At 72.9% G+C, this 55,694-nt stretch carries 55 protein-coding genes (1 of these 55 running past the window's edge); 31 read left to right on the top strand and 24 right to left on the bottom strand.

Translation table 11 applies throughout. From position 1 onward, the window contains the following. Positions 1-154: 154 nt before the first annotated feature. Positions 155-1,153, bottom strand: coding sequence for a type I glyceraldehyde-3-phosphate dehydrogenase (gene gap, locus ABTW95_RS19110; protein WP_500226956.1), 999 nt, complete (start codon positions 1,151-1,153; stop codon positions 155-157). Between the two features lie 296 nt (positions 1,154-1,449). Here gap and ABTW95_RS19115 point away from each other — a divergent pair, with 296 nt between their 5' ends. After that, positions 1,450-2,136: a DUF4389 domain-containing protein gene (locus tag ABTW95_RS19115; protein WP_500226957.1), complete on the top strand. Its 687-nt coding sequence runs from the start codon at positions 1,450-1,452 to the stop codon at positions 2,134-2,136. A gap of 91 nt (positions 2,137-2,227) precedes the next feature. Here the strand turns inward: ABTW95_RS19115 and ABTW95_RS19120 are convergent, their stop codons facing one another. Together ABTW95_RS19120 and ABTW95_RS19125 are read right to left on the bottom strand one after the other, a co-directional pair. Further along, entirely contained in the window at positions 2,228-2,644 is a 417-nt protein-coding gene (locus ABTW95_RS19120) for an Hsp20/alpha crystallin family protein (protein ID WP_500226958.1), read from the bottom strand. 158 nt (positions 2,645-2,802) lie between these two features. After that, positions 2,803-5,244: a glycoside hydrolase family 65 protein gene (locus ABTW95_RS19125; protein WP_500226959.1), complete on the bottom strand. Its 2,442-nt coding sequence runs from the start codon at positions 5,242-5,244 to the stop codon at positions 2,803-2,805. A 181-nt stretch (positions 5,245-5,425) separates the two neighbouring features. Between ABTW95_RS19125 and ABTW95_RS19130 the strand changes: the two genes are divergently transcribed. After that, complete coding sequence (locus tag ABTW95_RS19130) at positions 5,426-6,301, top strand: universal stress protein (RefSeq protein ID WP_500226960.1); 876 nt, start codon at positions 5,426-5,428, stop codon at positions 6,299-6,301. 85 nt (positions 6,302-6,386) lie between these two features. Here the strand turns inward: ABTW95_RS19130 and ABTW95_RS19135 are convergent, their stop codons facing one another. Beyond that, positions 6,387-6,938 (bottom strand): Rv1733c family protein, encoded by a 552-nt coding sequence (locus ABTW95_RS19135; protein WP_500226961.1) that lies wholly within the window; start codon positions 6,936-6,938, stop codon positions 6,387-6,389. A 266-nt stretch (positions 6,939-7,204) separates the two neighbouring features. Here ABTW95_RS19135 and ABTW95_RS19140 point away from each other — a divergent pair, with 266 nt between their 5' ends. Beyond that, on the top strand, positions 7,205-8,092 hold the full coding sequence (locus tag ABTW95_RS19140; RefSeq protein WP_500226962.1) for a DUF1918 domain-containing protein: 888 nt from the start codon (positions 7,205-7,207) through the stop codon (positions 8,090-8,092). 100 nt (positions 8,093-8,192) lie between these two features. Further along, positions 8,193-9,242 (top strand): class I fructose-bisphosphate aldolase, encoded by a 1,050-nt coding sequence (locus ABTW95_RS19145; RefSeq protein ID WP_396451969.1) that lies wholly within the window; start codon positions 8,193-8,195, stop codon positions 9,240-9,242. Positions 9,243-9,276: 34 nt separating this feature from the next. Here ABTW95_RS19145 and ABTW95_RS19150 read toward each other — a convergent pair whose 3' ends face one another. Continuing rightward, positions 9,277-10,626: a nicotinate phosphoribosyltransferase gene (locus tag ABTW95_RS19150; protein WP_396451970.1), complete on the bottom strand. Its 1,350-nt coding sequence runs from the start codon at positions 10,624-10,626 to the stop codon at positions 9,277-9,279. A 296-nt stretch (positions 10,627-10,922) separates the two neighbouring features. Here ABTW95_RS19150 and ABTW95_RS19155 point away from each other — a divergent pair, with 296 nt between their 5' ends. Next, positions 10,923-11,252, top strand: coding sequence for a histidine kinase (locus tag ABTW95_RS19155; protein ID WP_396451971.1), 330 nt, complete (start codon positions 10,923-10,925; stop codon positions 11,250-11,252). Between the two features lie 13 nt (positions 11,253-11,265). Here ABTW95_RS19155 and ABTW95_RS19160 read toward each other — a convergent pair whose 3' ends face one another. The 3 genes from ABTW95_RS19160 to ABTW95_RS19170 form a co-directional block, all read right to left on the bottom strand. Next, the gene (locus ABTW95_RS19160; RefSeq protein ID WP_500226963.1) at positions 11,266-11,475 is read right to left on the bottom strand and encodes a hypothetical protein; all 210 of its coding nucleotides are present in this window, start codon (positions 11,473-11,475) and stop codon (positions 11,266-11,268) included. Between the two features lie 36 nt (positions 11,476-11,511). Next, positions 11,512-12,012 (bottom strand): proteasome activator, encoded by a 501-nt coding sequence (locus tag ABTW95_RS19165; RefSeq protein ID WP_500226964.1) that lies wholly within the window; start codon positions 12,010-12,012, stop codon positions 11,512-11,514. 323 nt (positions 12,013-12,335) lie between these two features. Next, entirely contained in the window at positions 12,336-14,645 is a 2,310-nt protein-coding gene (locus tag ABTW95_RS19170) for a heavy metal translocating P-type ATPase (RefSeq protein ID WP_500226965.1), read from the bottom strand. A 187-nt stretch (positions 14,646-14,832) separates the two neighbouring features. Here ABTW95_RS19170 and ABTW95_RS19175 point away from each other — a divergent pair, with 187 nt between their 5' ends. The 10 genes from ABTW95_RS19175 to ABTW95_RS19220 all read left to right on the top strand — a co-directional run bounded on the left by ABTW95_RS19175 (position 14,833) and on the right by ABTW95_RS19220 (position 23,820). Further along, positions 14,833-15,681, top strand: coding sequence for a universal stress protein (locus ABTW95_RS19175; protein WP_396453166.1), 849 nt, complete (start codon positions 14,833-14,835; stop codon positions 15,679-15,681). A gap of 103 nt (positions 15,682-15,784) precedes the next feature. Next, the gene (locus ABTW95_RS19180) at positions 15,785-16,903 is read left to right on the top strand and encodes an NAD(P) transhydrogenase subunit alpha (RefSeq protein ID WP_500226966.1); all 1,119 of its coding nucleotides are present in this window, start codon (positions 15,785-15,787) and stop codon (positions 16,901-16,903) included. Continuing rightward, positions 16,903-17,223, top strand: coding sequence for an NAD(P) transhydrogenase subunit alpha part 2 (locus ABTW95_RS19185; RefSeq protein ID WP_500226967.1), 321 nt, complete (start codon positions 16,903-16,905; stop codon positions 17,221-17,223). Before ABTW95_RS19180 ends, ABTW95_RS19185 begins: the two co-directional genes overlap by 1 nt. Further along, positions 17,220-18,587 carry an NAD(P)(+) transhydrogenase (Re/Si-specific) subunit beta gene (locus ABTW95_RS19190; RefSeq protein ID WP_500226968.1) on the top strand — a complete coding sequence of 456 codons (1,368 nt, stop codon included), beginning with the start codon at positions 17,220-17,222 and terminating at the stop codon, positions 18,585-18,587. The genes ABTW95_RS19185 and ABTW95_RS19190 overlap by 4 nt, the downstream gene beginning before the upstream one ends. A gap of 162 nt (positions 18,588-18,749) precedes the next feature. Continuing rightward, the gene (locus tag ABTW95_RS19195; protein WP_500226969.1) at positions 18,750-19,796 is read left to right on the top strand and encodes an Acg family FMN-binding oxidoreductase; all 1,047 of its coding nucleotides are present in this window, start codon (positions 18,750-18,752) and stop codon (positions 19,794-19,796) included. A 443-nt stretch (positions 19,797-20,239) separates the two neighbouring features. After that, complete coding sequence (locus ABTW95_RS19200; RefSeq protein ID WP_500226970.1) at positions 20,240-20,749, top strand: hypothetical protein; 510 nt, start codon at positions 20,240-20,242, stop codon at positions 20,747-20,749. Between the two features lie 58 nt (positions 20,750-20,807). After that, positions 20,808-21,707: a universal stress protein gene (locus ABTW95_RS19205; RefSeq protein ID WP_396455121.1), complete on the top strand. Its 900-nt coding sequence runs from the start codon at positions 20,808-20,810 to the stop codon at positions 21,705-21,707. Between the two features lie 143 nt (positions 21,708-21,850). Further along, the gene (locus ABTW95_RS19210) at positions 21,851-22,705 is read left to right on the top strand and encodes a universal stress protein (protein WP_500226971.1); all 855 of its coding nucleotides are present in this window, start codon (positions 21,851-21,853) and stop codon (positions 22,703-22,705) included. Positions 22,706-22,811: 106 nt separating this feature from the next. Beyond that, positions 22,812-23,063 (top strand): DUF1876 domain-containing protein, encoded by a 252-nt coding sequence (locus ABTW95_RS19215; protein ID WP_396446150.1) that lies wholly within the window; start codon positions 22,812-22,814, stop codon positions 23,061-23,063. A 394-nt stretch (positions 23,064-23,457) separates the two neighbouring features. Then, entirely contained in the window at positions 23,458-23,820 is a 363-nt protein-coding gene (locus ABTW95_RS19220; RefSeq protein ID WP_396446149.1) for a hypothetical protein, read from the top strand. Between the two features lie 322 nt (positions 23,821-24,142). Here the strand turns inward: ABTW95_RS19220 and ABTW95_RS19225 are convergent, their stop codons facing one another. Further along, positions 24,143-25,435, bottom strand: coding sequence for a hemolysin family protein (locus ABTW95_RS19225; protein ID WP_500226972.1), 1,293 nt, complete (start codon positions 25,433-25,435; stop codon positions 24,143-24,145). 268 nt (positions 25,436-25,703) lie between these two features. Between ABTW95_RS19225 and ABTW95_RS19230 the strand changes: the two genes are divergently transcribed. Both ABTW95_RS19230 and ABTW95_RS19235 read left to right on the top strand, forming a co-directional pair. Beyond that, on the top strand, positions 25,704-26,363 hold the full coding sequence (locus ABTW95_RS19230) for a TetR/AcrR family transcriptional regulator (protein ID WP_396446147.1): 660 nt from the start codon (positions 25,704-25,706) through the stop codon (positions 26,361-26,363). A 65-nt stretch (positions 26,364-26,428) separates the two neighbouring features. Then, a complete protein-coding gene (locus tag ABTW95_RS19235; protein ID WP_396446146.1) occupies positions 26,429-26,806 on the top strand; it encodes a CBS domain-containing protein in 378 nt (125 codons plus the stop codon). Between the two features lie 398 nt (positions 26,807-27,204). Here the strand turns inward: ABTW95_RS19235 and ABTW95_RS19240 are convergent, their stop codons facing one another. Next, a complete protein-coding gene (locus tag ABTW95_RS19240; protein WP_396446145.1) occupies positions 27,205-27,582 on the bottom strand; it encodes a DUF302 domain-containing protein in 378 nt (125 codons plus the stop codon). Then, the gene (locus ABTW95_RS19245; RefSeq protein ID WP_500226973.1) at positions 27,579-27,830 is read right to left on the bottom strand and encodes a hypothetical protein; all 252 of its coding nucleotides are present in this window, start codon (positions 27,828-27,830) and stop codon (positions 27,579-27,581) included. The genes ABTW95_RS19240 and ABTW95_RS19245 overlap by 4 nt, the downstream gene beginning before the upstream one ends. Positions 27,831-27,947: 117 nt before the next feature. On the opposite strand from ABTW95_RS19245, the gene ABTW95_RS19250 reads away from it, so the two are divergent. Together ABTW95_RS19250 and ABTW95_RS19255 are read left to right on the top strand one after the other, a co-directional pair. Continuing rightward, positions 27,948-28,316 (top strand): thioredoxin family protein, encoded by a 369-nt coding sequence (locus tag ABTW95_RS19250; RefSeq protein ID WP_500226974.1) that lies wholly within the window; start codon positions 27,948-27,950, stop codon positions 28,314-28,316. A 15-nt stretch (positions 28,317-28,331) separates the two neighbouring features. Further along, positions 28,332-28,607: a metal-sensitive transcriptional regulator gene (locus ABTW95_RS19255; protein WP_500226975.1), complete on the top strand. Its 276-nt coding sequence runs from the start codon at positions 28,332-28,334 to the stop codon at positions 28,605-28,607. A gap of 141 nt (positions 28,608-28,748) precedes the next feature. Here the strand turns inward: ABTW95_RS19255 and ABTW95_RS19260 are convergent, their stop codons facing one another. Further along, the gene (locus ABTW95_RS19260; protein WP_500226976.1) at positions 28,749-29,324 is read right to left on the bottom strand and encodes a TetR/AcrR family transcriptional regulator; all 576 of its coding nucleotides are present in this window, start codon (positions 29,322-29,324) and stop codon (positions 28,749-28,751) included. A gap of 59 nt (positions 29,325-29,383) precedes the next feature. Between ABTW95_RS19260 and ABTW95_RS19265 the strand changes: the two genes are divergently transcribed. Beyond that, positions 29,384-30,046 (top strand): TetR/AcrR family transcriptional regulator, encoded by a 663-nt coding sequence (locus tag ABTW95_RS19265; protein ID WP_396446140.1) that lies wholly within the window; start codon positions 29,384-29,386, stop codon positions 30,044-30,046. Here the strand turns inward: ABTW95_RS19265 and ABTW95_RS19270 are convergent. From ABTW95_RS19270 to ABTW95_RS19300, 7 genes are all read right to left on the bottom strand, one after another. Further along, positions 30,025-32,307 carry a TSUP family transporter gene (locus tag ABTW95_RS19270; RefSeq protein ID WP_500226977.1) on the bottom strand — a complete coding sequence of 761 codons (2,283 nt, stop codon included), beginning with the start codon at positions 32,305-32,307 and terminating at the stop codon, positions 30,025-30,027. The genes ABTW95_RS19265 and ABTW95_RS19270 overlap by 22 nt on opposite strands. Next, a complete protein-coding gene (locus ABTW95_RS19275; protein ID WP_396446138.1) occupies positions 32,304-32,891 on the bottom strand; it encodes a rhodanese-like domain-containing protein in 588 nt (195 codons plus the stop codon). The genes ABTW95_RS19270 and ABTW95_RS19275 overlap by 4 nt, the downstream gene beginning before the upstream one ends. Positions 32,892-33,098: 207 nt before the next feature. Then, complete coding sequence (locus tag ABTW95_RS19280; RefSeq protein WP_396446137.1) at positions 33,099-33,608, bottom strand: nitroreductase/quinone reductase family protein; 510 nt, start codon at positions 33,606-33,608, stop codon at positions 33,099-33,101. Positions 33,609-33,790: 182 nt separating this feature from the next. Continuing rightward, on the bottom strand, positions 33,791-35,020 hold the full coding sequence (locus tag ABTW95_RS19285; protein WP_396446136.1) for a PrpF domain-containing protein: 1,230 nt from the start codon (positions 35,018-35,020) through the stop codon (positions 33,791-33,793). Then, positions 35,014-37,383: a CaiB/BaiF CoA-transferase family protein gene (locus ABTW95_RS19290; RefSeq protein ID WP_396453911.1), complete on the bottom strand. Its 2,370-nt coding sequence runs from the start codon at positions 37,381-37,383 to the stop codon at positions 35,014-35,016. The genes ABTW95_RS19285 and ABTW95_RS19290 overlap by 7 nt, the downstream gene beginning before the upstream one ends. Next, on the bottom strand, positions 37,380-38,183 hold the full coding sequence (locus ABTW95_RS19295; protein WP_396446134.1) for an enoyl-CoA hydratase/isomerase family protein: 804 nt from the start codon (positions 38,181-38,183) through the stop codon (positions 37,380-37,382). The genes ABTW95_RS19290 and ABTW95_RS19295 overlap by 4 nt, the downstream gene beginning before the upstream one ends. 357 nt (positions 38,184-38,540) lie before the next feature. Continuing rightward, a complete protein-coding gene (locus tag ABTW95_RS19300; RefSeq protein ID WP_396446133.1) occupies positions 38,541-39,308 on the bottom strand; it encodes a GntR family transcriptional regulator in 768 nt (255 codons plus the stop codon). Between the two features lie 276 nt (positions 39,309-39,584). On the opposite strand from ABTW95_RS19300, the gene ABTW95_RS19305 reads away from it, so the two are divergent. Continuing rightward, positions 39,585-40,724, top strand: coding sequence for a thiolase C-terminal domain-containing protein (locus ABTW95_RS19305; protein WP_396453909.1), 1,140 nt, complete (start codon positions 39,585-39,587; stop codon positions 40,722-40,724). Further along, the gene (locus ABTW95_RS19310; protein ID WP_396446131.1) at positions 40,721-41,158 is read left to right on the top strand and encodes a Zn-ribbon domain-containing OB-fold protein; all 438 of its coding nucleotides are present in this window, start codon (positions 40,721-40,723) and stop codon (positions 41,156-41,158) included. The genes ABTW95_RS19305 and ABTW95_RS19310 overlap by 4 nt, the downstream gene beginning before the upstream one ends. A 58-nt stretch (positions 41,159-41,216) precedes the next feature. Here the strand turns inward: ABTW95_RS19310 and ABTW95_RS19315 are convergent, their stop codons facing one another. From ABTW95_RS19315 to ABTW95_RS19335, 5 genes are read right to left on the bottom strand one after another with little or no spacing between them, the layout of a single operon-like run. Continuing rightward, on the bottom strand, positions 41,217-42,473 hold the full coding sequence (locus tag ABTW95_RS19315; protein ID WP_396446130.1) for an amidase: 1,257 nt from the start codon (positions 42,471-42,473) through the stop codon (positions 41,217-41,219). A gap of 1 nt (position 42,474) precedes the next feature. Further along, a complete protein-coding gene (locus ABTW95_RS19320) occupies positions 42,475-43,164 on the bottom strand; it encodes an ABC transporter ATP-binding protein (protein WP_396446129.1) in 690 nt (229 codons plus the stop codon). Beyond that, positions 43,161-45,041 (bottom strand): branched-chain amino acid ABC transporter ATP-binding protein/permease, encoded by a 1,881-nt coding sequence (locus ABTW95_RS19325; RefSeq protein ID WP_396446128.1) that lies wholly within the window; start codon positions 45,039-45,041, stop codon positions 43,161-43,163. Before ABTW95_RS19325 ends, ABTW95_RS19320 begins: the two co-directional genes overlap by 4 nt. After that, the gene (locus tag ABTW95_RS19330) at positions 45,041-45,913 is read right to left on the bottom strand and encodes a branched-chain amino acid ABC transporter permease (RefSeq protein ID WP_396446127.1); all 873 of its coding nucleotides are present in this window, start codon (positions 45,911-45,913) and stop codon (positions 45,041-45,043) included. The genes ABTW95_RS19325 and ABTW95_RS19330 overlap by 1 nt, the downstream gene beginning before the upstream one ends. Positions 45,914-45,948: 35 nt before the next feature. Continuing rightward, positions 45,949-47,175, bottom strand: coding sequence for an ABC transporter substrate-binding protein (locus ABTW95_RS19335; RefSeq protein WP_500226978.1), 1,227 nt, complete (start codon positions 47,173-47,175; stop codon positions 45,949-45,951). 508 nt (positions 47,176-47,683) lie between these two features. Here ABTW95_RS19335 and ABTW95_RS19340 point away from each other — a divergent pair. The 9 genes from ABTW95_RS19340 to ABTW95_RS19380 all read left to right on the top strand — a co-directional run. Continuing rightward, the gene (locus ABTW95_RS19340; protein ID WP_500226979.1) at positions 47,684-48,460 is read left to right on the top strand and encodes a carboxymuconolactone decarboxylase family protein; all 777 of its coding nucleotides are present in this window, start codon (positions 47,684-47,686) and stop codon (positions 48,458-48,460) included. Continuing rightward, entirely contained in the window at positions 48,457-49,251 is a 795-nt protein-coding gene (locus tag ABTW95_RS19345; protein ID WP_500226980.1) for an N-acyl homoserine lactonase family protein, read from the top strand. The genes ABTW95_RS19340 and ABTW95_RS19345 overlap by 4 nt, the downstream gene beginning before the upstream one ends. A 90-nt stretch (positions 49,252-49,341) precedes the next feature. Beyond that, positions 49,342-50,160, top strand: a complete 819-nt coding sequence (locus ABTW95_RS19350; RefSeq protein ID WP_396446122.1) for an SDR family NAD(P)-dependent oxidoreductase — start codon at positions 49,342-49,344, stop codon at positions 50,158-50,160. Beyond that, positions 50,157-51,140, top strand: coding sequence for an NAD(P)-dependent oxidoreductase (locus tag ABTW95_RS19355; protein ID WP_396453907.1), 984 nt, complete (start codon positions 50,157-50,159; stop codon positions 51,138-51,140). The genes ABTW95_RS19350 and ABTW95_RS19355 overlap by 4 nt, the downstream gene beginning before the upstream one ends. A gap of 39 nt (positions 51,141-51,179) precedes the next feature. Beyond that, a complete protein-coding gene (locus ABTW95_RS19360; RefSeq protein WP_500226981.1) occupies positions 51,180-51,566 on the top strand; it encodes a cupin domain-containing protein in 387 nt (128 codons plus the stop codon). Between the two features lie 79 nt (positions 51,567-51,645). After that, positions 51,646-52,041: a 4-carboxymuconolactone decarboxylase gene (pcaC, locus tag ABTW95_RS19365; RefSeq protein ID WP_396446119.1), complete on the top strand. Its 396-nt coding sequence runs from the start codon at positions 51,646-51,648 to the stop codon at positions 52,039-52,041. After that, entirely contained in the window at positions 52,034-52,951 is a 918-nt protein-coding gene (locus tag ABTW95_RS19370) for an NAD(P)-dependent oxidoreductase (RefSeq protein ID WP_500226982.1), read from the top strand. Before pcaC ends, ABTW95_RS19370 begins: the two co-directional genes overlap by 8 nt. Before the next feature lies 1 nt (position 52,952). Then, positions 52,953-53,663, top strand: coding sequence for a GntR family transcriptional regulator (locus ABTW95_RS19375; protein ID WP_500226983.1), 711 nt, complete (start codon positions 52,953-52,955; stop codon positions 53,661-53,663). A gap of 260 nt (positions 53,664-53,923) precedes the next feature. Then, positions 53,924-55,694, top strand: partial view of a cation-translocating P-type ATPase gene (locus ABTW95_RS19380; protein WP_500226984.1) — the 5' portion only. It continues 914 nt past the right edge of the window; only the first 1,771 of its 2,685 coding nucleotides appear in the window; the start codon lies at positions 53,924-53,926; its stop codon lies off the right edge, out of view.

Genomic DNA, 55,694 nt, shown 5'->3' on the forward strand with positions numbered 1-55,694 from the left:
GGCTCAGATCAACGGCTTGACGAACCGCCGGATGCGGGCCCGCATGTCCGGTGGTGTGAGAGGAGGGCCGGGCGACCCGGCCCTCCTACTCGATTGATCGGGCGGTGCACCCCCCGGCGGGTGGGGAACGTCGGCGAAGGCGGCCGGGACGCCGTCACAGGTGGGCGGCGACGTGGTCGACGAGGTCGGCGAGGCGGCAGGTGTAGCCCCACTCGTTGTCGTACCAGCCGAACACCTTCACCAGGTCCCCGCTGGACTGGGTGAGCGGGGCGTCGAAGACGCAGGACGCCGGGTCGCCGATGACGTCGCGGGACACGATCGGGTGCGTGTTGTAGCGGATGATCCCGCTGAGAGGACCGGCGGCGGCCCGGGCGAACGCCTCGTTGATCTCCTCGGCGGTCGCCGCGCGGTCGAGGACGCAGGCGAGGTCGACCAGGGAGCCGTCCTCGACGGGCACGCGCAGGGCCATGCCGTCGAACCTCCCGGCCAGCTCGGGGATCACCACGCCGACGGAGCGGGCGGCGCCCGTGGTGGTGGGGATCATGTTCACCGCGGCGGAACGCGCGCGGTGCAGGTCCTTGTGCGGTGAGTCGAGGAGGTTCTGGTCGTTGGTGTAGCCGTGGACGGTGGTCATGTAGCCCTTGGCCACCCCGAACGTGTCGTGGAGGACCTTCGCCATCGGAGCGACGCAGTTGGTCGTGCAGGAGGCGTTGGAGATCACGGTGTGCCGGTCCGGGTCGTAGACGTGCTGGTTGACGCCCATCACGATCGTGGCGTCCACGTCCTTGCCGGGCGCCGACAGGATCACCTTGCGGGCGCCGGACTTCAGGTGCGCGGCCGCGTCCTCGCGCCGCCTGAACCTGCCGGTGGACTCGATCACGATCTCGGCGCCGGCCGCGCCCCAGTCGAGGTCGGCGGGGTCGCGGTGGGCGGTGACCGGGATGCGGTCGCCATCGACGATCAGCGCTCCGTCGTCGTGCTCGACCGTCCGGCCGAGGCGGCCGTAGGTGGAGTCGTACATCAGCAGGTGCGCGAGCGTGGCGGGGTCGGTGACGTCGTTGACGGCGGCGATCTCCTGGCCGCGCTCCAGCGCCAGCCGCAGGTAGTTGCGGCCGATGCGCCCGAAGCCATTGATTCCTACGGGTGCGGTCATCTCGTCTCCCAGGGTTGAACGGTGTCGGCTCGGGGCCGTCCGGGAGCCGACTCGTCGGGCCCTTCCAGGCTCCGCGGCGCGGGGTGCGCGACGCCAGGGACCTTCGTCGTGACGAGTCCGCCGTGCCGCGCGGCGGTAAGGGACTTTCGGCCCTGGAAGGGCCTTCACCAGAGGCGGGACCTGGGTCCTCGCCGGTGCGGACGTTCCGCACTACCGCGCGTCGGCCGCCGGCGATGACGTTGAGGTAGCTGCCCGGCTGGTTCCGGAGGCCGGACGCTCCATCCGTGGAGGCTGATATGAACGGTCAACAGATGCCGGTCCGCGTGGACGGCCGATTGGAGGAGCCGCTGTCGCGGTGGCTGTGGCTGGTGAAGTGGCTGCTGCTGATCCCGCACTACATCGTGCTGTTCTTCCTCGGGATCGCGTTCGCGGTGCTCACCGTGGTCGCGTTCTTCGCGATCCTGGTCACGGGCCGCTACCCCCGCTCGATCTTCGAGTTCAACCTCGGTTTCCTGCGCTGGGCGTGGCGGGTGGCCTTCTACGGCTACGGCGCGCTGGCGACCGACCGGTACCCGCCCTTCACGCTGCGGGACGTCCCCGACTACCCGGCCCGCCTGCACATCGACTACCCCGAGCGGCTGTCGCGGGGGCTGGTGCTGGTGAAGTGGTGGCTGCTGGCGATCCCGCACTACCTGGTGGTCGCCCTGTTCGTCGGCGGCGGCCTCGGCGGGGACGAAGGCGGCTGGGACCTGCCGGGGCTGGTGGGCGTGCTGGTCCTCGTCGCCGCCGTCGCCCTGCTGTTCACGACGCGCTACCTGCGCACCGTCTTCGACTTCGTCATGGGCATGCACCGCTGGACGCTGCGGGTGGCCGGCTACGCCTTCCTGATGACCGACCGGTACCCGCCGTTCCGGCTGGACATGGGCGGCGCTGAGCCGGTCTCCGAGCCGGAGAACATCGCCGTGAACGCTCAAGGACGGTGACCCGCACCGGGACATGAGGGACGCGCCCACACCACCAAGGCAACGAGAACGGGGGCACCGGATCCGATCCGGTGCCCCCGTCGCTGTGCTGTCACTTCTCGACCGTGATCCGCTTGGACTCGGCCTTGGCGGCCTTGGGCATCGGCACGCGGACGGTGAGGATGCCCTTGTCGTAGCTCGCCTTGATGTCGTCGACGTCAACGTCGGCCGGGAGAGTGAAGGACCGGGTGAAGGAGCCGTAGTGGAACTCCGACCGGTGGGCCTCCTTCTTCTCCTCGTGGCGCTCGGCGTGGATCCGCAGGACGCCGCCGGTCACGGTGATCTCGACGTCCTTGTCGGGATCGATGCCGGGCAGCTCGGCGCGGATCACGTGGTCGCCGTCGTCGATGTAGTTCTCGACCCGCATCGTCTGGCCGATGCCGGTGCGGAACATGGTGAACGGCGACTCGAGCCAGTCGAACAGATCGGGGAAGATGCTGCGCGGTTCGCGCCGCTCCAGTGCGCTCATGGTGCCTCCCTCTGCTCTGGTCTACGAGCGACACCCACGGGTGAGGGACCTTGTCGGCATCCGGATGCTTCGCTCCTCATCGGTGGGTGCACTTTCATGCTTCCTCCGGGAGCGCCTCACCCCACACGGCCATGGGTCACACACGGCCGGGACCAAAGTCATCCCGTCCCGGGCTCGCGGAGCCGGTCGCCCGCCGACACCGTCCTGCCGTCCCGAAGCGGCCGCTCCCATGAGGCGCCGGGCTGGATCTCGACGACCTCGGACGCGTAGCAGATCTGAATGGGGAAGGCGGCGCCCGGCCGGAGCGCCACGCGGATCAGGTCCTGCCGGCAGGTCAGGTCGATGCCCCAGTGGCCCCGGTAGCGGAGCCCGAGGCGCAGGTCGCCGATCGCCCGGGGGAGCCGCGGCTCCAGATGCAGGATGCCGCCGCGGGTGGTGATCCCGGCGTGGCAGCGCTGGACGAGGTCGACGGTCCCGGCCATGGCGCCCAGGTGGACGCCCTCGGGGGTGGTGCCGCCCTGGGCGTCGGTGATGTCGCTGAACAGCGACTCCAGGAACACCTGCCAGGCGATGTCCCCGTCGATGTGGGCGAGGATCCAGGCGTGGACCAGTGAGCTGAGCGTGGAGCCGTGGCAGGTCCGCGGCAGGTAGTAGTCGATGGTCCTGGCGGCCAGGTCCGGGCCGTGCTCGTAGCCGAGCTGCCGCAGGATGTCGTCGAGCTCGCCGGGGGACAGGACGTAGAAGAGCATCAGCACGTCGGCCTGCTTGGAGACCTTGTACCGGTTGGTGGAGTCGTCCTCGGCTTCGAGGATGCGGTCCAGCCTGCGGATGTCGCCGTACCGCTCCCGGTAGCCGTCCCAGTCGAGCTCCTCCAGGTCCGCGTAGCCGTCGAACTGGCTGATCACGCCGTCGTGGAACGGGACGTACATCTTGCGCGCGACGTCCTCGAAGCGGGTGATCTCCTCGCGGGTCAGGGCGAGCCGTTCCCGCAGTTCGAGGCGCCGGTCCTCGGGCAGCAGGGCCAGCGCGTCCAGCGCCCGGCGCAGCACCCAGACGGTGAGGACGTTGGTGTAGGCGTTGTTGTCCAGCCCCGGCTCGTCCCGGCCCGGATAGGCGTCGTGGTACTCGTCGGGACCCATGACGCCGTGGATGCAGTACCGGTCGGTGGAGCGGTCGTAGACCGCGAGGTCGGCGAAGAACCGGGCGACCTCCAGCATGACCTCGGCGCCGTGCTCGGCGAGGAACTCGGTGTCCCCGGTCGCCTCGTAGTAGCGCCACATGTTGTGCGCGACGGTCAGCCCGACATGGCGCTGCAGGTGCGAATGGTCGGGCAGCCACCGGCCGGAACGCGGGTTGAGGTGGATGCGCTGGGTCTCCTCGCGGCCGTCCGCCGCGCTCTGCCACGGGTACATCGCGCCGCGGTGCCCGGCCCCGGCCGCCGCGCGGCGCGCCGCGGGCAGGCGCCGCCACCGGTACATCAGCAGCGCGCGGGCGATCTCGGGGAACCGCATGGTCAGGAACGGCAGGATGAACAGCTCGTCCCAGAACACGTGGCCGCGGTACGCCTCGCCGTGCAGGCCGCGGGCGGGGACGCCGACGTCCAGGTCGACGGTGTGCTCCGAGACCGTCTGCAGCAGATGGAAGATGTGCAGGTTCAGGACGCGCTGCACCTCCACGTGGTCGACGCTGAGCTGGCAGCGCCGCCACAGCTGCGACCACGCCATCGCGTGCCTCTCCAGCAGGGCGTCGAAGGCGCCGGCGCCCGCGACGGCCGCCAGCGCCGCCTGGCCGTGCTCCTCGACGGCGCGGTCGCGCGAGGTGAACACGGCGGCGACCTTCTCGACCGTGACCGGCACGCCTTCGCGGACGTCCACGGTCAGCTCCTGGCCCGTCCAGCCGTCCTCGGCGCGGCGGGCGCGCTCGGCGGGGGCGGAGACGCGGGTGCGGGCCGCCACCGCGACGCCGATCTTCGAGGACACCGTCGACGACCGCAGCAGAAGCAGCTCCGGGTCGCCCGGACGCGGGCACGCCTCGTGGACCAGGTGTTCCCGGGGCAGGTCCCGGTACCGCTCCACGCCGCTGTTGACGACGCGTCCGTCCACCGCCGACACGATCTCGACCGGGCCGCTCCAGTCCTCGGCCACGATGGTGGTCTCCAGCGCGGCCAGGTGCGGGTCGTCCATGGACACGATCCGGCGCTGCGCCACCCGCGACGTGCGTCCCCGCGCGTCGCGCACGCGGACCAGCCGGGTCAGGACGCCGCGCCGCAGGTCGAGCTCCTGCCGGTACGACAGCAGGCGGCCCTCGCGCAGGGCGCGGTCCGGGTCGAACCAGTCGCCGCCGGCCGGGCGGAAGGCCAGGGGCAGCCAGTTCGGCATGTTGACCAGGTCGGCGTTGTCGGTCCGCCGCCCGTCGATCTCCACCGGCAGCCGGTCATAGCAGCCGGCGATGTAGGTCCCCGGGTAGTGGACGCCGTCGGCGGACGACTCCGGGGCGGCCCCCCGGGTCGCGAAGTAACCGTTGCCCAGCGTGCACAGCGCTTCCCGCAGCCCCTCGGCGTCGGGGTCGTAGCCGTCGTAGGACAGGATCCACCGGTCCATGGCGTTCCTCGCAGTCTCCCAAGGCCATCCGCAGGGCATTCCCGGCATCGCCACGTTGTCACCGCCCGGCCGGGGCGGGCAGTGCCGGACGGCCTCCGGACCAGGGACCTTCGCCCCCTGCCCCGTGTTCGCGGCCCGCCCATCCTGAAATTGAGTCCCCGACTCGACGAGGGGAGGACGGATGGTCGCGCTTTCACGGGTCCAGCGGCCGAACATCCTGTTCGGGTACGACGGGACCGAGGAGAACGAGCCCGCGCTGCGCTGGGCGGTCGAGGAGTCCGGGCTGCGGGGGCTCGACCTGGTCATCTGCCACTGCTGGCATTGGCCCTATCCGCCGGGGCACGTGGACGCGGGCGTCGAGGCGATCGCCCAGCGGGCGGGCGAGAACCTGCTGAACGAGGGCGCCCGCAGGGCCCGCGCCCTGGGGGCGGGAGGGAACGTCTCCACCGTGCTCAGGCGTGAACCCGTCACCGAGACGCTCGTCCTGGAGTCCGACGACGCGGAACTGATCGTCGTGGGCTCCCACGAGCGGTACAACCTGCTCGAAGCGTCGACGGCGGTGCAGCTGCCGGCGCGCACGCACCGGCCGGTGATCGCCGTCCGCGGCGCCGCCGCGCCGCGCGGGCTCATCGTGGCCGGCGTCGACGGATCGGCGGGCGGGGACAGGGCGCTGGGCTTCGCGATCGAGGAGGCCGCCCTCCGCGACGCCGGCCTGCGCGTGGTCTACGGGGCCTGGGAACCGGGCGCCGTGCCCGACCACGAGCTGCCCCTGTTCGCCGACGCGGACAAGCTGTCCGAGGTGCGCACCGCGATGCTGGAGGAGGCCGTCCGCCCGTGGCGGCGGCGCTACCCGCAGGTCCGCGTCCAGGTGTCGCTGCTGCTGGAGCGTCCCCGCGAGGCCCTGCTGGAGGCGGCGGCGGACGCCGACCTGCTGGTGGTGGGGGACCGGGGCGCCGGGACTCTTGATCCGCTGCTGCTGGGCGCGACGAGCTCGGCGATGCTGCACCACGCCCCGTGCGCGGTGGCGGTCGTCCCGCGACCCCGGCCCGCCGCCTGACGGCGCGGTCTCGCTCCACGCCCCGTTCGCGGAGGACGCGCCGCGGCTCCCGCGTCAGGGACCGATGCGGCGGCCGGCTCCCGCGTCAGGGGCCGATGCGGCGGCGGTCGAAGCGGGCCCAGGCCTCGTCCCACATGCGGTAGCGGCGTTTGTCGCAGTGGCGGCGAAGCAGCAGGTAGGCGCCCGCGGCCACCAGGCCCGCCGTGCCCGCCGTCGTGGCCCCGGTCGCCGCGGCGTCGCTGATGGTGCGGGCGTGCGAGCGCGGCGGGTCCTCGCCCACGCCGCCGGGCCCCGCCCAGACCTTCGGGTGGTCGCCGGGGCTCACTCCGCGCCAGGTGGTGTAGTGACCGCTTCGCACCGTCCCGTCCGGGCCGACCCAGATCACCGTCACCTCGCGGCCGGTGTGCCGCCCCTTGATGTTGACCACGGTGGCGTCGATCCGATGGCGGGTGGCGGCTTCGTACCGCTCGGCCTGGACGCCGGAACGGTAGACGGAGCCTACGGTGTGGGCGCAGAGGAGCGGGGCCGCGACGATGAAGAGCACCAGCAGGAGCAGGCCGTAGAACATCTGGGCGCGGTCCACGTCGCGGCGCAGATCGTTCCTGTCGAGGCCCCAGCCGCGGCGAAGACGGTTCACACGCGTCCAGAAACTCCGTGGCTTCATGACGCCGTCCCCCTTCCAGCCATTCCAAGGCGGCGTTGAGCGTCCTGCGATCGGTTCCGGGCCGCGGAAGCCGGTCCGCAAAGCACCGCCTTCACGATTTCTCGTCTCGGGGGCCGCGGCCACCGACGGATGTCCCCGCCGATCAGGGACAAAGGTCCGTGCTCAGCGGGCGGAGGTCTCTAGTGCCGGCCCGGCGGACGGGGAACCGTGGAAAGGGAGCCCACGAGGGGAAGAGGACCATGAAGCGCATCGCTCGCAGCACCGCTTTCACCGTTTTCGCCGCCGGTGCCTACACGGCCCTGGTCCGTCCTCGCCTGCTGCGCTGGGGCGCCACTCGCGAAGAGGCGAACGCGTCGTATCCCGGTGACGACCTTATCGCGTACCCGACCGCGCAGTCGACCATGGCGGTCTCGCTGCCCGCGCCTCCGGAGGAGGTCTGGCCGTGGCTGGTGCAGATGGGGTGCGGGCGGGCCGGCTGGTACAGCTGGGACCTGCTCGACAACGGGGGGCGGCCGAGCGCCGACCGGATCGTCCCCGAATGGCAGGACGTCACCGTCGGCACCCGGATTCCCGCGGTCCCGAGCGGGGCGTTCTACTTCCTCGTCGAGATCCTCGATCCGGCGAGGACGCTGGTGCTCAGGTCCGACATCGAGCTGCCGTCCGGGCGGCCGTTCGACCCGCGCGGCCCGCTGCCGGCCGCGTACACCGACGGGATCTGGGCCTTCCATCTGCGGCCGCTCCCGGACGGCGGGACACGGCTGATCGTCCGGACGCGAGGCCGCGGAAAACCCGCCGCGGTCGACCGGCTCACAGGCCGCCTCTTCGGCGAGCCGGCCCATTTCATCATGCAGCACCGGCAGTTCCGGAACCTTCGCCGACGCGTCGGCGGGAGCGATCCGTCCAGTGACATGAGGAGGTTTCCCATGAAAGCGAAGAAAGGCGACTGGGTCATAGTCCACGGCCACCAGGTCGGGGAACCGGACCGCAAGGCGCTGATCACTGAAGTGCACGGCAAGGACGGGGCGCCGCCCTACGTCGTCGAATGGGACGACGGGCACACGAGCACGTTCTACCCCTCCTCGGACGCCGTCATCGAGCACCGCCCGGCGACCCGCTCTCCGCACTGAGACCTGCCGGGCCGATGCGGGGGAGGGCGACGGGGCGCGCCTCCCTCGCATCTCTTCATTCACCGACGGGACCCCCGTCCCGGACACGAAAGGTGAGGACATGGAACTCAAAGAACTGCTAGGGGACGAGGCCCCTTCACTCCTCGCGCACGAATGCCGGACGATCTCACGTGACCGGCTCCAACTGCCCGGACCGGATTTCGTCGACCGGGTCGTCGCCGCAAGCGACCGCCCTCCGGCGGTGCTGCGCAACCTGCAGCACGTGTTCGACACCGGCCGCCTCGCCGGCACCGGGTACCTGTCGATCCTTCCGGTCGACCAGGGCGTGGAGCACTCGGCCGCCGCGTCGTTCGCGCCGAACCCCGCCTACTTCGACCCGCTGGCCCTGTGCGAACTGGCGGTCGAGGCCGGCTGCAACGCGATCGCGAGCACGGTCGGGGTGCTCGGCATGGCCTCGCGCCGGTACGCCCACCGCGTCCCGTTCATCGCCAAGCTCAACCACAACCAGCTGCTGACCTACCCGAACGCCTACGACCAGGTCATGTTCGCCTCGGTCGAGCAGGCGTTCGATCTCGGCGCGGTCGGCGTCGGCGCGACGGTGTACTTCGGCGCCCCCGAGAGCATGCGGCAGCTGCAGGAGGTCCGGCAGGCGTTCGCCCGCGCCCACGAGCTGGGCATGTTCACCGTCCTGTGGGCGTACCTGCGCAACCCCGCGTTCAAGCGGGACGGCACGGACTACCACGTCAGCGCCGACCTCACCGGGCAGGCCAACCACCTGGCCGCGACGGTCGAGGCCGACATCGTCAAGCAGAAGCAGCCCGAGAACAACGGCGGGTTCCGCGCGCTGGGCTTCGGCAAGACCGACGACCGCGTGTACGGCGAGCTGACCACCGACCACCCCATCGACCTCACCCGCTGGCAGGTCGCCAACTGCTATCTGGGGCGGGTCGGCCTGATCAACTCCGGCGGCGCCTCGGTGGGCGGCGGGGACCTGGCGAAGGCGGTCCGCACCGCGGTGATCAACAAGCGGGCGGGCGGCATGGGCCTGATCGTGGGGCGCAAGTCCTTCCAGCGGCCGAGGGACGAGGGGGTCGAGCTCATCCACGCCGTCCAGGACGTCTACCTGGACGAGGCGATCACCGTCGCCTGAACGGGCGGCCCTGCGGTCCTCAGGGCATCACGCTTCAGGGCATCACGCCGCGCCGGGACCGTCCCGCCGCGCGGGAGGCGAGCTCCTCGCGGAGGCGGTCCCGGCGGCGCCGGAGTTCCGGGCTGAAGGCGACGCCGCCGGTCTCGGGGTTCCGGAGCCGGGCGATCCGGTCGGGCAGGGCGGCGACGTCCGCGGCGCGCCGGTCCCGGGCCGCCGCGAGCGGCTCGGCGGGGGCGACCCGGCGCCCCGACTCCATGACGGGGACGAGCAGCGGCTCCATGCCCGCCGGGGCGGGCTCGTCTCGGAGGGCGACGAGGTCGCCCCGATCTCCGCGGTACACCTGCTTGGCGCCGGGGGCGGTCGCCTTCCCGGAGGACAGCTTCATGACCGGCCTGTCCCCGTAGGCCACCAGCTTGTAGGCGCTGTCGAGGTACGGGGCGTCGGCGGACACGCCCATCCGCGTGCCCACCCCGTAGACGTCGATCGGCGCTCCGCTTGCGGTGAGCTCGGCGATCGCGTACTCGTCCAGCCCGCCGCTGGCCACGATGCGCGTGCGCGTCATGCCGGCCTCGTCCAGCAGGCGGCGGGCCTGGAAGGCCAGCGCGCCCAGGTCCCCCGAGTCGAGGCGGATCCCCGCGAGCTGCGCCCGCCCCGCCCGCCGCGCGGCGCGGATCGCCGCCTTGACGCCGCTCAGGGTGTCGTAGGTGTCGACGAGCAGCGTGGTGCGGTCGGGGAAGTCGGCGGTGAAGGCCGCGAAGGCCGCGTCCTCGTCGGGGAACGCCTCGACGTAGGAGTGGGCCATGGTGCCGGACGCGGGAATGCCGTACCGGCGGGCGGCCTCGACGTTGCTGGTTCCGGCGAAGCCGGCGATGTAGGAGGCGCGGGCGACGGCCATCGCCGCGTCGATCCCCTGGGTCCGGCGGAAGGAGAAGTCGACGACCTGCGCGCCGCCGGCCGCCCGCACGCACCGTTCGGCCTTGGTGGCGACCGTCGTCTGGAAGGTGATGTGGTTCAGCAGGACGGTCTCGACCAGCTGCGCCTCGGCGATCGGCGCCGTGACCTCCAGCAGGGGCTCGCCGGCGAAGACGACGCGTCCTTCGGGGATCGCCCGGACGTCTCCGGTGAACCGCAGCCGCTCCAGCGCCCGCAGCGCCGTGTCGTCGAAATGCTGCTCGGACGCGAGGTAGTCGAGGTCCTCCCGGGTGAAGCCGTAATCCTCCAGGAAGGTCAGGCAGTCGGCCAGCCCGCAGCCGATCAGGAAGCCGCGGCCGGGCGGCAGGGCGCGGACGAAGAGGCTGAACGTCGCCGGCTCGTTCATGCCGCGGCGCAGGTAGCTCGCCGCCATCGTCACTTCGTACAGATCCGTCAGCAGTCCACCGGACATCGGACTCGACCCTCACTGTTGAGCGGTGTTCTGCCGTGCCCGTCCTCGGCAGGTTCGTGTCCCTCCGAGACTGCCCCCGGATCGGGGGTCTATCCAGCTCTCGTTCGTCCTGCCGGGCCTGGGACGAAAGTCCGTTTCGGGGGGCAGCCGGCTGCTCCGGCCAACTGAGGCGCGAGGCGGTACCCGTCGTCCCCTAAAGCCGTCAAAATAGGGCAAACAGGGGTGATCTCCGCGCAGTGCGGGGGTAGTGGGCCGGAGAAGACGATCTGCGACCGGATCCCGGAGGGCCGCCGAGGATGCCTGAACGACCCCGAGCGCGCGGGTTCACGATCGACCCGTCCGAGCCGGAACGCGGCGCCGCAGCCGCCGAGGCCGCGAACGGCGCGGCCCGGCAGCCGGGCACGGACCCGTGGCGCACCGTCCACGACCTGACCGACCGGCTCAACCACCGGCTTTTCGGCGCCGGACTCCAACTGCACGGTGCGCTGGCCAGCATCCAGGACCCGAATGCGGCCCGGTGCGTCCAAGCGGCCCTGGGTGATCTGGACGGCGCCATCGCCGAACTGCGCCGCGCGGTCTTCGATTTGCACACCTCGCCCGGCCGCCGTCCGGACGTCTCGCGCTGATCGCCGGCCCGGCTCAGCCGTGATCCCCGGGTGGGCGCTCGCGGCTCCAGCGCTCTGACAGCTGCGCGAACTCGTCGCGGACGGGCTCGTCCAGCTCCCGGCGGTCCTGCTGGTCGGGGGCGTGGCGGTCGCCGCGGCGATCCGCCGCCGAGACCTCGCCCTGCCCGCCTGACCGCTGCCCGCCTGACCGCTGCCCGCCTGACCGCTGCCCGCCTGACCTCATTCCGCGGCCCGGCCCGTCACGAGCGCCGGGACGTCCTCACCGCTGCGGGCGGGAAGCGGGCCGCCGGTGCTGTGCCCGTTCCGGGCGCATTCCGGGGCCGCGCGTCGCCGCCGGCCGGGCGGCGCGTTCCCCCTGCTCGGCGAGCTGCATGAGCATCGAGGTGACCAGGCTGTCGAGCCAGCCGAGCGCGGCCGAGCACGCCGCGCGCGTCCCGGCGACACCGGAGTCCTCGTCCAGCGGCGGGAGCAGCTCGCGCACCTCCGCGGCGAGGTGCGGTGAGATCGACCGGACGACCTCGTTGCGGAGGGCGTTGAACACCATGGCGGCCCGCCGCGCGCCCGCGTCGTCGATGCCCTCGGAGTGGAGCTCTTCGTTCACGGCGGTGAGCAACCGCCAGGCGCGCATCAGCCGGGTGGGGGACGTCACTTCGTAGCCTCTGCGCGCCTCGCGGGCATCACCGATCAGGACGGTCATCCGCGCCGGTGCGGGACGCCCGCGGGCGTGCACGGTGCGGTGCGGCTCCTGTCGGGCGGTCATGTCATTTCCTCACGTCGGGGCCGTGGCGTTGCCGATGGCACCAGGCTCCGCCGCCGTCCGGTGCCGGGCCAGGGACCAACGTCCCCGATGGCGCGGGCGAACGTGCCGGATGGGCGGGAGATCCGGGGGACCTTCGGACGCTGCCGGCGGCTGATCGCGCCCCTTGATGACGCGGCCCGACGTGCTCCTGCTGGACCAGGTCCAGGACGTCTGCCACCGGGTCGCGATCCTGCGGGAGGGGCGGCTGGTCGAGGTCGCCGCGCTGGAGGACCTGCGCGCCCGGAGTGACGAAGGTCCCGCCGGTTCCGCCGAACGTCGGTGGCTCAAGGGCCGGCGGTTTCGCGGGCGTCGGCCAGGACGAAGTAGTTCTCCTCCTCCTGCGCGAAGTGCAGCCGCAGGACCGCGTACAGCTCCTGGACGGTCCGGCGCAGATCGCTCACGGGCTCCGGGGCCTCCGGCGCGGCCCGCAGTTCCGCGGTGAGCGCGTTGAGGCGGCGCGTCAGCTCGGCGATCTCGGTGTGGCCGCGGCTCATCGCCCCGGTGGGGTCGGTGCCGCCGAGGGCCTGCGCGACCGCCGGGTAGAGCAGCTGCTCGTCCTTGCGCTCGTGCTCGGCGAGGTCGGTCAGGAAGCCCGCCAGCGCGTCCAGCGCCGTGTCCCGCTCCCGGCCGCCGGACGCCGCGATCGCGTCCGCCAGGGCGGGCAGCCGTTCGATGCGCGGCCACAGCGCGCGGTGCTCCTCGTCCAGCCGCCGGACGAGCTCGGCCGCGTCGCCGCGCAGCCGCGGCTCCCGGTCGCGGCCGGGGCCGAGCGCGCGCAGCGCGGCGAGGATCGCCGCGACGTCGATGCCCTCCTGCAGCAGCGCGCCCGCCGCCGGTGTCAGCAGCCCGAACGCCGCCACCGCCATCGCGGCCAGCGACAGGCCCATGCCCGCGACGACGCTCTGCCGCGCGACCGACCGGGTGCGGCGCGCGATCGCGAGCGTCTCGGCCAGCCGCTCCAGCCGGTCGACGGTGATCACCACGTCGGCCGCCTCCGACGACGCCGTCGCGCCCCGCGCGCCGAGCGCGACGCCGACCCCGGCCGCCGCCAGCGCCGGCGCGTCGTTGACGCCGTCGCCGACCATCACCGTCGCCGCCCGCCCGCTCTCCGCGCGGGCGACCTCCACCTTCTGCGCCGGGGTGAGCCCGGCGTGCACGGCGTCCGCGCCGACCAGCCCGCCGATGGAGTCCGCGACGTCCGCGCGGTCGCCGGTCACCATCACGGTGCGCTCGATGCCCGCCCGGCGCAGCAGCCGGAACGTGCGCGGCGCGTCCGGGCGGATCCGGTCGCGCAGCAGCAGGACCGCGGCGACCCTCCCGTCCACCCCGACGAACACCGTGATCGCGCCCCGGGCGGCGGCGCGGCGCCGCACCCGGTCCAGCCAGGCCGGGTCGGCCTTCCCGGCCCAGCTCGCCTTGCCGACGCTCACCCGGCGGCCGCCGACGGTGCCGCGTATTCCCTGGCCCGCGGTTTCGGTGACGTCCGTGGGAGCGGTGAGCGGCACCCCGCGCTCGTGGGCGCCCCGCACGATCGCCGAGGCCAGCACGTGCGGCGACACCTGGTCGAGCGAGGCCGCGAGGAACAGCGGATCGCCGGCCGGCGCGGGATCGGCGGGGACGATCTCGGCGAGCGCCGGCCGCCCGGTGGTGACGGTGCCGGTCTTGTCGAACAGCAGCACCCGCGCTCCCGCGAGCCGCTCCAGCGCGCCGCCGCCCTTCACCACCACGCCCCGGCGCGCCGAGCGCGACAGCCCGGACACGAACGCGATCGGCGCGGCCAGGATCAGCGGGCAGGGCGTCGCCACCACCAGCACCGCCACGGCCCGCACCGGGTCCCCGGCGGCGATCCAGGCCGCCGCGGCGAGAACCAGCGTCACCGGGATGAACAGGGCCGAGTACCGGTCGGCGAGCCGCACGAACGGCGCGCTCTCGGCCGCCGCCTCCTCCGTCAGCCGGACGATCCCGGCATACGTGCTGGACGCGGCGTCGTTGGTGGCGCGCAGCTCGAACGGCCGCCCGGAGTTGACGGCGCCGCTGCGCACCGCGTCGCCCGCCGGATGCTCCACCGGCAGCGGCTCGCCGGTCAGCGTCGACTCGTCCAGGACGGCCGTGTCCCGCTCCACCAGGCCGTCCACCGGCACGACCTCGCCCGGGCGGACCAGGAGCCGGTCGCCGGGACGCACCTCCGCGACGTCGATCGTGTCCAGGCCGCCGTCGGTCCGGCGGTGCGCGGCGCGCGGCGCGAGCGACAGCAGCGCGCCGAGGTCGCGGCGTGCCCGCCGCCCCGCGCGCTCCTCCAGCAGCCGCCCGCCGGTCAGCATCACCGCGATCACCGCGCCGGCGAGCGCCTCCCCGACCGCGACCGTCCCCGCCAGCGCCAGGACCGCGATCACGTCGCTGCCGAACCGGCGGTGCAGCAGCCCGTCCACGACCCACCACACCGCCGGGACGAGGGCGAGCACGGTCACGAGCAGCCAGACCAGGTCTCCGGCGCCCGCCCCGGCCGTCCAGCGGACGGCGGCGCCGGCGGCCAGCCCGCCTGCGGCCAGGGCGAACAGCGCCTCGGGGCCACGCCGCGCGATCACAGCCCGCATGTCCACCTCGCCGTTCCACGGGATCCAGATCTTCCACCCTTCTCCTTGCGGGCACCCGTACCCAGAGGCGGCGGACTCCTCCTCCGCGGGCACAAAGGCCGTCCGGGCGGGGACCTTCGCCCCTACGACCCGCGCGCGGCCGGCCAACACCGTGGAGAGAGGGAATCCACAGGCGAAGGGGAACGCGATGACCGAGCCGATCGTCGTCGGCATCGACGGCTCCGACGAGTCCGACCGCGCCCTGCGATGGGCCGCCGCCGAAGCCGTCCTGCGCGGACGCCCCCTGCACATCGTCCACGCGCTGGAGAGCTGGCCCTACAAGGCGCCGCTGTTCATGCCGGCCGAGACCACCGAGCGGATGACCCGCGCCGGCCGCCGGCTGCTGCGCGCCGCCCGCGAACGCGTCCAGGAACGCCGGCCCCGCCTGGAGGTCACCACCGCCCTGGTCGAGGAGGAGCCCACGCAGGCCCTGCACGACCAGTCGGACAAGGCGTTCGAACTGGTGGTGGGCAGCCGGGGCCGCGGCGGGTTCGCCAGCATGCTGCTGGGCTCCACCAGCCTGCGCATGGCCACCCGCTCCGCCGTCCCCGTCGTGATCGTGCGCGGGGACGCCAGCGACCGCGGCGAGATCGTCGCCGGGGTCGACCTGCTGCGCGACGCCGGCGCCGTTCTCGACTACGCGTTCGACGCGGCGGCGCTCCGCGGCGCCCGGCTCCGCGTCGTGCACGCCTGGCAGACGCTCGGCACCCTGATCGAGGCCGGCTACGCCGTCGACGCCGAGCAGATCGAACGGGACCTGCGCGCCCAGGTCGCCGAGGCCTGCGAGCCGCTGCGCGCCAAGTACCCGCGCGTGGACGTCGTGGACGAGATCGTCCTGGAGCACCCGGTGACGGCGCTGTCCCACGCCTCGCGCAACGCCCGCCTCCTGGTGGTCGGCGCCCACCAGCGGCGCTGGAACGCGCCCCAGCTCGGCTCGGTCGGCCACGGCGTCATCCACCACGCCCGCTGCCCGGTCGCCGTCGTCCCCTCCACCTGACCGCCGGCCCTCGGCCCCGCAACCCGCTTGAAGGCGGGCGATCGCGCCGAAATCGGTGATCGGCCCCTGGCGGCGCAGGGTGCGCGTGCCTAGTGTGAAAAACGTGAAGGTGATCGTCGCGCGCGAGGTGGTCGAGGGGGAGCGGCGGGTCGCCGCGGTGCCCGAGACGGTGTCGAGGCTGGTCGAGGCGGGGCTGAAGGTCGGCGTGGAGCCCGGCGCCGGGCTGCCGGCGGGCCACCGTGACGAGGACTACCGGGCGGCGGGCGCCGAGGTCGAAGCCGGCGTGCTGGACGGCGGCGACGTGCTGCTGGGCGTCCGGCCCCCGCCGGCCGAGCGGGTGCGGCGGCTGGCGGAAGGGGCGGTGAGCGTGTCGTTCCTGCCCGTGGCCGAGCATCTGGAACTGGTGCGGGAGTTCCGGGACGGCGGCCGCACCGCGCTCGCCATGGAACTGGTGCCGCGCATCTCCCGCGCCCAATCGATGGACGCGCTGTCCTCGCAGGCGATGATCAGCGGGTACCGGGGCGCGGTCGTCGCGGCGGAACGGCTGCCGCGGATGTTCCCCCTGGCCATGACGGCGGCCGGGACCGTCCCGCCCGCCCGGGTGCTGGTGCTCGGCGCGGGGGTGGCGGGGCTGCAGGCGATCGCGACGGCGCGGCGGCTCGGCGCGGTCGTCGGCGCCTACGACGTGCGCGCCGCGGCGGCCGAGGAGGTGCGCAGCGTGGGAGCCGACTTCGTCGACCTGGACCTCCCCCCGCTGGAGGGCGCGGGCGGCTACGCCCGGGAGATGGGCGAGGAGCGGGCGCGGCTGCAGCGCGAGCTGCTGGCGCCGCACGTGGCGGACGCCGACGTGCTGATCACCACGGCGGCCGTCCCCGGCCGGGCGGCGCCGCTGCTGGTCACCCGCGCCATGGTGGAGCGGATGCGGCCGGGCTCGGTCGTCGTCGACCTGGCCGCCGAGCAGGGCGGAAACGTCGAGGGCTCCCGGCCGGGGGAGGAGGTGGAGATCGGCGGCGCGCTGGTGTGGGGCGGCCGGGACGTCCCCAGCCAGCTCCCGGCGCAGGCCAGCCGCCTGTACGCCGCGAACGTCGCCGAACTGGTGCTGCTGATGACGCGCGAGGCGCGGGTCGTCCCCGACCTGGACGACGAGATCGTGGCGGGCTGCTGCGTGACCCATGCGGGGGAGGTCCGCCACGGGCCGACCCGGGAACTGCTGGAGGGCTGATGGACGGTGTGGCGCTGCTGACGGTGTTCGTGCTGGCCGCCTTCACCGGGTACGAGGTGATCTCCAAGGTGTCCTCGACGCTGCACACGCCGCTGATGTCGGGATCCAACGCCATCAGCGGGATCATCCTGGTCGGCACGATCGTGGTGGCGGCGCGCGCCGACTCGGCGTTCTCGCTGTCCCTGGCGCTGCTGGCGGTCGCGCTGGCGGCGGTGAACACCGTCGGCGGCTTCCTGGTGACCGACCGGATGCTGCTCATGTTCCGCGGCGGCCGCGGACGGGGCGGCGGACGGGACGGCGGGCGGGAGAAGCGGTCGTGAACGACACCGGGGTCTCGCTGGCGTACCTGCTGGCCGCCGTCTGCTTCATCGTCGCGCTCAAGGGGCTGTCCTCGCCGCGCACGGCCCGGCTCGGCAACCTCGTCGGCATCGCCGGCGCGGTCATCGCGGTGGTGGTGACGTTCGCGGACGTGGGCACCCGGAACCTGGCGCCGATCCTCGCGGCGCTGGTCGTGGGGTCCGCCGCGGGCGCGGTCGCGGCCCGGCGGGTCGCGATGACCGGGATGCCGCAGATGGTGGCGCTGTTCAACGGCGTCGGCGGCGCGGCGGGCGCGTTGGTCGCGCTGCTGGAGCTGGCGGGGAGCGGGCCGTCGCGCGGCCAGGTCGCCGTCGGGGCGTTCACCGTGCTGATCGGGTCGGTGACCTTCTCCGGGTCGGTGCTGACCTTCGCCAAGCTGCAGGAGCTGATGACGGGCCGTCCGGTGGTGTTCGGCGGCATGCGCCCGGCGGCGGCGCTGCTGGCGGCCGCGACCCTCGCGCTCGGGGCGTGGACGGCCGTGGAGGCGCCGATCGGCGTGGCGGTGGGCCTCGCGGTGCTCAGCCTGGTCGGCGGCGTCCTCTTCGCGCTGCCGGTCGGCGGCGCCGACGTCCCGATCGTGATCTCGCTGCTGAACGCCTTCAGCGGCGTCACCGTCGCCGCCGGCGGCTACGTGCTCGGCAACACCCTGCTGATCGTGGCGGGCACGCTCGTGGGCGCCTCCGGGATGCTGCTCACCCGGATGATGGCCGCCGCCATGGGACGCTCGATCGCCAACATCCTGTTCGGCGCGTTCGGCGGCGAGACGACCCTGGGCGGCGGCACGGCCACCGACCGTCCCGTCCGGTCGGCCGGGCCGCAGGACATCGCGATCCTGCTGGGCTACGCGCGCAAGGTGATCGTGGCGCCCGGCTACGGCCTGGCGGTCGCGCAGGCGCAGCACGCGCTCAGCGACCTGGCCGGCGAGCTGGAGCGCCGCGGCGTCGAGGTGCTGTACGCGATCCATCCGGTGGCGGGGCGCATGCCGGGGCACATGAACGTCCTGCTGGCCGAGGCCGACGTCCCCTACGACCGGCTCAAGGAGATGGACGTCGTCAACCCCGAGTTCAAGACCGCCGACATCGCCCTGATCGTCGGCGCCAACGACGTCGTCAACCCGGCGGCGCGCAGCACGCCGGGTTCGCCGATCTACGGCATGCCCATCCTGGACGCCGACCAGGCCAATGCGATCGTGTTCCTCAAGCGGTCGCTGCGGCCCGGGTTCGCCGGCATCGACAACGAACTGCTGCACGACCCCAAGACCACCCTGCTGTTCGGAGACGCCAAGGATTCGCTCACCAGCCTGACCGCCGCGCTGAAGGCACTGTGACCGGCGGAGCGGCCATCGCGGCGGACGCGCGATGAGCAGGGCGGCCGCGACGCCGCCATGGGGGTCGAAGGTCCCGCCGGAGGGGACTTTGGACACGATGCCGCCCCGGCGCCGGCCCAGCAGGCTGTAGGTGCGGCACCCTCACGGCTGGAGGTCATCGAGATGGTCAACGCGACACGATCCCCGGCGGAGCGCCTGGTCGAGCCCGCGAACCCGCTCGGAATCGGACGGACCGACCTGGCGGCGCGCTTCGTCGTCCGCGCGGCGATCCAGGCGCCGTCCATCCACAACACCCAGCCGTGGCGCTTCGTGGACCGCTCCGACGGGCTGGAGCTGTGGGCCGACCGCGCGCGCCTGCTGCCGGTCGCCGACCCGGCCGGACGGGAGATGCTGATCAGCTGCGGCGCGGCCCTGTTCAACATGCGGCTGGCCGTGCGGCGGCTGGGCTTCACCCCGCAGGTCCGGTTGCTGCCCGACCCGGCGTACCCGGACCTTCTCGCCAGGGTCGCCTGGGGGGCGAGGACGGCCCCGCGGCCGTACGAGGAACTGCTGCACCGGACGATCCCGCGCCGGCACGCGCACCGCGGGCGGTTCCTGGCGACCCCCTTGCCGCCCATGCTGCCGATCGTGCTGGCCGGCATCGCCCGGCACGAGGGCGCCGGCCTCCGCGTCGTCAAGGACGAGGCGGAGCGCCGGCGCCTGGCCGAGCACGTCCAGGCCGCCGAGGCGGCGCAGCTCCGCGATCCCCGCATCCTCGGCGAGCTGCTGTCCTGGACGGCCCCGCCGGACGACGGGCGCGCCGACGGCTTCGCGGCGGGCCCCTCCCCGGCCGAGGTGGACGGCTTCCCCTCCCGGACCGCCGCCGCGGACGCGCCCTGGGAGGCCGAGCACGGCGCGGGCGGCCGGGAACCCGAACGCGGCGCCGCCCCCGGGGCCGTGGGAACGGTGGCGGTGCTGACCACCCGGGAGGACCGGCGGGTCGACTGGCTGATCGCCGGCCAGGCGCTCCAGCATGTGCTGCTGCACGCGGCGACGCTGAGCGTGAGCGCCGCCTTCCACACCCAGCCGCTGGAACTGCCCTACCTGCGGGCGGCGATACGCCGCGACCTGGTCTGCGGTCACCCGCAGATGGTGCTGCGCCTCGGTCATGTGGCCCGCCGCCTGCCCAGCCGCCGCCGGCCGGTCGCGGACGTGCTCAGCGGCGAGTGACGGCCCCTCCTGCCCGGACGGTGGGTACCGCCGGCGGTGAGCGGCGACATGGTGCGGCAGGGAGTCACGCCGACCCATATACCAGGTCTGCTCGGTCCGATGCTCGCGGCGCTCCTGGTGCCGGCACTGGTGTGGACGGGGGCCGCGGTTCTCCTCGGCATGGAAATCGCCCGCGGCGGAGGTGCGCTCCAGCCGGCGCGCTCCTCCTCGGAATGATCAATTCCGGTATCGAAGTCAATGGCCGATCCGGGCTGTTGTAAATCGCATTTCGGGCTTCGATTCTTCGGATCATGAATTGCGGGTCTTTCGTCCCTCAATTCGGGACCTCCATCCCTACCCGCGTGCCGTCTCCGGTCGCGATGGTGGACGTACGCGACGGCTATGGCCTGCCGGAGGGCCGACGGTACGACGCCTATTGCGCCGGCAGGGCGAGTGGAGGAACCATGACCGGCACAGGTGTCGGCACAGTCGATGCGGCCCTGGTGGAGGGGCGGCTGCGGGAGCATCACCGGCGGTGCCTGCCGGCTTTGACCAGGCTCCGCATTCTGGCGAAGGACGGCTGGGAGGCGGACGTCGACGTCCGAGCCGCCACCGCGGAGGTCATGGTCGAGTTAGGGGCCGCCGGATCGGTCCTGCTCGACGCCCTCCCGGGAAGCGTCCGCCGCGATGCTCTCGCGCATTTCCTCGGCTGCCGCGCCAACCGGCTCAAGATAGTCGCCGAACACGCCGTCGCGACGGCCGACGCCGGCAACCTGCCCATGCTGCGGCGTCTGCTCTACCAGTTCCACGCACTGGCCGAAGCGATGTGGAAAGTGCAGCTGGGACTGCAAGCGCGCAAATCGCGTCCCGTGATCGACGTCGGGTCGGCCTTCAGGGTGCCGGCGCGCCGCCGGCCGCATGCGGCGGCGTACTCGGGGCCCCGGTTGGGATCCGGGCGGGTGTCACCCGGGTGAAGCCTTCATCCGCTTCGCGGGAATGGCTACACGGACCCATCGACATCGGGGAGGACACATGAGCGAGCAACCCATCTCCGGTCTGCTCGTCGGATACGACGGCTCCGAGGGAAGCGCGCGGGCCTTGGACTGGGCGGCGGATGAGGCCCGGGCCCGCCGCCTGCCGCTGACCGTGCTGCATTCGTGGGACGTCCGCGCCGGCGGACTCGCCCCTCTGCCCGCGGTCGATCCGCGGGCGGAGGCCCAGGAGATCCTGAACGCGGGCATCGAGCATGCCCGCAAGGCGGCGCCCGACCTCAAGGTGCGGGGAGTGCTCGCGCGTGCGCCGGCCGCCGCCCGGTTGATCGAGGCGAGCGGGAGCGCCGATCTGATCGTGCTGGGCCCGCGGGGCGCCGGGGGATTCGCGGGCCTGGCGCTCGGTTCGGTCGGCGCGCAGGTGGCCGCGCACGCGTCGTGCCCGGTCGTGATCGTCCGCGGAGACCGCCCGCAGCCGGAGCGGGGAGCGGGACACGTCGTGGTCGGGATGGACGGCTCGCCGGCGTCCCAGGCGGCGCTGGCCGCGGCCTTCACCGAGGCGGACGCCCACGGGCTCCCGCTGCGCGCGGTGATCGCCTGGGATCCGGTACCCGCGAGGGAGCTGCCGCCGCTGGTGGACGAGGCCGGCATGCGGGCCGCAGCCGAGGCGCGGCTGACGGGGCTGATGGGCCCGCTGTGCGAACGCCATCCGGGCGTGCGGGCGGGCATCGAGATCGTCACCGGGTTCCCGCGGCGGGTCCTCATGGACGCGGCGGCCGAGGCGAGGCTCCTCGTCGTCGGCTCGCGCGGACTGGGGGGCTTCCGCGGCCTGCTGCTCGGCTCGGTCAGCCACGCGCTCATCCACCATGCGCCCTGCCCGGTGGCCGTCGTCCACGCCTCCGCGGGCGGCGGCGTCCAGAACGGGGAGCGTCCGGGCGCGTGACCGGCGAGAGCGCGGCGCTCGACCCGCCCGCGCGCAGTCAACGAAGGGCTCGGCCGATGCCGGACCTTGGTCCCTAGTCCCCACCTGCCGGCTCTCGTACGTGTGGAAGTGGCCAGGGGACATGACCGATCGTTGGAGGAACCATGTCCGCACCGATCGTTGTGGGGACGGACGGATCCGCGGCGGCGGGGAGCGCCGTCGATTGGGCGGCCGCCGAGGCGATGATGCGCCACCGGCCGCTGCACATCGTGCACGCGGCGCAGATCTGGCCGTATCAGGTCCAGCGGTTCGTTCCGCCCGATGAGTCGGAGCGCGTGTCGCGGGCGGGCCGCGCCGTCCTGCTGGAGGCCGAGAGGCGTGTGAAGGCGAAGTGGCCCAAACTGCCGGTGACGACGGCGCTGGTGGTCAATTCGGTGTCGGACGCGCTGCGGGACGAGTCGGAGAAGGCGTTCGAGATCGTTGTCGGGCACCGGGGTCGCGGCGGCTTCCCCGGCCTGCGGCTCGGGTCCGTGGGCCTGCGGCTGGCGGGGCACGCCGACGTCCCCGTGGTGATCGTCCGCGGGGAGGCGGCCGGCGGCCGCGGGGAGGTCGTGGCCGGATACGACTTCGGGGAGCGGGCCCGCGAGGTGCTCGAGTACGCCTTCGACGCCGCGGCCGTCCGCGGGGCGCGGCTCCGCGTCGTGCACACCTGGCAGATCTCGGCGAGCCTGGCCGAGTCCGGGTACTCCATCGACGAGGAGCGGATGAACGACGAGAGGCGGGCGAGGATCATCGCGGCCTACGCCCCGCTGCACGAGCGGTATCCGCTGGTCGAGGTGGTGAACGAGGTGCTCCTCGGGCACCCGGTGTCCGTCCTGTCCGGGGCGTCGCGGGCGGCTGATCTGCTGGTCGTCGGCGCCCGCCATCACCGGCTGGGCGTGTCCAGCCTCGGCTCCGTCAGCCACGGCGCGATCCATCACGCGGAATGCCCGGTCGCGGTCGTCGGCCGCTCCCAGTGACGGGAGCCGGGCCGTTCGCCTCGACGGCCGCGGGACCTCCGGCCCTGCCCTCCCGGTGGGCGTTCTCCCAGGATGGAGCTGGAAACGGCCAGCGAAGGAGGTCGTGATGGAGACCAAGCAGTGGAGCGTGGAGCTCTACATCAGCGAGGACGGCACGGACACCCTCGCGCGCGCGGTGCTGTTCACCGGCGGCGAGAAGAAGACGGTGGGCTACGGCCGGGCGCGCCGCAACCCGGCCGACCGGGAGGTCCCGGAGATCGGCGAGGAACTGGCCGCCGGCCGGGCCCTGGCGGACCTGGCCGACCGGCTGCACGGGGTCGCCAGTGAGGACATCGCTCAGCTCGCGGGCCCGGCATGAGCACCGGGCGCGGCAGGACGGCCGGGCCCTCGGGTCCGGCCGTCTCGGCCAGGCCGGCGGGACGGTGGCATGTCGCGCTCGCGGCCTTCGGCGCGGCGGCCGCGTCGGGGGCCATCTCGCTGGGCGCACCGGCCGAGCCGGTGCTGTGGACCGCGGCGGGCTTCGCCGTCGTCCTGGCCGTGACACGGCTGCTGATCGGCTTGGACGCCGCGCGGCCCACGAAGCACGGAAATTCCGCGTCTCCCCGGAATCCCGCTGAATAACCGAGGCGGTTGGCGGTAAGCCGGGATTCGAAAGCCGGTGGATGAAATGCGCGCCGAACCGGGGAATTTGGCGTGCTTTTCGAGGACGGCCCGTCACGCGCTGGTTCCCCGTCGGACCGATCCGCAAGGCGGTGACCGGCGTCCTCGGACGCGGCGCCGCGCCCCGCACGCTGTCCTATGACGAGCGGCTGTTCGCCTTCCTGCCCTGGCCCGGCTACATCGCCGTCGACCGCACTGCCGCCTCCAGCACCACCCGTTGGGACGACCGCCACACCACCCTTGCCGCGCTCGCGGCCGTCTCCGACACGGACGCCTTCGCGCAAGCCGCCGCGCACACCCGCTACGGCCCCATCGACGTATTCGTCCTGCGCGCCGGCACGGACGCATGGACGTGGAACGACATCCACTTCCGTCCAGCCCAGTTCTCGGCCGCCCACTTCACCGTGCGTTCACTCCCGAACAACACCGTCCTCGCTATCCGCCGCCCTCGGTGATGGTGATCGTCCGGGCGGTGGTCTCCGCGCACGACGGGCGCACGCGGGAGCCGCCCCCCGATCGGGGACCTTGGTCCCTGCCTGAGCAGGGGTCTGCGGAGTGGAATGGAATTGGGCGGGAGAAGCCCAAGGAAAGGGACGGAGAAGCGGGAGACCGCGCACCGTCCAGCTCGGAACGCTGCCTAAGCGGCGGAGGACTTCTCCCGCTTTCCCTTTGCCTGTGCGCATGTGAGGCGGCCCTGCGCCTGGGCCGCTTGCAAGCCGCTGATACCGAGCGGGGTGCCCGGGAGCGGGTTGAACGGCTGCGCGGCGTCGACCTTGATCATTCTTCGCCGTCCGTTCGGGGTCCGCTCCGGGGACGGAGCCGGACGGCCGTGATGGCGTGGTGGTCGACGCCGGTGACCTCTATGGTCCATTCGCCCAGGTCGACCCGGTCTCCGGGGCGGTCGGGGATGCGGCCGAGAGCGGCCAGGGTGAGCCCGGCGATCGTGGCGTACTCGCCCTGGGGCCGATCGACGAGCTCCACCCCGAGATCAGGCAGATCGTGCAGCGGGAACGTGCCCTGCAGCAGCAGCGATCCGTCGGAGAACCGCTGAGCTTTCACGAGGTCGCGGTCGGTCTCGTCGTAGAACTCCCCGACGATCTCTTCCAGCAGGTCTTCCATGGTGACGATGCCGCTCACCGCGCTGCCCTCGTCGACGACCAGCGCGAACTGCTGCCCCTCCGCCTTGAATCTGCGCAGGGCCTCGGCGATCGGGAGGGTGTCGGGGAACATGACGGCCGGCCGTGCGGCGTCCTCCACGGTTCCCTCCTGGGTGAGCAGGTCGCGCAGGTGGACCACGCCGACGACGTCCTCCGGGCTCGGCGACGCCAGCACCGGGGCGCGCGAGTGCCCGGAGGCGGCCAGCGCCGTGCGGGCCGCGGCGGCCGGGGCGTCCGCCCGGAGGGTGAAGACCGCGGTACGGGGGACCACGATCTCCCGCAGCATCCGCTCGTGCAGTTCCATGACGCCGCTGATCATCCGGCGCTGCTCCCGGCTCAGTCCGCGGTGCTCGATCACCAGGTCCTTCAGCTCTTCGAAGCCGACCTGGCCGCCGGACGCCCGCGGGTCGCCGCCGAGCACCCGCACGGTGGCATCGGTGGCTTTGCCCAGGACCCACACCGCGGGCCGGAAGATCGTCGCGAGCACGTCCAGCGGCCTGCCGGCCAGCAACGCCCACCGCTGGGCGTACTGCATGGCCAGTCTCTTCGGGGCCAGCTCCCCGAACACCAAGGTCATGAAGGTCAGGGCCGCCGTCACCAGCACGACCGCGGTCGTCTCGGCGGCCCCGCCGAGGAAGGCCAGCCGTGGCGCCAGCGGTTCGGCCAGGGACACCGCCGCCGTCGCGGAGGCCAGGAAACCGGCCAGGGTGATCCCGATCTGGATGGTGGCCAGGAAGCGGTTCGGATCCCGCTCCAGCCGGGCCAAGGCGCGGACACCCGCCGCACCGCGCCGCTCCAGCCGCCGCAGCTGGCTTTCGCGGACGGAGACCAGCGCGATCTCGCTGCCCGAGAACAGGGCGTTGAGGGCGACCAGCACACCGATCAGCACCGCACTGGACCAGTATTCGGCCACGATCATCCCCCGGCTCGCATTGGTGGGCCCGCGACCCAACGCTAACCGTGCGGGTCGGCGCACCGCCGGGCCGCCGGCGTGCACGCAATCGCGGCGGTAAGAGAAGTTCAGATCTTCTTTTGCCTTGTGTCCGCTCTCAGGCGGGACGTGGAAACTTTCATGGATGAAACCAACGTAGATCGTGACTTACTTAATCGTATGGTCACCCGCCGGTGTGGGAGCAATGGTCGACGTGCAGTGCCCAGGCTGGCGGGTATAGGGCGTCGGTATGAGCTCAGGTGCGGATTCTGAACGGGAGCGAATCATTCAGGTCGCGACCCGCCTGTTCGCCGACCTCGGCTTCGACGGCACCACAGGCGCGATGATCGCCAGCGCGGCCGGCGTGGACACCGCCGCACTGCTGGACCTGACCGGCGGCACGCTGGATCTTTATCACGAGGTGATGCGGCGTGCGCACACCCTGGAGCAGGCGATGCTCGAGGACGCGGTGGAATCCCTGCGCATGACCGCGGGAGGGCTGCGCGATTTCGCCGACGCCTACCTGGACTTCCACCTGTCCCATCCCCACGTGGCCCGCCTGTGGCTGCACCGGTGGGTGGGGGACGCGGCCGGCAGCGCCGACCTGGAGTCGAAATACGAGCGCCCGCTGACCGACATGGTCGCCGACGCCGTGCGCCCGATGGTCCCCTCGGACGTGGACATCGACTACATGCTGTGGACCGTGGCATGGGCGACGACCGGGTTCGTCACCTACGGCGTGCCCAACCACGATGATCAACCTACGCCGTGGCGCGGCACGACCGCGTGCCCGCACGGCCACCGGGACACCCTGGCCCTGCCGGAGGTCGCCCGGTTCCGGTCCCACCTGCACTTGCTGATCGACCGCGTCCTCCAGACATCGGGCTCGGGCAATCCGGCGTCTCCATGACCGCCGTGCGCGCGGATTCCGGCAAATGAAAAGGCATGACCGAACGAAGGTGGGGGAGTAGGGAAATGCGGATCAGCAACGTTTACCGCCCGATGGTCTTCGGGTGCCGAGCCGATGAGCCGCTCGGTGAGGTGGCGCGGTGGATGAAGGACAACGAGATCGGGGCCCTGGCGGTGGTCGACGGCGACCAGGTCCTCGGCATCATCACCGAACGCGACCTGGTCGGGGCACTGGCGACTTCGGCCGAACCGGCCGCGCAGCCGGCCGAGGCATACGCGTCGACGCAGATCAGGACCGCTGGGCTGGAGGAGGACGTGCAAGACGTGGCCCGGCGGATGCTGGATGACGGAATCCGCCACCTGCCGGTCCAGGACCAGGGCGGCCGCGTAGTCGGCATGGTCTCGATGCGCGATCTGCTCGCTCTGGAGATCTGGACGTCGTGACGTCCTCCGCCGACCGGGCCTGGGCCGTGCTGGGCTCACCCCGCGGATTCCCCTGTACCCCTAGGGGTATTTGTGCATCGGCTCGGGTCTCGGTTACGCTGCTCCCTGATACCTCCGGGGGTATGAAGGGGAGAGAGGGCCGGCCAGGCCGATGTCCGGTCGAGCGCCTCCTGGGGAGGCGCGGAAGGCGGCGATCCTCCCGAACCATCGACTCCCGGTTCCGGACCGGCCCGCACCGGCTCCGGAACCGGGACTCCGCTACGAAAGGCCGATATCGCCGCCTGGCCGGAAGGCCGGCCGGAACTTGGGGAGCATGGGACGACGCGGCCGGGAGCACCGGTCGGCCGGGTGTCGAGTCCACGCCCCGGCCGGGACGGGCGCGCCGATCGCCGGCGGGCTCAGCCGCGCAGGGACTCCAGCGCCGCGGTGAGCTTCTCAGCGGCCTCATCGGCGACCGGTTCGAGGCCGGGCTGCTCGCTCACCTTGGCCATGACCTGCGGGTCCAGTGCCTCGACGAGGGTGTCGCCGCCGTCGGACCGGACGACGACATTGCAGGGCAGCAGCAGGCCGATCCGCCGGTCGACCCCCAGCGCCCGGTGGGCGAGCGGTGGATTGCAGGCACCGAGGATGAGGTAGTCCTCCATCGTCTCGCCGAGCTTCTCCTGCAGCGTGGCGCGCACGTCGATCTCGGTGAGCACGCCGAATCCCTGCTCCTTGAGCGCCGCCCTGACCCGTTCGACGGCCTCGGCGAACGGTTGACGCAGTCTGATGGTCATGCCGTAATCCACGGGATCGTCCTTTCGTTGTCGTAGGCCCGAGCACCGGCCCGGCGGCCTGCGCGCCCGATGAAGCCGGTGCCGAACTCGGCGTTCAGCGCCTCGGCCACCTCCTGCGGGATCGTCCAGCCGAGGACGGGCAGGACGGCGCCCAGCCCGAAGGACTCGTCATCCGGATGGGCCACCACGGCGAGGACGGCCCGTACGCCGACGGGCGGGGCCGGATGGCTTCGTCGTCCAGCGGTCATGATCCCTCCCCGATGCTTCCACTATACCCCTACGGGTATATGGCAACGCGGAATCAAGGAGGAAGAGGCGATGTTGCAATACCCGTAGGGGTATTCAGGAAGGTGGAGGAGACCAGCATGGCCACGACCGAACTGACGCGCGAGAACTTCGAGGACGTCCTCGCCGGCGACGACATGATCCTGATCGACTTCTGGGCCGGCTGGTGCGGGCCCTGCCGCTTCTTCGCGCCCGTCTACGAGCGGGTCTCCGAGAAGTACCCGGACATCGTGTTCGGCAAGGTCGACACCGAAGCCCAGCAGGAGCTGGCCGGCGCCTTCCAGATCTCCTCGATCCCGACCCTGGTGATCATCCGCGACCGGGTCGTGCTGTACGCGCAGCCCGGCGCGCTGCGCGAGCCGGACCTGGAGAAGCTGATCGAGGACGCCCGCGCCGTGGACATGGACGACGTGCGCCGCCGCGTCGCCGAGCACCGGCACAGCGCCTGAGAAGGGGCGGCGGCGATGGAGCCGGACAAGGACTCCCTGGCCGAGGTCGCCCTGCGGCTCCGCCGCGCGCAGGGGCAGATCGGCGGCGTCATCAGGATGATCGAGGAGGGCCGCGACTGCGCCGACCTGATCAACCAGCTCGCCGCCGCCTCCCACGCCCTGCACCGGGCCGGATTCAAGATCATCGCGACCGGCCTGGAGCAGTGCGCGGCCCGCGAGGAGGACGGCGGGTCGGAGCAGGCCGGCCTGGACCGGGCCCGGCTGGAGAGGCTGTTCCTCACGCTCGCCTGACGCGGCGAGCCCACGTGACCTGTAAAACGAGACACATATGTATCATTTTGCTCGGATGCTGATGCTCTCGGTCAAGGCGCGATGGGAGGCGGGGCGATGCCGGTTCCGGTGCCGCCCGGCGCGCCCGCGGTGAGGCGCGGCTCAGCGCGCTGCCGCGACGCCCTCGATGAGCGTGCTGTAGACCAGACCGGCGATCGCGGTGCCGGGAGGCGCGGGCGAAGTCCCGACCGCCGCGGCGAGGGTCGCCGCCATCACGGTCAGCACCCACGTGGCGGGGACATCGGCTCGGAGCGCGCCGTCCCGCTGCCCCCGTTCGATGACACGGAGCACGGGCGCGAGGAGTTCGGCGCGCTCGCGCACGAACTCCGGATCCAGGACGTTCCCCTCGGCCAGGATCGCCCGGAAGCGCAGGCCGAGAGGGACGAGGGCGTCGACGGCCCGGCGGAGGGCGTCCAGGGCGGAACCTTCGTCCAGCCGGGCGTCGATGAGCGCCAGGCGTGCGCGCTCGAGCAGTTCGGAGCGCATCGCGTCGATCAGCTCGGCGCGGTTGCCGAAGTGCCGGTACAGCGTCGCCCGCGTGAGCTTCGCGGCCCGCGCCACGTCCGTCATCGACGCGCCGGGGTTCTGCGCCAGGGCCTCGGCCGCGGCCTCCAGCAGCGCACGGCGGTTCCGCCGGACGTCGCTGCGCTCGCGCGGGATGGGCGGTCGGGTCGGCACACCTCACTTACTAGCAGAGGACGCCGGCGGCGGCGGCGACGGCGGGAAGGGGGTCCGCCATGGCACGCATCGGCAGGCGCCCGGGAGAGTCGACCACACGGGCGGCGATCCTGGCGGCCGCGCGCGACGCGTTCTCGGCGAGCGCCTACGACGCGGTGACGGTCCGGCGGATCGCAGCGGCCGCCGCCGTGGACCCCGCGCTGATCCACTACCACTTCGGCACCAAGGAACGGCTGTTCAGAGCGGTCGTCCACGACGCGCTGCCGCCGGCCGATCTGCTGGCGCGGGCCTTCGCGGACGGTCCGGAGACGTCCGGCGAAGAGCTGGTGGAACGTTTCCTCGCGCTCTGGGAGCAGGGCGACGGCGCCGCCGCGGGGACCCTGCTGCGCAGCGCCATGTCGGGCGAGCCGGGTGCGCGGCTGGCCGGGCAGATCGTCCTGCCGGTCCTGACGGACGCGCTGTCGCGGACGGCGGCGACGCCGCCCGTCGGCCTTCCCCTGCGCGCGTCCCTGATCGCGGGGCAGATCTGCGGCCTCGTCGTCGCCCGCTACGTCCTGGAGTTCGAGCCGCTGGCCGGGGCGTCCCGCGAGGAGGTGGCGCGAGCCGTCGGACCCGCCCTGGACTGGTACCTCACGGGCGATCTCCCCCGGGCCGGGTCGCCCTGCCGGGGGCGGGCCCGGCAGGGCGGGGCGGGCGCCGGTCAGGCCCCGGCCGGGGCGTAGGCGGCGGCCCAGGCGCCGTAGCCGCCGATCAGGTCGGCGACCCGGGCGCGGCCGGCCCGGCGCAGCAGGCTCGCGGCGGCCGAAGAGCGGACGCCGCCCGCGCAGTGGACGACGATCCGCCGGGCGGCCGGGACGGCGTCCAGGCGGCCGGGCAGCTCGGCCAGCGGGATGTTGACCGCTCCCTCGATGGAGCCGTCCGCCAGCTCGCCGGCGTTGCGGACGTCGATGATCAGCGGCGGCTCGGGCCCGTCGAGCTCCTCGCGCAGCTCGGCGAAGGTGATCCGCTCGGCTCGGGCGACGCTCCCCTCGGGCGCCCGCGCGAAGGCGTCCTCGGGGTCCGCCAGGTAGCCGGCCGCCGTGTCCAGGCCGATCCGGGCGAGGCGGGTGATGATCTCCTCCGCGCGGTCGCCGGGGGCGACCACGACGATCTCCCGGCCGGGCTCGATGAGCATCCCGGCCTGCTCGGCGAACCGGCCGTCGGCGGGGACGTTGATCGAGCCGGCGAGGTGCCCGGCGGCGAACTCCTGCGGGTCGCGGGCGTCGACGACGACCGCGCCGGCGTCGCGGCGCGCCAGGACGTCGCCGAGCGGCAGCTCCCGCAGGTGCTCCTCGACCTTCAGCACCTCCCGCTCCTTGCGGTTGAGGATCGCGTCGTAGCCGAAGTAGTTCGGGGCGGGGGGCTGGCCTTCGGTGACGATGTCGACGAACTCCCGCTCGCCCATGGGCACGCAGGCGTAGTTGGTGAGCCGCTGCGCGCCGATCGTCGACTGCAGTTCGGCCGACAGGTTCTTGCCGCAGGCGGAGCCGGCCCCGTGCGCGGGGAAGAGCCTGGTCTGGTCGGGCAGCGCCATCAGCTTGCGCTGGACGGTGTCGTAGAGCATCCGGCCGAGCTCGTCGGCGCTGAAGCCGATGGAGGCCAGCAGGTCCGGGCGGCCGACGTCGCCGATGAACAGCGCGTCCCCGGTCAGGACGCCGTAGGGCGTGCTGTCGCCGGAGCGCTCGAAGACCAGGACGCTGATCGACTCGGGGGTGTGCCCCGGCGTCTCCATGATCTCCAGGGTCACGTCGCCGAGGCTGATCCGCTCGCGGTCGTGCAGCTTCCGGATCGGGAACTCGGCCTCGGCGCGCGCGCCGTAGCCGATCCACGCCCCGGTGCGCGCCGCCAGTTCGAGGTGGCCGGAGATGAAGTCGGCGTGGAAATGGGTGTTGATGACACCCTCGATGTGCAGGCCGTTGGCCGCGGCGTCGTCGAGGTACTCGGAGACGTCCCGGCGCGGGTCGACGATGACGGCGCGTCCGGTCCGCTTGTCGCCGATCAGGTAGGACGCCTGGGACAGGCACTCCAGGTAGTGCTGGGCGAAGTACATGGGCGTCTGCATCGCTACGGGTTCCTTTCGCAGATCACGGTCGGCGGCCCTGTGCCGGGACCGCCGGGCGGTCGAGGCGAGGGCCCGGACGAGGGCGGCGAGGGCGGCGAGGGCGACGGCCGCCAGGAAGAAGGGCCTGGCCCGCGCGGGAAGCTCCTGCGCGACCAGGAAGACGGACATCACCAGGACGAACCAGCCGAAGGCCTTGCGCAGCCGCTCGGGATCGACCCTTCCGGCCAGCCGGGAGCCCAGCAGGCCGCCGGCGGCCGCCAGCGCGGTGACCGACAGGGTGAGCGTCCAGTCGATGTGGACGCTCTGCAGGTACCCCGCAAGCCCCGCGAAGGACTTCAGCGCGATGACCAGTAGGGACGTGCCGACGGCGGCCGGCATCGGCAGGCCGCCCAGCAACGCGAGGGCGGGCACGACCAGGAAGCCGCCGCCCGCGCCGACCAGCCCGGTGACCAGGCCGACCGTCGCGCCCTCCAGGACGATCCTGGCCAGCGGCCTCTTACCGGCGCCGTGACCGGGCTCGATCTCCTTCCGGCCGCGGAGCATCGCCGCGGCCGTGACGGTCATCATGACCCCGAAGGCGATCAGCAGCACGTTCGCGGGGACGAACGCGGCCAGCCGCCCTCCGGCGTAGGCGCCGGCCATGCCCGCGGAGCCGAACAGCAGCCCGGTGCGCCACCGGATCCGGCCGGCCCGCGCGTGCGGGACGGCCCCCGCCACGCTCGTCACGCCCACGACGAACAGCGACATGGCGATCGCCTGCTTGGCGTCGACGCCGGCCAGGTAGATCAGCACCGGGGTGGTGAGGATCGAACCGCCCCCGCCGAGCATCCCCAGCGTGACCCCGATCAGCACCGCCGCGGCGAGCGTGAGCGCGAGGGTCATGCCGCTCGTTCCTCGCCCGCCAGCTGCGCGCTGATCGTGCCGAGGTCGCAGCTCGCGCCGCGGTTGAAGGGCAGCTTCGCCAGCAGCATCCCCATCGCGCAGGTGTTGGTGAGCGCCGCGAACGCCAGCCCGCCGCCGATGAGCGCCGCCGCCCACTTCAAGCCGGGCACGGCCGCACTGCCGAGCACCGCCGCCAGCACGATCGTCCCGGCGACGAGCCGGACCTGGCGCTCCAGATCCCAGCGGTTGCGGCCGTCCCGGTTGAGCGGCGCCCCGGCGGCCTCCCAGGCCGCGATCCCGCCCTCCAGCACACGGGTGTTGCGCAGCCCCGCCCCGGCCAGCGCCCGCTCCGCCTGCCCGGCGCGGACGCCGGAGCGGCAGATGAGCACGACGTCCTCGTCCAGGTGCCGGCACAGCTCGTCGCGGTGCTCCCGGAGCATGTCGAGCGGCACGTTGTAGGAGCCGGGGATGTGGCCGGCGGCGAACTCTCCCGGCGTTCGCACGTCGAGAAGGCGGGGCGGCGCGGGACCGTCCAGCCGGGCACGCAGGCTCGCGGCGTCCAGCCGCGCGGGCAGCTCGTTCATGGTCCTCTTTCGAGTCGGCGGAGAACGCGGCCGTCCGGCCGCGGCAGATACCCCCAGGGGTATCCACGGGCGCCAAAGTAGCCCACGAACGACTGAACTGCCAAATACCCCCGGGGGTGTCTACTCCCGCGCGACCCGGCTACAGGCCCTTCGCCGGACGTCCGGCGCGCACGGCCGCCGGCCGCCGCGCCGGGGCCGGGCCCGCGGTCACGCGCCGGGACGGTCGAGGGTGATGCGGAAGACCGGGTACCGGGCCGCGACCTGCTCGAAACTCGCCAGCGGGGCATGCCGGTCCACCGGGATGTGCGGCCGGGCCCCCGGTGCCAGTTCCAGGTAGCGGCGCAGGATCGGGGCGCGGAGGCCGGGGGAGACCTCGACCAGGCGGACGGCCCGGCGGCGCCTCCTGAGCAGGACCGCGCGGCCGTCCGCCGCGCGGACGTTGCGGACCCAGTTGGTGTCGTCCCCGAGCATCGACACCAGGTAGTACTCGCCGTCGTAGTCGGCGATCACCACGGGGAACGAGATCGTGCGCCCCGTCCGGCGGCCGCGCACCTCCAGCGTCGCCCACCGGCTGGGGGCCAGCACGCCGCTGCCGAAATGCAGCGCGCCGATACGGTTCAGGACGCGTGCCAGCGCGTTCGGCCGCCCCTCCCGGTACATCCAGCGGCTGAACCGGCGGAAGGGGCTGCCCCCGGTGGCCTGAACCGGGGCGGTCATGACCGCCCCCCGTCGCGCCGCTGCTCCGCCGACCCCTTCGTCCCCGTCATCGCACGCATTGGCCATCCCTTCCACTCCACGTGAATCCAGGATGGAGACCGGCGTGAGACGGAGGCAGGGCCGAAGGTCCCGGACAGACCAGCGCGCCCATGCCGGGCTCAGTCCGCAGGCGGCTCGGCGGGTCAGCGGATTTCGGGGGGCGGGCCGCTGCGGGTCAGGTCTTCGGGGGCGATCTCTTCGGCCAGTGCCGCCAGGTCGGACCTTCGGACGTAGGCTTCGCCGCTCATGATCGGCCGCACGGTGCGGGCGAAGGCGGCGTGTTCGACGACGCACTCGCCCGCGTCCTCGCGCACCTTCGCCTCGACGCGCATGGTGCCGGACGGGTGGCCGATCAGCACGGTCCCGTCCTCGTGGGGCCGCGCGGCGTAGAGGTCGTGGACGACGGTGCCGCGCGCGACGGCCGCGACGGCCGTGCAGCAGCTCGCGGTCCCCGGGTACGCCTCGTGCATGGTGTCGCGCATCGGCTGGATGCCGGCGAACCGCACCGCGAAGTCGTAGGCGCCCGCGGCGAGCTTCCCGCCGCTCACCGTGGTGTAGGACGCGGGCGGGGCGACGGCGACCGGCCACGGCGTCGTCTTCCGCGGGTCGACGCCGAGCAGGCGCTGCGCGGACTGCCGGACGGCGATGAAGGCGCCCACGACGTCCGGACCCTGGTCGAACGTCTCGTAGCCGGTCAGGCCGGCCTGCTCCGCCGGGAAGAACACGCACATGTTCGCCAGGTCGACGATGGAGCAGGTGACCGCGCCGACGCCGGGGACGTCCAGGACGTCCGAGCGGTTGCCGGTCGGGAACAGGCCACCGCCCAGGGAGGCGCCGACCGTCGCGGAGAAGTCGGTGCGGACGGGGGCGGCCGTCCCGGAGACCCCGGCGACCTCCAGATCGCCGTCCATGAGGAGGCTGCCGTCGTCGGCCGTCGGCACGTCGACGTTCAGCAGCATCCGGGTGTTCGTCTGGTTGATCCGCACCCTGGTCGTTCCCGGGCGGGCGGGGACCAGCCCTTTGAGCACCGCGTACGTGCCGACGCCGGGCGTCAGGTTGCCGCAGTTGAAATCCCAGTAGACCTTCGGCTCGCCGATGCCGACCTGGGCGAAGGTGTAGTCGACGTCGGCGCCGGGGCTGGAGCCCGGGCCGACGATGCAGCATTTGCTCGTCGTCGGCATGGCGCCGCCGAGGCCGTCGAGCTGCCGGACGTCGCGTGCCCCGAACAGCGCGATCAGGAACGGGCCCCAGAGCGCGCGGTCGGCGGGCAGATCGCTTTCGAGGAGGTAGACGCCCCGGCTGGTGCCGCCGCGGATCAGCATTGCGGGGACGGACTGCAGCTCGCCGCTCGATGTGGCTGAAAGGGTCACCATTGGGCGCTCCTTGGCTCGTGGACGCGGTCCGGCGCGCAGTGGACGACGCCGCGTTCTTCCAAGTCGTCGATCTCATCGTCGGGCATTCCGCCCAGGTCGCGCAGCACTGCCCGGGTGTGGGCGCCCAGGGCGGGCGCGGTGAGGTCCGGTTCCGCGGTGTACCCGTGGAAGATCATCGGCAGGCCCTTGACCGGCCCGCGGGCCGTGGGCAGGACGACCCGCCGCGCGGCGAAGCCGGGCTCGGCGCGCCGGTCGGCCGCGTCCAGGACGGGCACGGCGGGGACGCCCGCGGCGCGCAGCTCGGCGAGCGCCTCCCGCCTGGTCCGCCGCCGCGTCCAGGCGGTCACCTCGGTGTCGACGAGGTCCTCGTGGGACCACCACCAGGCTTCGTCGTGACCGCGGAGGGACGTGACGCAGGAGGCGAGGGCGTCGCGGTGCCGGTCGGTGAAGCATGAGACGGCGATCCACGTGCCGGGGACGGCGCAGGGATAGGTGTCGTGGGGGGTGCGGCCGGGGCGGCGGTTCCCGCGCGGCACCGCGTCGTGCCCGTTGACCAGGTAGTCCGCGATGTCGGCCGCCAGCGTCCAGCTGACCACCTCGCGCTGGGAGACGTCCAGGTGCACGCCCTTGATCCCCTGCTGCACGCAGTAGGCGAGGAAGGCGGCGCCGAACAGGGACACCAGCTGGTCGGGATAGTTGACGTCCGAGGACGACCAGAGCGGACGGCCGGCCTCGTACCCGGTGACGGACGCGAGACCGGACAGCAGATCCAGGGTGGACCCGTACGAGCTGTTCCCCGCCTCCGGACCGTCCTGGCCCTGGCTGGACAGCGACAGGTAGAGCAGATCGGGGTTGATCCCGTGGATCGTCGCGGCGTCGATGCCCAGCCGCCGTGTGACGCCGACGCGGAAGTTCTCCACGAGGACATGGCTGCGGCGGGCCAGCCGGTGGACGACCCGGCGCCCCTCGGGGGTCTTGAGGTCGACGGCGACGCCGAGCTTCCCGACGTTGTTGGACGGGAAGTACGGCGATGCCGGGGGCGCGGACCCGTCGCCGGGGTCGGGCATCTTCCAGGAGCGGAAGGTGTCGGGCCGGTCCGTCCACTCGATTTTCAGGACGGTCGCGCCGTAGTCGGCCAGGAGCCGGGTGACGGCCGCGCCCGCCGTGATCGTGCCGAAGTCGAGCACGACGATCCCGCTGAGCGGCGCGGCGTCCCCCGCGGCGCCGGGCTCGGGGGAGGCGTCCGGCGTCCGGGACGTCCAGGTCACGGGAACCCGGCGCGCGGCCGCGGGGGCGGTGCCCGACCGCCACGGCAGCCCGGCCGTGTGGACGGGCGTCCCCACGGCGGGGGCCGCGCCGCCGGGATCCGGCTCGGGCGCGATGAATCCGCGGTGGCGCAGCTGCGGCGAGCGCACGAGGTCGGATGCTCGGGGCGTCCACCCGAACGGCAGCCCGAGCCGCTGCGCCTCCCGGTAGATCTCCTCTGCGGACCGTTCCGCCGCCCATTGCTCGACGATCGGCCACCACTCGGCCGCACGGGCCTGCCGGACGGACTCGTCCGCCAGCAGCGGGTCTTTCAGGCCGGGCGCCCCCACGAGTTCGACGACCTGAGGCCAGTGCTTCTGCTGGAAGATGAATCCCACCCAGCCGTCGCGCGCCCGGACCAGCCGCCAGTCGCCGGGGTCGGCCCCCGACCTCATGGGCGGGCGGCCGGTCATGGACTGGACGATGTCGCTCTTCCAGTCCATGTACGCGACGACGTCGCACATGGCCACCTCGACCAGGTCGCCCCCGTGCCCGGCGTCCCGCCGGCGCAGCGCCAGCATGGCGCCGAGGAACCCGGTCACGCCGGCGCAGTGCGCGGCCTGCTCGCCGCCGAGGCTCAGCGGGCGGCGGTCCGGCTCGCCGATCATCGTGGCGAGGCCGCCGTAGGACTCGGCGAGGAGGCTGTCGCCGGGAATGTCGCGGTAGGCGGTGTCGCGGCCGAAGCCGGTGATCCAGACGGTGACGAGGCGGGGCCGGCGCCGCCGCACCGCGTCGGGGGTGAGGCCGAGCTCGGCGGCGGCGTCCGGGGTGAGATCGAGGATGGCGACATCGGCCAGGCCGAGCAGCCGGCGGACGGTCCGGGCGCCGTCGTCGCCGGAGCCGGCGGCGACGGCGCTCTTGCCGGCGTTGAGCGCGACGAACTCCAGGCCGGTCCCGGCGGCGTTGAGCGGAGGGCGGCGCCGGAGCGGGTCGCCGCCCTCCGGCTCGCACCGGACGACGTCGTGGCCCAGCCCGGCGAAGAGCCGGCCGCAGACCGCGCCCGCGACGCCGCCGGCGATCTCCACGACCCGCAGGCGCGTCGGCTCGGTCGTGGTCACGCCGCCCCCTGGCCCGGGTTCGGGCGGCCCGCGGTGAAGTTCTCCAGCCCTTGGCGGTGGCTGTCGGTCCGCGCGTGGATCTGGGCGTTGGTGTAGGCGCCGAATTCGAGCGCCGTCCGCCATTCGCTGACGTGCATGGGGATGTGCCAGAGGGCCTTCTTCGACCACTCCAGCGCGACGGCGTCGAACCGCGCGATGTGGCGGGCGAGCTCCAGCGCCGCGCCGTCGACCTCGTCGGCGCCGACCGCCAGGTTGGCCATCCCCCAGTCGACGGCCGTGCGGCCGTCGATCCGCTTCGCCGTCAGGATCATCCAGGCGGCGCGCTTCGGGGCCAGCCTGAGCTGAGCGGCCGGGCCGGCCAGGCCCGGGTAGAAGCCGAAGCCGATCTCCGGCATGCCGATCTGCGCGTCCTCCGCCACCACCGCGAGGTCGCTCGCGTTGATCAGCGTGGAGCCACCGCCCAGCGCGTATCCGCGCGCCGCGGCGATGACGATCGCGGGATGGTGCCGGATGTCCTCCTGCACCCGCAGCCAGGAGGCGTTCAGCTCGTCCTCCTGGTCCGTGCCGCCCTCGGCGAGCTGGTTGAGGTCCATGCCGGCGCAGAACGCGGTCCCGGCGCCGGCCAGGATGATCACTTTCGCCGTGGCCCTGGCGGCGTCCAGGGCGGCGATGAGGGCCTGCCGCGCCGCCGCGTCGAGGGCGTTGCGCTTCTCGGGCCGGTTGAGGGTGATGCGGACGATCCCCTCCCCGGCCTCCGAGACGAGGATGCTCGGGGAGGTCTCCTGGTCTGGTTCCGCCACGCCGTGCCCCTCCGATGCCTCAGAATATTGTCTGACAGTCAGACGAAGTTCCTTCATTTTGCCTCGCGGGACGGCACCCGTCAAGGCTGCCGTGGACACGGTGGCGCCGAGGCCCGCGAAAGACGGGAAATGGGAAGTTCAACGCCCATGAGCTGCGGATGGGCGCCGCTCGGTGCTGGGTGTCCGCGGGGTCGGGCCGGCCGTCGTGGGCCCATCGACACCCGTCGACACCGCGGGGCGGATGTCAGACACTTTGCCGTCCCGGAAGCGGATGTACGCGTGCAGGACGCTGTCATGCGGCGGCCCGAAGGAGCGGTTACGCGACCGTCCGGCTCGGGTGCGGTGCCGCGGGAGCCGTCACGCGCCGCCCTGCGCCTCGCCTGCGCCGTCCGCCGTGCCGTCGGCCTCCGCCATCCGCGCCAGCGCGATCGCCGCGGCGTTGCGGACGTGGATGTCCGAGGCGGCCATGGCCCGGCTGACGTCCCGCTCCTCGATCGCCTCGACCAGGATGCGCATCTCGGCGATGGTCCGCTCGAGCCGCCCGGGAGCGGACAGGGACGTCCAGCGGAGCCGCCGCAGCCGCCCCTGCAGGCTGCCCAGCATCTGGGTCAGCGGGGGGCTCGCGGCGCCCTCGAACAGGGCCTTGTAGAACTCGTCCTTGGCGATGAGCTGCGCGAGCTCCTCGCCGCTGCCGCCGTCCTTGAGCGCCTCGAGCTGGTCGAAGGCGGCCCGCAGCCGCGCCATGTGCTCCTCGGTGGCCCGCTCCACGAACCGCCGGACGGCCAGGGCCTCCAGGGCGACGCGCATCTCGTAGATGTCGGCTGCCTCGTCGGTCGTCAGGACGCTGACGATGGCGCCGCGCTGCGGGATGTTGGTGACGAGGCCCTCGGACGCCAGCTGCGCGAGCACCTCGCGCACGGTCGCGCGGGACACGCTGAGCTGCTCCATCAGCTCCCGCTCGATGAGCCGCTGCCCGGGCCGGAGCCGGAAGTCGAGGATGGCCTCGCGGACGACCTCGAGCACCTGGTCGCGCAGCGGCGCCGCCACCCGGCCGATCGGCGCGCGCAGCCCCATTCCGGTCGCGGACGGCGAACTCCCGCCCCCCGGCTTGTTCTGCTCCGCCATGACCGGACTCCTCCTGCGCGATGCGGAACGCCGCCGCGCGGGCCGTGAGGCCCATCTGTCGGACGGCCAGACCAACTCCTGTTTCTTGGACGATATCGGAAGAGAGAGCGCCGTGCGGACGACGGGTGCCGGAAGTCCCGCGGCTCGCGGGCCTGTGGCCGATCACCCGGCGGCGGGATTGCACTTCCCGGACATAGCGCATAATGTCTGATGGTCAGACAATCCATGCCGGACGGCTGGGGACCGGTTCACCCGGAGAGCGATGGGAGACGGCAGGTGGGAACGCGCGCACGCACCGCGATCGTAGGGGTGGGCGCCACGGAGCAGGGCGAGATCCCCGGGGAGTCGCCCGAGGAGATCGCCGTGCGCGCGGCGGTGCTCGCGCTGGCCGACGCGGGGCTCGACAAGCTCGCGGTCGACGGGCTGATCACCTGCAAGGCGCCGCTCACCGCGCACGGCACGGACGAGAGCATGGGGCCTCTGCTCGGGATCAATCCCGCGTTCAGCACCACCCTCGACTACGGGATGGGCGGCTTCTCCCTCCATCTGGCCTCGATGGCCATCCAGGCGGGGCTCGCCACGACCGTACTGCTCACCTTCGGGACCAACGCGCGCAGCGCGAGAATCGGCTTCTCCCGCCCGATCGGCGGTGCCGCCGACTGGCTCCGCCTCGCCGGGCTGGTGCACGTGGCCGGTCCGGCCGCGCTGGCCTTCCGGCGGCACATGCACCTGTACGGGACCACGGAGGAGCAGCTCGGGTGGGTGGCGGTCGCGCAGCGCGAGTGGGCGCGGCTGAATCCGCGGGCCGTCTTCCGCGACCCGATGACGATCGACGACTACCTCCGCCACCCGTACATCGTGGAGCCGCTCCGCCGCCCCGACCTGACGCTGATCTCCGACGGCGGCGCCGCGGTCGTCGTCACGTCCGCGGAGCGGGCCCGGGACTGCCGCGCCGCCCCCGTGCACCTGCTCTCGACGGCCCAGCAGTCGGCCATCCGGAACGAGCAGAACGAGGACAAGCTCATGCGCCCCTGGCTCGGCGACATCGCCGAGCGGCTGTACGCCGCGGCCGGTGTCGGCCCCGCCGACATCGACGTGGCGTACCTCCAGGACGGCACATCGGTCTGGGTGCTGCAGATGCTGGAGTGGTACGGCTTCTGCGGTGTCGGGGAGGCCGGCCCGTTCCTCGCCGAGGGGCGCACCAGGCCGGGCGGGTCGCTGCCGGTCAACACGCACGGCGGGCAGCTCTCGGAGAGCTACACGCACAACTGGATGCATCTGTACGAGGCCGTCCGCCAGCTCCGGGGAGAGTGCGGAGACCGTCAGGTGGACGGTGCCACGCTGGCCCTTCACGCACAGACACATGACTTCTGGAAGGGCGCGGCGACACTCCTCTCCACCCGGGACTCCGCATGACCGACACCGCCGAGACGCATCCCGTCCACGCCAAGCCGCTTCCCGACGTCGACGATCCGCTCACGGCGCCGTTCTGGGCGGCGACCCGTGAGTCGCGGCTCGTCCTGCCGCGCTGCACGAACTGCTCCTACCTGCAGTGGCCGCCCGAACCCGTCTGCCCCGAGTGCCAGCACACCGGGCGCGAATGGCGCGAGTTCCCCGCCCGGGGGCGGCTGTGGAGCTTCGCCGTCTACCACCGGGCGCTCGACCCCGCCTTCGCCGCGGACGTCCCCTACGCGGTCGGCCTCGTCGAGCTGGACGCCGGCCGGAAGATGTACGGGCTGATGGAGGGGGACGCGGAGGCCCTCCGCGTCGGCGCCCGCGTCCGAGGCGTGTTCGACGCGGTGAACGAGGACGTGACGTTCATCCGCTGGCGCATCGACGACCGGGATTGACCCCCCGGGGGGCGCATCGCCGCCCGGGGGCGCGGGTGATCTCGCGGCGGCTCGGCGTTCACGCCCTCTTGGCGAGCCAGAGGGCGCACCTCAGCAGCGCGTCGTCCCGGTCCGGTCCGGCGACCAGCTGCCAGCCGATCGGCAACCGGGTCGCGCCGACCGCGCCGGGGAGGTTCATCGCGGGGAAGCCGACGGCCGTCCACGGCGAGCAGAACACCGGATCGCCCGTCGACGCGAGCCCGCTCGGCGCCTCACCCGTCGCGGACGGCAGCAGCAGCGCGTCCACCGCCTCCAGCTCCGCGGCGAGCTTCGCGCCGAGCTCCCGCAGCGCCGCGTGCGCCGCATCCCGGTCCGCCGCGCCGACCGCCGCGCCTTCGGCCAGGAAGTCCCGTAGCGGCGCGGAGAGCAGTTCGCGGTGGTGCTCCAGTTCCGGCCGCAGGCTCTCCGCGATCTCGGCGGACGCCGCCGTGTGATGCGCCTCTCCCGTGCGCAGGAGCAGGTCCGAGAGGTCGAGGTCGACCACGGTGGCGCCGCGCAGCGACACCACTTCCCGCAGCCTCGCCAGGCTCGCGGGGACCTCCGGTTCCAGCCCCGGCCAGGACGACACGTCCAGGAAGCCGAGACGCGGCGGCGACGAGGCGGACCGGACCGGCGGCGCGCCGGTGACCAGGCGGTTCACCACCACGAGGAGCGCCGGCGACCCGGCGTACCAGCCGACCTGGTCGAAGCTCGGCGCGAGCGGCTTCACCCCGCCGGCCGGAACCCTGCCCCGGGACGGCTTGAACGCCCACACCCCGCAGAAGCCGGCCGGCCGGATGAGCGACCCGTAGGTCTGGGTCCCGACCGCCACGTCCGCCATGCCGCACGCGACGGCGGCCGCGGAGCCGCTGGACGAGCCCCCCGGCGTGTGCGTCAGCCGCCACGGATTCCTGGTCGGGCCGGGGGTCATGAGCGCGAACTCGGTCGTCACCGTCTTGCCGAGGACGAAGCCCCCGGCGTCCCCGAGCAGGGTCACGATGTCGGCGTCGGCGGACGGGCGGTGGTCCGCGTAGATCGCCGACCCGTACGACGTCGGCATGCCGGCGGTGTCCACGAGGTCCTTCACTCCGACCACCACGCCGGTCAGCGGCCCGGCCGGCCGCCGGTCGGCCAGGGCGGCCCGCTCCAGGGCGCCCCGCTCGTCGAGATGCGCCCACGCCCGGACCCTCGGCTCCAGGCGGCGGACGACCCGCAGCGAGCGGGCCACCGACCGCGTCACCGGCCCCTCGCCGCCGGGGACCCCCCGGGCTCCCCGCGGGGAAGCTTCCTTCTCCATGTCAGTCGAAGTACGCCGAGGCGGCCTCGGGCGCGGCTCTCCACGGCTCGACGCGCCCGTCCTTGAGCAGGAACATCCGGTCGCAGTGCTCCTCCAGCATCCGGCTGTTCTGGTCGACGATCAGCATGCCGACCCGTTCCGCCCGCCCGAACGCGACCAGCGTCTCGATCGCGGTGCGCAGCGCCCGCGGCGACAGCCCGAGGCTCATCTCGTCGACCAGCAGGATCTTCGGCCGGCTGACCAGGCCGCGGACGAGCGCCAGCATCTGCTGCTCGCCGCCGCTCAGCCGCCCGGCCTTCTGGTCCCGCAGCCGGGCCACGGCGGGGAACGCCTCCTCCAGCCTGCGCCGCAGCCCCTCGTCTCGCCCGCGGCCGGCGAGCATGCCCAGCCGGATGTTCTCGTCCACGGTCAGGTCGGCGAAAACGCCCCGCCCCTCCGGGACGTGGGCGACGCCGGCGCGGGCGACGTTCTCCGGCCTGGTGGACAGCGGCCGCCCGTCCAGCCGGACCGACCCGCCGCTGCGGCCGGCCATCCCGGAGATGGCGCGGAGCGTGGTGGTCTTGCCGGCGCCGTTGCGCCCGGCCAGCCCCACGATCTCCCCGACCGGCACCGACAGCGACAGCCCCTCGATGATGCGCGCTCCCGAGATCCTGACGTACAGGTCCTCGACGACCAGTCCCGACGACGTCACCGCCTGCTCCCCGTTCCCATGAAGACCTCCTTGACCCGCGGGTCCTGGAGCACCTGCCCGGGTGTCTCGCAGACCAGCACCTTCCCGAAGTCCAGGACGGTGCACCGGTCGGCCACCTGCCGGACGAACCCGACATGGTGGGCGATCACCAGGATGGACACCCCCGAGTCGCGGACCGTTCTGATCGCCTTCGCGACCGACGCGATCTCCTCCGTCCCTAGGCCGGCCGTCGGTTCGTCGAGGAGCAGCAGGGTCGGCTCGCCGCCCATGGCGCGGGCGATGTCGACGTGCTTCTGCTCGCCCATCGTGATGTCGTCGGCGAGGACGTGCCACCGCGCGCGTGGGAACTCCAGCCTTTCGAGCGCCGCCACGGCCCGCGCCCGCGCCCGCCGCTGCAGGCGCCGCTTCCGCCGGGTGCCCGCCAGCTCCGTCCAGACGGTGCCGTCGTGGCTCTCGTAGGCGCCGATCGCGACGTTGCCCAGCACGTCGAGGTCCCCGACCAGCGAGGGGTGCTGGAACGTCCGGGAGATGCCGAGCTTGCGCCGGGACGAGACCGACAGGTTCCCGAGCGGGCGCCCGTTGAGGACGATCGTTCCGGACGAGGGCGCCTGGACCCCGCTGATGCTGTTGAGCAGGGTGGTCTTGCCCGCGCCGTTGGGCCCGATGATCGCGTGCACCTCGCCGCGGCGCACGTCGAGGGAGACGCCGTCCAGCGCCTTGACGCCGCCGAACTGCACGGTGAGGTCCTCCAGCCGCAGGAGCACGTCGTCGCTCGCACCGCGGATGACCTTCGCCCCGTCCGGCCCGCCGGACGCCTGCGGCTCGCCCGCGCCCCGGGCGTCCCGCCCGGCCGCCGCCCCGGCCGGTGAACCGGGTCCGCCTCCCGCCCGCCCGGCCCGGGACGGCAGGGACGGGCCCGCAAGGGTCCGGACGAGCCGCGCCACCCGCTCGCCGAGGTCGTACAGCCCGCCGTTGAAGAAGATCACGATCGCCAGCAGGATCAGCGCGAAGAACAGCTCCGACACCCCGTCGTACATGAGGGACAGCGCGTACGTCGCGACGAAGAAGAACACCGAGCCGACGATCGGGCCGCCGATGCTGCCGAGCCCGCCGACCACGACGATGCCGAACAGCATGATCGAGTGGGTGACGTGGAAGGTCTCGGGCGACAGGTAGCCCAGGTTGATCGCGAGCATGCAGCCGCCGAGGCCCGCGACCGATCCGGCGAGGACGTGCGCCCGCACCTTCTCCCGGACGACCCGGATCCCCATCACCGCGGCGACGACCTCGTTCTGCTTGATCACCCGGGAGGCGATTCCGGCCCTCGTCCTGGTGTAGCGGAGGCAGACCAGTGCGGACGCGGTCAGCGCGAGCAGCGCGCCGAAGTACAGGCCCATCCCCGAGCTCAGGTCGATGCCGCCGAGCGACACCGGCGGCGCCACCAGCCCGTTGGAGCCGCCGGTCCACTGCTCCAGCCGCTTCCCGCTCAGCAGGTCGACCGCGACGGCGCCGAGGAAGAAGGTGCCGACGGCGGAGCCGAAGAACCGCAGCCGGACCAGGGCGGACGCCACCAGCGCGGCCACCGCCCCGGCGGCGGTGACGCCGATCACCAGCGCGGCGGGCCAGGGCACCCCGCCGAACTCGCGGAGCGAGCTCATGACGTACGCGCCGATGGCGAAGTAGACGAACTGCCCGAAGGAGAACTGGCCGGAGTAGCCGGTCAGCACGTCCAGCCCGACGGCGCCGATCGCGTAGATCATGGCGACCACGAGCACGGACCGCATGCTCACCTCGGTGACGACCAGGGGCGCGAGGCCCAGCAGGACCAGGATGCCCAGCAGGGGCCATCCCACGTTCTCGCGTGCGCGTGCCAGCATCAGAGCCTCGCCACCTGAGCGGTCCCGAACAGCCCGTTCGGCCGGACGGCCAGCGTGACCAGCATGATCGCCAGCGCGCTGGCGAGCGCCAGGTCGCCGCCGAGGTAGGTGGAGACCAGGTTGGTGACCACCCCGATGACGATCCCGCCGGCGAAGGTGCCGAGCAGGCTGGTGAAGCCGCCGACGACGGCCGCCGCGAACGCGTACAGCAGGATCGGGTCCATCATCTGGGAGAACAGCAGCTGCTTCGGCGCCATGAGCAGGCCGATGAGCAGCGCCAGCGGGCCCGCGATCATGTAGGCGATGGCCGACAACCGCCCCACGCGGACGCCGAGCAGCCGCGCGATCGGCGCCTGCTGCGCGACGGCGAGGAACTGCAGCCCCAGGTCGGTGAAGCGGAACATCGCCACGAACAGGGCGCCGATGGCGACGACCAGGCCCACGCTGATCAGGTCGGACCAGGCGATGACGATCCCGCCGAGGGACGCCCCGCCCTTGGGCAGCAGCGTGGGGAACGTGTACGGCTGCTGCTTTCCGAAGAACACGTTCGCCATCGCCGCGAGCAGCAGGTACAGCGCCACGGTCCGGACCAGGATGTTGGCCGTGCCCGCGCTGCTGAACGGCCGCAGCACCACCAGGTAGAGCAGGGCGCCGAAGAGCACGCTCAGCGCGAGCCCGAGCCCTGCCGCCACGTACGCGTCTCCCTGGTAGAGGTAGATCCGGTAGACGATGAACGTCTCGAACATTCCGATGTTGCCGGCGGCGAAGTTCGCGACACCGGTCGTCTTGTTCAGGAAGACGAGGACGAACGACAGCAGTCCGATCACCAGGCCGAACGCGATCCCGCTGATGATCACTGATAGTGCGAGCACGGTGACTCACCGACTCCTTGCGGTGGGGGACATGATCATTCGCCGAGCTGCCCGATCTGCTCGAACTCGCCGTCCTTGACCCCGAGGATGTACAGCGAGCTGACGCCGACGTGGTTGGTCTTGGAGAAGGTCAGCTCGGGGTAGATCTCCGACGCCTTCACGTTCTTCCAGGACTCCAGCTCCGAGACGATGGCGGGACCCGTCACCTTGTCCCCGACCCGCTTCAGCACCTCGGTGACGACCTGGGCCGTCCCGCAGCCGCGCAGCGTGACGCCCTCCACCTCGAGGCCGGCGGCCTTGACGACCTTCGTGCACTCGGTGTTCTCCGCCGCGGACGGCGCCAGCGTGTCGGAGGTGACCACCAGCTTCGGCATGACGGCCGGGTCGACGGTGGACAGGAAGGTGGCCTGCGAGACGGCGGAGCTTCCGAGCAGCTTCTTGGTCGGCGCGAGCTTCTGCGCCGTCATCGCCTTGGTGAAGCGCGCCGCGTCCTGCGGGATCTGGTTGAGCACGATGTAGTCGGGGTGCAGCCCCTTCATCTTGAGCACGTAGGGGGAGAAGTCGGCGGTCCCCGGCGGGGCGGTGAACGTTCCCGCGACGGTGCCGCCGGCCTTCTTCACCGCCTCCGACACCGAGCTCGCGGTGTGCTCGGAGTCGGGCGTGGTCGTGCTCATGATCGCCACGCTGCCGGTGCCGTGGTGCTGGAAAATCCACGGCACCGCGGCGACCAGCTGGTCGCCGTAGGTCGGCATGAGGTTGAAGTACATGGGGTTCAGCGGGTCCAGCAGTTTCGTGGACGCGCCGAACACGAACAGGAAGGGGATCTTCGCCGCGCCGAGCAGCGGCACCTGCGCCGGCGGCTGGAGGCTCCCGCACTGGCCGGTCACCGCGACGACCTTCTTGGCGATGAACGCCTTGGTGTTCGTGACCGCCCGCGCGGCATCGTAGCCGTCGTCCCGGTTGTCGATCTTGATCTGTCGCCCGTTGACGCCGCCGGAGTCGTTCACGTGCTTGAACCAGGCGAGCATGGCCTTGTTCATCGGGGTGCAGCTCGACCCGACGGCGCCGCTCAGCGGTACGGAGATGCCGAGCTCGATCGGGTCGTCCGACCCGGCCGAGGCGCTGTCGCCGGTTCCCGAGCCGCAGGCGCTCACCAGGAGCGCGAGCGTCGCGCCGACGGCGCCGGCGCCGAGCAGGGCGCGGGACCTCGGGCGGCCGCCGGGGCGGCGGCGGATCGTGCGGGCCCGCGGTTCATACGACATGGTCGTCTCCTGTCATCGCTTCTGACGGGGATTTCGTGGGGTTGCCGTGCTGGTGCGACATGGATCCGTCGGCCGCCGGATGCGGCCCGTCCGGCCCGTGGGGGAGGCGCCGGAGTCCGTGGCCGCAGAACCGGTTCCTCGGCCCTGCCTGACCGCGCAACGACCGCACCGGGGCCTCCGAGCGTTTCGTTGGACTGTCGGCTCGTCTGACAATTAATGCGTGCAGTGTAGCCCTCGGCCCCACGCAGCGGCAATAGCCTCTTCGCGAGATCGGCGAAGGGGCCGTCCAATGACGCTGGCCAGGAACTTCGGCCTCAGCGGGGGTGTGGTGGCGCCGCCGTCGCTCCGGCCCTGACCCTGCCCCGGGGTCCTGCGAGCGGGCAGAGATGGCCCTTGAATTTCTTCGTCAGACGATCGTATTGTCTGACATCACGGACGGCTCCGGCGGAACAACCGCCGCCGGCCCGCCGGCGCCGCACCGGCGCCGCGATCCCGAAGGAGTCACGCCATGGCGCTCAGCGCCCGTCAGGAAGAGATCAAGGACGAGTTCATCCGGGTGCGCGGAACCTGGGGCGACGCCTGGCAGGCCATGCTGGAGCTCGACCCCGAGTTCGTGAGGGCCTACACCGGCTTCTCCGCCGTCCCGTGGCAGAAGAACCACCTGGACGGCAAGGTCAAGGAGCTCGTCTACATCGCCGTGGACGCCGCGGCCACGCATATGTACCTCCCGGGCGTCCGGCAGCACGTCCGGGCCGCGCTGCGGCTCGGCGCGGCCCCCAGGGAGATCATGGAGGTGCTCGAACTGACCTCCACGCTGGGCATCCACGCGATGAACATCGGCGTGCCGACCTTGGTGGAGGTCCTGGAGGAGAAGGGCCTGCGCGACGGACCGGCGCCCCTCACCGAGCACCAGGAGAAGCTCAAGGCCGAGTTCACCGAGACGCGCGGCTACTGGCACTCCTTCTGGGACGAGATGCTCGAACTCGACCCCGAACTGTTCGCGGCCTACACCGAGTTCTCCTCCGTGCCGTGGCGGACCGGCACCCTTGAACCGAAGGTCAAGGAGCTCATCTACATCGCCTTCGACACCGCCGCGACCCACTTGTACGTCAAGGGTCTCAAGCTGCACATCGAGAACGCCCTGGGCCACGGAGCGACCGCGCAGGAGATCCTCGAGGTCATGGAGATCGCCAGCGTCATCGGCATCCATGCGGCCACGACCGCCGCCCCCATCCTGGTGGAGGAGATGGCCGACCCGGAGAACCGGCCCGTGAGCCGGCGATGAGCGGCGCCGCCTACGAAGTGGTCGCGATCCGGTACGGCACGCGAGCCGGGGCGAAGGCAGAGATCTACCTCAACTACGCCATATACGGCGAGCCGGACGAGCCACTCGGGATGGACTACTACTGCTGGATCGCCCGCGCCCCAGGCCGCACGGTCGTGATCGACACCGGCTTCGGCCCGGAGGGCGGGGCCCGCAGGGGCCGGACCACCCTGGCCGACCCCGTCGAGGCGCTGGCCCGCGCCGGGGTGGACGCCGCGGCGGTGCCGCAGGTGATCGTCACCCACGCGCACTACGACCACATCGGCAACCTCGCGCGGTTCCCGGCCGCGGAGGTGATCATGGCCCGGCGGGAGTTCGACTTCTGGACCGGTCCCTACGCCCGGCGCGCGCAGTTCGCATGGTCGGCGGAGGCGCGGGAGACGGCGCACCTCGCCGAGGTGCGGGCGCAGGGCCGGATGACCCTGGTCGACAAGCCGTACACGGCCGCCCCCGGCATCGAGGTGATCCCCGTCGGGGGCCACACACCGGGGCAGGCGATCGTCGTCGTGGAGACGGCCGGCGGGCAGGCGGTGCTCGCCTCCGACTCCGTCCACTACTACGAGGAGATCGAGCGGGACCGGCCCTTCGCCTTCGTCGCCGACCTGGAGGCGATGTACCGCGGCTTCGACATGCTCAAGGAGATCGCCGCGGAACCCGGCAGGGTCCTCGTGCCCGGTCACGACCCGGAAGTGATGCGCAGGTTCCCCCCGCTCGGCGGGCTCGACCCGGGCATGGCGGTCCGCATCGGCTGACCTCCTCCGCCCTCCGCCGGAGAACGGCTCCCGCCGGACGACCAGCCGGGCCGCGCGAGCGGCACCGGCCGACACGAAAGAAAGCAGGCCATGGCTCTGAACGGACTCGACGGCAAGGTCGCGGTCGTCACCGGCGCGGGCGGCGGCATCGGCGCCGCGAGCGCCCGGCGCCTGGCCGGGGAGGGAGCGCGGGTCGTCGTCGTGGACATCGACGGCGCGGCGGCGGAGGCCACCGCCGCGGCTCTGCCCGGCGAGGCGATCGCGGTCCAGGGCGACGTGTCGCGGGAGGCGGACGTCGACCGCTACGTCCGCGCCGCGGTCGACCGCTACGGGCGGATCGACCTGCACCACCTGAACGCCGGGATCTTCGGGACCTTCGCCCGCCTCCCCGACCTGCCGGCCGAGGACTTCGACCGGGTGATCGCGGTCAACCTGCGCGGCCCGTTCCTCGGCCTGCGCGCCGCCTTCCGCCGGTACGAGGAGCAGGGCGGCGGCGGTGCGGTGGTCGTCACCGGGTCCATCGCCGGGCTGCGCGGCAGCTCCGACCTGCTGCCGTACCAGGCGTCCAAGCACGGCGTCGCCGGGCTCGTGCACGGCGCGGCCGTGTACGGCGGGCCGCGGGGCGTGCGGGTGAACGCGGTCGCCCCCGGGCTCGTCCCGACCGGGCTGTTCGCGGCGGGCGGGGCCGCCAGGGGCGGCGGCGGGGACATGGAGCAGCGCGGCACCACGACCCCCATGCGCCGCGTCGGTACGCCCGAGGAGATCGCCGGGGTGGTCGCCTTCCTGCTCAGCGCCGACGCGGGCTACGTCACCGGCGAGATCGTCTCCGCGGACGGAGGGGCGTCCGTGGTGAACACCGTCCGGCCGTCCGGGGGCGCCGGCGCCTGGGTCCCGGAGGACGGCGCATGACGAGGACACGGCATGTTCCCCGCGGGGGCCGCGCGCCCACCGCGGGGGGAGAGGAGGCGGGGAACGTGACCGGACAGCGCATCGGGTTCATCGGGCTCGGGAACATGGGGGGCCGCATCACGCGGCGCATCGTCGACGCCGGGCATCCCGTGCTCGGGTTCGACCTGGACGCCTCGCGGGCCGCGGCGGCGGGCGCGGCCGCCGCGGCGAGCGCCGCCGAGGTCGCCGAAGGCAGCGACGTCGTCCTGCTGTCGCTTCCCGACAGCAGGGCCGTCGAAGCGGCCGTCCTCGGCGGCGACGGGATCCTGGCGTCCAGCCGACCGGGCCAGATCGTGGTGGACCTCAGCACCGCCGCCCCGTCCTCGACCGTCAGGCTGCACGCGGCGTTCGCCGAGCGCTCCGTCGAATACCTGGACGCGGGCGTCACCGGCGGCGCCGCGGCCGCGGAGAAGGGCACGCTGACGCTCATGGTCGGCGGCTCGGCGGAGGCCCTGGCGTCGCTCGACCGGCTGTTCCGCCTGTTCGCCGCCAAGGTGTTCCCCATGGGCGGCAGCGGCGCGGGCCACACCGCCAAGCTCCTCAACAACTTCCTCAACGCGGTGGCGCTCTCGGCGACCGCCGAGGTGATGGTCGCCGGCCGCAAGGCGGGACTGGACCTGCGGACGCTGCTGGAGGTGTTCAACGCCGGCAGCGGCGTCAACTTCGCGACGCTCAACCGCTTCCCCCGCATCGTCGAGGGCGACTACCTCGAAGGCGGCCTCACCAGCGCGCTGATGATGAAGGACGTCGTCCTGTACGTCGACCACCTGCGCGAGCTGGGCGTCCCCAGCCTCAACGCCCCCGGGCCGCTGGCGAGCTTCGGCCTGGCCGGCGGCACCGGGTACGCCGACGCGATCAGCAACCGCGTCGTGGACGCGATCGGCGACATCGCCGGCGGGGTCCGGTTGTACGACGCACCGGCCCCGGCCGAGACGGACTGAACGCCGCGCACCCGCGGCACGGCGACGAAAGGGCTCACCATGAAGATCATCCGCGGCCGCGCCCCGGACGGGGTCTCCGGCCCGCGCTCGGCCACCTTCACCGGGACCGTCTGGGCGGATCCCGTGCTCCCGGCGACCGACGGCACCACGATCAACAACGTCTTCTTCGCCCCGCGCTCGCGCACGCACTGGCACAGCCACGAGCGCGGCCAGGTCCTGCACGTCACCGCCGGAAGCGGCCTGGTGTGCACCCGCGGCGAGGCGCCGCAGCCGCTGCGCGCCGGCGACACCGTCTGGGTCCCGCCCGGTGAGGTCCACTGGCACGGCGGGAGTCCCGTGAGCTGCCTCCTGCACCTGGCCGTCTCCCTCGGGACGACGAGCTGGCTCGAACCGGTCGGCGACGACGAGTACGGCGCCGCGTCATGACCGGGCGGGTCCGCCGGCGGGCACCGGCCGGGCGGCGAGGGAGTCTGCAGCGAACACCACAGGAGATGGGGACATGGGCATGACGGAGCAGCAGGCCGACGGTCGTTTCGAGCGCGGGCTCCGGACGCGCCGCGAGGTTCTGGGCAGCGAGCACGTCGACCGGTCGATGGCTCAGGTGACCGATTTCGCGCGACCCGTCCAGGAACTGGTCACCGAGTACTGCTGGGGGGAGATCTGGACGCGCGACGGCCTTGACCGCAGGACGCGCAGCCTCCTGAACCTTGCCATGCTCACCGCGCTCGGCCGGATGCACGAGCTCGCCGTCCATGTGCGCGGCGCGGTCGCGAACGGCTGCACGGAAGAGGAGATCCAGGAGGCGCTGCTGCAGACGCTCGTCTACTGCGGCGCTCCCGCCGCCCTGGAGTCCTTCCGCGTCGCCGAGAAGGCGCTGGCGGAGGTCCGCTCGCATGGCTGACGTGCGGATCCTCGGGCCCGGCGCCGCCGTGGGCTTCGTCGGGCTGGGCAACATGGGCTCGCCGATGGCCGGCCGCCTCGCCCGCGCGGGCTACGCCGTGCGCGGGTTCGACGCCGACCCCGCGGCCCGCGCCAGGTTCGCCGAGACCGCCGCGGCGTCCGTCACCGGGACGGCGGCGGAGGCGGCGGACGGCGCGGAAGCCGTGGTGATGATGCTGCCGGACTCGGCGATCGTCCACTCCGTGGCCGTCGGGGACGGCCTGCTCGCCCGCATGGCGGAGGGCGCCGTCCTGATCGACATGGGGTCCTCGGACCCCGTGCGCACGCGGGAGCTGGCCTCGGCGGCCGCAGACCGGGGCGTCCCCCTGGTCGACGCACCGGTCTCCGGCGGAGTGACCGGCGCCCGGCAGGGCACCCTGACGATCATGGCCGGCGGCTCACCGGAAGCGGTGGCGGGCGTCCGGGGCCTGCTGGAGGCCTTCGGCAGGGTGCTGCACGTCGGCCCCGTCGGCGCCGGCCACGCCCTCAAGGCGCTCAACAACCTGCTGTCGGCGACCCATCTCCTGGTCAGCTCCGAGGCGATCCTGGCCGGCCGGGAGTTCGGGCTGGACCCCGAGGTGATGCTCGATGCGATCAACGGTTCGAGCGGTCGCAGCGGTTCCACGGAGACCAAGTGGCCGCGTTTCATCCTCAACGGCGGCTTCGACTCCGGTTTCGCGCTGCGCCTCATGCTCAAGGACATGCGCATCGCCGTCGGTCTCGCGGAGGCGGCCGGGCGGCCGTCGCGTCTCGGGGAGGCGGCCACCGGGCTGTGGGCACGCGCCGCCGAGCTGCTGCCGGAGGACGCCGACCACACCGAGATCGTGCGCTGGCTCGAAGCCCAGCATGATCCGTCCACCCCGGGATCCTGACATGGCGAGCGGCGAGAACTCGCTGACGGGCGCGCTGAGCGGCATCCGGGTGGGCCGTGTGGCCGCCCCGCTCCGCGAACAGGTCCTGGACGGGCTGCGGGACGCCATCCTCAACTTCGAGCTGAAACCGGGCGAGCGCCTCGTCGAGCGTGAGCTGATCGAGCGGATCGGCGTCTCGCGGACGACCATCCGGGAGGTCCTCCGGGAGCTCACCGCCGAGGGGCTGGTCGTCGTGGTCCCGAAGAAGGGCGCGGTGGTCTACGCCCCTTCCACGGAGGAGGCGAAGGACCTCTACGCGGTCCGGGCGTCCCTTGAGGCGCTGGCCGTCCGGCGCTTCATCGAGCGCGCCCCCGCGCACGCGGTGGAGGCGCTCCGCGAGACCGTCGACGAGATGGAGAAGGTGGTCGCCGAGGGCGGGGACATGCTCGCGCTGCTCCACGCGAAGGACCGCTTCTACAACGTCCTGCTCGCGGGGGCCGCGAGCCCCACCATCCAGGACATCCTCGGCCGCGTGCAGGCCCGGGTGCGGCTCCTGCGCGCCACCTCGCTGTCCCAGCCGGGCCGCCCGCGGCAGGTCGTACAGGAGATCCGAGCCCTCGTCGAGGCCGTGGCGTCCCGTGACGCCGCGAGCGCGACCATGCTCTGCGACGCACATCTGGACAAGGCGGCCGCGACGGGCATCAAGGCTCTGGACACCGACCCCACCACCTGACCGACCGGGCGCTCTCACTACCGAGGCCGGTCCAGGCCCGGCGGCAGGTGGCTGCCCGAGTGGTTCGGCGACGACGTCGGGGGGCATGCTTGTCCGAGCCGCGGCGGGCATGTGCGGCGAGGCGGTGTGCGGTGCCGTTCTGGAGGTGTTCAGTGTCAGTGGTCTTCATGGACGGGAGCGCCGCCGCGCCGGCTGATCGCACGGCCCCGCAGGCGTCTCGCCGGCTTCGGGGCTCCTGCCTGCGCCGCCTTCGCTGAACCATGCCCGCCAGACGCCACCACGCGGGCGACGCGACCGGCGCGGCCGGGATCAGCGCCGATCCGCGGGAGCCGTTGCCGCTGCTCCGGAAGGAACTGGGCACAGGTGAGCGGGGTCTGTCGGGGCGCGAGGCAGCTCGCCGGCTGGCGGTGTACGGGCCCAACCAGGTCCGCAGACGCGAGAAGCGGTCTCTGCTCCGGCTGCTCTCCACCCAGCTCCTGCATCCGTTGGCGCTGCTTCTGTGGGGCGCGGGCGCTCTGGCCTTCGTGGCCGGGATGTCGGTGCTGGGCTGGGCGATCCTGGCCGTGATCCTGGTGAACGCCGTCTTCGCCCTGCTGCAAGAGCACCAGGCGGAGCGGGCGGTCGAGGCGCTTGCGGCATACCTCCCCGAACAGGCTCATGTCGTTCGGGACGGGCGGCGGCAGGCGGTGGATGCGGCCGAACTCGTTCCGGGAGACCTGATCCTCCTGGAAGAGGGCGACAAGGTTCCCGCCGATGCCCGGCTGACCGACGGGGCGCTGGAAGTGGACCTGTCCATGCTGACCGGTGAGTCGGCGCCGGTGGAGCGCATGGCGGCTCCCGCCGAGGAAGGCGTCGGGCTGCTGCGCGAACCGAACCTGGTGTTCTCCGGGACGACGTGCACCGGGGGAGAGGCGCGGGCGATCGTGTTCGCGACCGGCGGGCACACCGAACTCGGACGGATCGCCGCGCTCAGCCAGCGCGCCCCTCGCGGCGACAGCCCGCTGGAGACCCAGGTCAAGAAGGTCGCCTGGCTGATCGCCGCGGTCGCCGTCGGGATGGGCGCGGTGTTCCTTCTCATCGGCGCGCTGGTCGGCCTGCCGCTGACCGACGCGCTGATGTTCGCCATCGGGCTGCTGGTCGCCAACGTCCCCGAGGGCCTCCTGCCGACCATCACACTCGCCCTGGCGGCCGGGGTGCGGGTCCTCGCCCGGCAGGGCGCCGTCGTCAAACGGCTCAGCGCGGTCGAGACCCTCGGCTCCACGAACGTCATCTGCACCGACAAGACCGGCACCCTTACGCAGAACCGGATGCGGCTGCAGGCGTACTGGACGCCGCAGCACGGCGTGACGGCGTCCGGGGGCACGCCGCCCCCCGAACTCGTGCGGGCGATGACCGAATGCACCACGGTCTCCTACGACCAGGGCGGCGACCTGCAAGGCGACCCGACCGAGATCGCCCTCGTCCTGGGCAGCGGCCCGGACCTGGCGGCACGCCTCGCGGCTCGCGACCACCGGCGCCGTGCCGTCTTCTCGTTCGATGCGCGCCTGCGGCTGATGTCCGTCATCGCCCAGAGCGATGATCACCTCGCCGTGTACGTGAAAGGCGCGCCCGAGGCGGTGCTGGCTCGCTGTTCCGGTATCGATCGTCCCGCGGTGATGGCCGTCGTCGGCGAACTCGCGCGGAAGGGGCTCCGGGTTCTCGCGGTCGGGACCCGGGACCTGCCGCCCGATGCCGCGACGCCGAGACGCAGGGAGGACGCGGAGACCGGCCTCCGGCTCGTCGGGCTCGTCGGGCTGTACGACCCGCCTCGTCCGGAAGTCGCCGGCGCCGTGTGCCGCTGCCACGACGCGGGCCTGCGCGTGCACATCGTCACCGGTGACAACGGCGCCACCGCCGCGGCGGTGGCCGGGGAGGTCGGCATCGGCGTCCCGCGCCTGCACGTCGTCCCCGAGTCGGAGAAGGTCCACGACCACGAGCTGGACGAGATGCTGACCGGCGACGCGGAAATCGTGTTCGCCCGATCGTCACCCG

This window comes from Spirillospora sp. NPDC127506 (assembly GCF_040302145.1).
Classification (GTDB): Bacteria; Actinomycetota; Actinomycetes; order Streptosporangiales; family Streptosporangiaceae; genus Spirillospora.

Coding starts and splice junctions, on each gene's coding strand:
- gap (WP_500226956.1), bottom strand. CDS start 1,153: ATGACCGCACCCGTAGGAATCAATGGCTTCGGGCGCATCGGCCGCAAC.
- ABTW95_RS19115 (WP_500226957.1), top strand. CDS start 1,450: ATGAACGGTCAACAGATGCCGGTCCGCGTGGACGGCCGATTGGAGGAG.
- ABTW95_RS19120 (WP_500226958.1), bottom strand. CDS start 2,644: ATGAGCGCACTGGAGCGGCGCGAACCGCGCAGCATCTTCCCCGATCTG.
- ABTW95_RS19125 (WP_500226959.1), bottom strand. CDS start 5,244: ATGGACCGGTGGATCCTGTCCTACGACGGCTACGACCCCGACGCCGAG.
- ABTW95_RS19130 (WP_500226960.1), top strand. CDS start 5,426: ATGGTCGCGCTTTCACGGGTCCAGCGGCCGAACATCCTGTTCGGGTAC.
- ABTW95_RS19140 (WP_500226962.1), top strand. CDS start 7,205: ATGAAGCGCATCGCTCGCAGCACCGCTTTCACCGTTTTCGCCGCCGGT.
- ABTW95_RS19145 (WP_396451969.1), top strand. CDS start 8,193: ATGGAACTCAAAGAACTGCTAGGGGACGAGGCCCCTTCACTCCTCGCG.
- ABTW95_RS19150 (WP_396451970.1), bottom strand. CDS start 10,626: ATGTCCGGTGGACTGCTGACGGATCTGTACGAAGTGACGATGGCGGCG.
- ABTW95_RS19155 (WP_396451971.1), top strand. CDS start 10,923: ATGCCTGAACGACCCCGAGCGCGCGGGTTCACGATCGACCCGTCCGAG.
- ABTW95_RS19160 (WP_500226963.1), bottom strand. CDS start 11,475: ATGAGGTCAGGCGGGCAGCGGTCAGGCGGGCAGCGGTCAGGCGGGCAG.
- ABTW95_RS19165 (WP_500226964.1), bottom strand. CDS start 12,012: ATGACCGCCCGACAGGAGCCGCACCGCACCGTGCACGCCCGCGGGCGT.
- ABTW95_RS19170 (WP_500226965.1), bottom strand. CDS start 14,645: ATGCGGGCTGTGATCGCGCGGCGTGGCCCCGAGGCGCTGTTCGCCCTG.
- ABTW95_RS19175 (WP_396453166.1), top strand. CDS start 14,833: ATGACCGAGCCGATCGTCGTCGGCATCGACGGCTCCGACGAGTCCGAC.
- ABTW95_RS19185 (WP_500226967.1), top strand. CDS start 16,903: ATGGACGGTGTGGCGCTGCTGACGGTGTTCGTGCTGGCCGCCTTCACC.
- ABTW95_RS19195 (WP_500226969.1), top strand. CDS start 18,750: ATGGTCAACGCGACACGATCCCCGGCGGAGCGCCTGGTCGAGCCCGCG.
- ABTW95_RS19200 (WP_500226970.1), top strand. CDS start 20,240: ATGACCGGCACAGGTGTCGGCACAGTCGATGCGGCCCTGGTGGAGGGG.
- ABTW95_RS19205 (WP_396455121.1), top strand. CDS start 20,808: ATGAGCGAGCAACCCATCTCCGGTCTGCTCGTCGGATACGACGGCTCC.
- ABTW95_RS19210 (WP_500226971.1), top strand. CDS start 21,851: ATGTCCGCACCGATCGTTGTGGGGACGGACGGATCCGCGGCGGCGGGG.
- ABTW95_RS19215 (WP_396446150.1), top strand. CDS start 22,812: ATGGAGACCAAGCAGTGGAGCGTGGAGCTCTACATCAGCGAGGACGGC.
- ABTW95_RS19230 (WP_396446147.1), top strand. CDS start 25,704: ATGAGCTCAGGTGCGGATTCTGAACGGGAGCGAATCATTCAGGTCGCG.
- ABTW95_RS19235 (WP_396446146.1), top strand. CDS start 26,429: ATGCGGATCAGCAACGTTTACCGCCCGATGGTCTTCGGGTGCCGAGCC.
- ABTW95_RS19240 (WP_396446145.1), bottom strand. CDS start 27,582: ATGACCATCAGACTGCGTCAACCGTTCGCCGAGGCCGTCGAACGGGTC.
- ABTW95_RS19245 (WP_500226973.1), bottom strand. CDS start 27,830: ATGACCGCTGGACGACGAAGCCATCCGGCCCCGCCCGTCGGCGTACGG.
- ABTW95_RS19250 (WP_500226974.1), top strand. CDS start 27,948: ATGGCCACGACCGAACTGACGCGCGAGAACTTCGAGGACGTCCTCGCC.
- ABTW95_RS19255 (WP_500226975.1), top strand. CDS start 28,332: ATGGAGCCGGACAAGGACTCCCTGGCCGAGGTCGCCCTGCGGCTCCGC.
- ABTW95_RS19265 (WP_396446140.1), top strand. CDS start 29,384: ATGGCACGCATCGGCAGGCGCCCGGGAGAGTCGACCACACGGGCGGCG.
- ABTW95_RS19270 (WP_500226977.1), bottom strand. CDS start 32,307: ATGACCCTCGCGCTCACGCTCGCCGCGGCGGTGCTGATCGGGGTCACG.
- ABTW95_RS19275 (WP_396446138.1), bottom strand. CDS start 32,891: ATGAACGAGCTGCCCGCGCGGCTGGACGCCGCGAGCCTGCGTGCCCGG.
- ABTW95_RS19280 (WP_396446137.1), bottom strand. CDS start 33,608: ATGACCGCCCCGGTTCAGGCCACCGGGGGCAGCCCCTTCCGCCGGTTC.
- ABTW95_RS19285 (WP_396446136.1), bottom strand. CDS start 35,020: ATGGTGACCCTTTCAGCCACATCGAGCGGCGAGCTGCAGTCCGTCCCC.
- ABTW95_RS19300 (WP_396446133.1), bottom strand. CDS start 39,308: ATGGCGGAGCAGAACAAGCCGGGGGGCGGGAGTTCGCCGTCCGCGACC.
- ABTW95_RS19310 (WP_396446131.1), top strand. CDS start 40,721: ATGACCGACACCGCCGAGACGCATCCCGTCCACGCCAAGCCGCTTCCC.
- ABTW95_RS19315 (WP_396446130.1), bottom strand. CDS start 42,473: ATGGAGAAGGAAGCTTCCCCGCGGGGAGCCCGGGGGGTCCCCGGCGGC.
- ABTW95_RS19325 (WP_396446128.1), bottom strand. CDS start 45,041: ATGCTGGCACGCGCACGCGAGAACGTGGGATGGCCCCTGCTGGGCATC.
- ABTW95_RS19335 (WP_500226978.1), bottom strand. CDS start 47,175: ATGTCGTATGAACCGCGGGCCCGCACGATCCGCCGCCGCCCCGGCGGC.
- ABTW95_RS19340 (WP_500226979.1), top strand. CDS start 47,684: ATGGCGCTCAGCGCCCGTCAGGAAGAGATCAAGGACGAGTTCATCCGG.
- ABTW95_RS19345 (WP_500226980.1), top strand. CDS start 48,457: ATGAGCGGCGCCGCCTACGAAGTGGTCGCGATCCGGTACGGCACGCGA.
- ABTW95_RS19350 (WP_396446122.1), top strand. CDS start 49,342: ATGGCTCTGAACGGACTCGACGGCAAGGTCGCGGTCGTCACCGGCGCG.
- ABTW95_RS19355 (WP_396453907.1), top strand. CDS start 50,157: ATGACGAGGACACGGCATGTTCCCCGCGGGGGCCGCGCGCCCACCGCG.
- ABTW95_RS19360 (WP_500226981.1), top strand. CDS start 51,180: ATGAAGATCATCCGCGGCCGCGCCCCGGACGGGGTCTCCGGCCCGCGC.
- pcaC (WP_396446119.1), top strand. CDS start 51,646: ATGACGGAGCAGCAGGCCGACGGTCGTTTCGAGCGCGGGCTCCGGACG.
- ABTW95_RS19370 (WP_500226982.1), top strand. CDS start 52,034: ATGGCTGACGTGCGGATCCTCGGGCCCGGCGCCGCCGTGGGCTTCGTC.
- ABTW95_RS19375 (WP_500226983.1), top strand. CDS start 52,953: ATGGCGAGCGGCGAGAACTCGCTGACGGGCGCGCTGAGCGGCATCCGG.